This is a genomic window from Porphyrobacter sp. CACIAM 03H1, assembly GCF_002215495.1.
Taxonomy (GTDB): domain Bacteria; phylum Pseudomonadota; class Alphaproteobacteria; order Sphingomonadales; family Sphingomonadaceae; genus Erythrobacter.
In genome coordinates this window covers 332,417-388,011 of the sequence record NZ_CP021378.1, presented here as the reverse complement: position 1 = coordinate 388,011, position 55,595 = coordinate 332,417, and the positions used below count along the sequence as shown (strand labels likewise).

General features: G+C 65.6%; 52 protein-coding genes and 2 pseudogenes (1 of these 54 cut by a window edge). 29 read left to right on the top strand and 25 right to left on the bottom strand.

Annotated elements, in window-relative coordinates; genetic code table 11:
- Together clpA and CBR61_RS01865 are read right to left on the bottom strand one after the other, a co-directional pair.
- On the bottom strand, positions 1–2,252 hold the 5' portion of the coding sequence (gene clpA, locus CBR61_RS01870) for an ATP-dependent Clp protease ATP-binding subunit ClpA (protein WP_088912841.1). 106 nt of this gene lie to the left of the window's left edge; only the first 2,252 of its 2,358 coding nucleotides appear in the window; it begins with the start codon at positions 2,250–2,252; its stop codon lies beyond the left edge, outside the window.
- Between the two features lie 132 nt (positions 2,253–2,384).
- Positions 2,385–2,588 carry a DUF1192 family protein gene (locus CBR61_RS01865; protein ID WP_088912840.1) on the bottom strand — a complete coding sequence of 68 codons (204 nt, stop codon included), beginning with the start codon at positions 2,586–2,588 and terminating at the stop codon, positions 2,385–2,387.
- A 98-nt stretch (positions 2,589–2,686) separates the two neighbouring features.
- Between CBR61_RS01865 and CBR61_RS01860 the strand changes: the two genes are divergently transcribed.
- A complete protein-coding gene (locus CBR61_RS01860) occupies positions 2,687–3,715 on the top strand; it encodes an NAD(P)H-quinone oxidoreductase (protein WP_233996809.1) in 1,029 nt (342 codons plus the stop codon).
- Here CBR61_RS01860 and CBR61_RS01855 read toward each other — a convergent pair.
- Positions 3,706–4,686: a helix-turn-helix domain-containing protein gene (locus CBR61_RS01855; protein WP_088912839.1), complete on the bottom strand. Its 981-nt coding sequence runs from the start codon at positions 4,684–4,686 to the stop codon at positions 3,706–3,708. The two genes, CBR61_RS01860 and CBR61_RS01855, sit on opposite strands and share 10 nt — an antisense overlap.
- Positions 4,687–4,784: 98 nt before the next feature.
- Between CBR61_RS01855 and CBR61_RS01850 the strand changes: the two genes are divergently transcribed.
- The 5 genes from CBR61_RS01850 (at position 4,785) to CBR61_RS01830 (ending at position 10,270) form a co-directional block, all read left to right on the top strand.
- Positions 4,785–5,411, top strand: coding sequence for a glutathione S-transferase family protein (locus tag CBR61_RS01850; protein ID WP_088912838.1), 627 nt, complete (start codon positions 4,785–4,787; stop codon positions 5,409–5,411).
- A gap of 205 nt (positions 5,412–5,616) precedes the next feature.
- On the top strand, positions 5,617–6,525 hold the full coding sequence (locus tag CBR61_RS01845) for a UDP-2,3-diacylglucosamine diphosphatase (RefSeq protein ID WP_088912837.1): 909 nt from the start codon (positions 5,617–5,619) through the stop codon (positions 6,523–6,525).
- A 5-nt stretch (positions 6,526–6,530) separates the two neighbouring features.
- Positions 6,531–7,622 carry a glycosyltransferase family 4 protein gene (locus CBR61_RS01840; protein ID WP_172835998.1) on the top strand — a complete coding sequence of 364 codons (1,092 nt, stop codon included), beginning with the start codon at positions 6,531–6,533 and terminating at the stop codon, positions 7,620–7,622.
- Positions 7,623–7,720: 98 nt separating this feature from the next.
- Positions 7,721–8,458 (top strand): DUF1013 domain-containing protein, encoded by a 738-nt coding sequence (locus CBR61_RS01835; protein ID WP_088912836.1) that lies wholly within the window; start codon positions 7,721–7,723, stop codon positions 8,456–8,458.
- Between the two features lie 135 nt (positions 8,459–8,593).
- Positions 8,594–10,270: an AMP-binding protein gene (locus CBR61_RS01830; protein ID WP_088912835.1), complete on the top strand. Its 1,677-nt coding sequence runs from the start codon at positions 8,594–8,596 to the stop codon at positions 10,268–10,270.
- A 179-nt stretch (positions 10,271–10,449) separates the two neighbouring features.
- On the opposite strand, the gene CBR61_RS01825 is transcribed toward CBR61_RS01830, so the two are convergent.
- Together CBR61_RS01825 and CBR61_RS01820 are read right to left on the bottom strand one after the other, a co-directional pair.
- Positions 10,450–10,818, bottom strand: a complete 369-nt coding sequence (locus tag CBR61_RS01825; protein WP_088912834.1) for a bactofilin family protein — start codon at positions 10,816–10,818, stop codon at positions 10,450–10,452.
- Between the two features lie 13 nt (positions 10,819–10,831).
- Positions 10,832–11,932: a M23 family metallopeptidase gene (locus CBR61_RS01820; protein ID WP_088912833.1), complete on the bottom strand. Its 1,101-nt coding sequence runs from the start codon at positions 11,930–11,932 to the stop codon at positions 10,832–10,834.
- A 295-nt stretch (positions 11,933–12,227) separates the two neighbouring features.
- Between CBR61_RS01820 and CBR61_RS01815 the strand changes: the two genes are divergently transcribed.
- From CBR61_RS01815 to CBR61_RS01780, 8 genes are all read left to right on the top strand, one after another.
- On the top strand, positions 12,228–13,523 hold the full coding sequence (locus CBR61_RS01815) for a glutamate-5-semialdehyde dehydrogenase (protein WP_324616822.1): 1,296 nt from the start codon (positions 12,228–12,230) through the stop codon (positions 13,521–13,523).
- 5 nt (positions 13,524–13,528) lie between these two features.
- Positions 13,529–14,194 (top strand): nicotinate-nucleotide adenylyltransferase, encoded by a 666-nt coding sequence (locus CBR61_RS01810; protein ID WP_088915395.1) that lies wholly within the window; start codon positions 13,529–13,531, stop codon positions 14,192–14,194.
- 90 nt (positions 14,195–14,284) lie between these two features.
- Positions 14,285–14,722 (top strand): ribosome silencing factor, encoded by a 438-nt coding sequence (rsfS, locus tag CBR61_RS01805; protein ID WP_088912831.1) that lies wholly within the window; start codon positions 14,285–14,287, stop codon positions 14,720–14,722.
- Positions 14,723–14,863: 141 nt separating this feature from the next.
- The gene (locus CBR61_RS01800) at positions 14,864–15,286 is read left to right on the top strand and encodes a 23S rRNA (pseudouridine(1915)-N(3))-methyltransferase RlmH (protein WP_088915394.1); all 423 of its coding nucleotides are present in this window, start codon (positions 14,864–14,866) and stop codon (positions 15,284–15,286) included.
- 7 nt (positions 15,287–15,293) lie between these two features.
- A complete protein-coding gene (locus CBR61_RS01795; protein WP_088912830.1) occupies positions 15,294–16,526 on the top strand; it encodes a murein hydrolase activator EnvC family protein in 1,233 nt (410 codons plus the stop codon).
- 131 nt (positions 16,527–16,657) lie between these two features.
- On the top strand, positions 16,658–18,031 hold the full coding sequence (locus CBR61_RS01790) for a S41 family peptidase (protein WP_088912829.1): 1,374 nt from the start codon (positions 16,658–16,660) through the stop codon (positions 18,029–18,031).
- A gap of 7 nt (positions 18,032–18,038) precedes the next feature.
- On the top strand, positions 18,039–18,494 hold the full coding sequence (locus CBR61_RS01785) for a disulfide bond formation protein B (RefSeq protein WP_088912828.1): 456 nt from the start codon (positions 18,039–18,041) through the stop codon (positions 18,492–18,494).
- 40 nt (positions 18,495–18,534) lie between these two features.
- Entirely contained in the window at positions 18,535–19,056 is a 522-nt protein-coding gene (locus CBR61_RS01780) for a demethoxyubiquinone hydroxylase family protein (protein ID WP_088912827.1), read from the top strand.
- A gap of 76 nt (positions 19,057–19,132) precedes the next feature.
- On the opposite strand, the gene CBR61_RS01775 is transcribed toward CBR61_RS01780, so the two are convergent.
- The gene (locus tag CBR61_RS01775; protein WP_088912826.1) at positions 19,133–20,194 is read right to left on the bottom strand and encodes a phytanoyl-CoA dioxygenase family protein; all 1,062 of its coding nucleotides are present in this window, start codon (positions 20,192–20,194) and stop codon (positions 19,133–19,135) included.
- A gap of 59 nt (positions 20,195–20,253) precedes the next feature.
- Positions 20,254–21,543 carry a nucleotide sugar dehydrogenase gene (locus CBR61_RS01770; protein WP_088912825.1) on the bottom strand — a complete coding sequence of 430 codons (1,290 nt, stop codon included), beginning with the start codon at positions 21,541–21,543 and terminating at the stop codon, positions 20,254–20,256.
- Between the two features lie 157 nt (positions 21,544–21,700).
- Here CBR61_RS01770 and CBR61_RS01765 point away from each other — a divergent pair, with 157 nt between their 5' ends.
- Positions 21,701–22,249, top strand: a complete 549-nt coding sequence (locus CBR61_RS01765) for a hypothetical protein (protein ID WP_088912824.1) — start codon at positions 21,701–21,703, stop codon at positions 22,247–22,249.
- A gap of 3 nt (positions 22,250–22,252) precedes the next feature.
- Here the strand turns inward: CBR61_RS01765 and CBR61_RS01760 are convergent, their stop codons facing one another.
- The 3 genes from CBR61_RS01760 to CBR61_RS01750 are packed head-to-tail and all read right to left on the bottom strand — an operon-like array spanning position 22,253 to position 24,916.
- Positions 22,253–23,266: a GDP-mannose 4,6-dehydratase gene (locus CBR61_RS01760; RefSeq protein ID WP_088912823.1), complete on the bottom strand. Its 1,014-nt coding sequence runs from the start codon at positions 23,264–23,266 to the stop codon at positions 22,253–22,255.
- Between the two features lie 35 nt (positions 23,267–23,301).
- On the bottom strand, positions 23,302–23,646 hold the full coding sequence (locus CBR61_RS01755) for a hypothetical protein (RefSeq protein WP_088912822.1): 345 nt from the start codon (positions 23,644–23,646) through the stop codon (positions 23,302–23,304).
- Positions 23,647–23,656: 10 nt separating this feature from the next.
- Positions 23,657–24,916, bottom strand: coding sequence for a capsule biosynthesis protein (locus CBR61_RS01750; protein ID WP_172835907.1), 1,260 nt, complete (start codon positions 24,914–24,916; stop codon positions 23,657–23,659).
- A 202-nt stretch (positions 24,917–25,118) separates the two neighbouring features.
- Between CBR61_RS01750 and CBR61_RS01745 the strand changes: the two genes are divergently transcribed.
- Positions 25,119–26,600, top strand: coding sequence for an LTA synthase family protein (locus CBR61_RS01745; protein ID WP_233996808.1), 1,482 nt, complete (start codon positions 25,119–25,121; stop codon positions 26,598–26,600).
- Here the strand turns inward: CBR61_RS01745 and CBR61_RS01740 are convergent.
- Positions 26,580–27,326, bottom strand: a complete 747-nt coding sequence (locus tag CBR61_RS01740; protein WP_088912821.1) for an SDR family NAD(P)-dependent oxidoreductase — start codon at positions 27,324–27,326, stop codon at positions 26,580–26,582. The two genes, CBR61_RS01745 and CBR61_RS01740, sit on opposite strands and share 21 nt — an antisense overlap.
- A 225-nt stretch (positions 27,327–27,551) precedes the next feature.
- On the opposite strand from CBR61_RS01740, the gene CBR61_RS01735 reads away from it, so the two are divergent.
- A complete protein-coding gene (locus tag CBR61_RS01735; protein WP_233996920.1) occupies positions 27,552–28,175 on the top strand; it encodes a sterol desaturase family protein in 624 nt (207 codons plus the stop codon).
- On the opposite strand, the gene CBR61_RS01730 is transcribed toward CBR61_RS01735, so the two are convergent.
- Positions 28,155–28,847, bottom strand: a complete 693-nt coding sequence (locus tag CBR61_RS01730; protein ID WP_157696466.1) for an HAD family hydrolase — start codon at positions 28,845–28,847, stop codon at positions 28,155–28,157. The genes CBR61_RS01735 and CBR61_RS01730 overlap by 21 nt on opposite strands.
- Before the next feature lie 223 nt (positions 28,848–29,070).
- Here CBR61_RS01730 and CBR61_RS01725 point away from each other — a divergent pair, with 223 nt between their 5' ends.
- Genes CBR61_RS01725 through CBR61_RS01710 form a run of 4 tightly spaced genes read left to right on the top strand, consistent with a single transcriptional unit; the run spans position 29,071 to position 33,132 of the window.
- On the top strand, positions 29,071–29,937 hold the full coding sequence (locus tag CBR61_RS01725; protein WP_233996807.1) for a KpsF/GutQ family sugar-phosphate isomerase: 867 nt from the start codon (positions 29,071–29,073) through the stop codon (positions 29,935–29,937).
- Between the two features lie 6 nt (positions 29,938–29,943).
- Positions 29,944–30,762, top strand: coding sequence for a 3-deoxy-manno-octulosonate cytidylyltransferase (kdsB, locus tag CBR61_RS01720; RefSeq protein WP_088912817.1), 819 nt, complete (start codon positions 29,944–29,946; stop codon positions 30,760–30,762).
- Positions 30,762–31,580, top strand: a complete 819-nt coding sequence (kdsA, locus tag CBR61_RS01715) for a 3-deoxy-8-phosphooctulonate synthase (protein ID WP_088912816.1) — start codon at positions 30,762–30,764, stop codon at positions 31,578–31,580. The genes kdsB and kdsA overlap by 1 nt, the downstream gene beginning before the upstream one ends.
- Position 31,581: 1 nt before the next feature.
- Entirely contained in the window at positions 31,582–33,132 is a 1,551-nt protein-coding gene (locus CBR61_RS01710) for a hypothetical protein (RefSeq protein ID WP_088912815.1), read from the top strand.
- Between the two features lie 18 nt (positions 33,133–33,150).
- Here the strand turns inward: CBR61_RS01710 and CBR61_RS01705 are convergent, their stop codons facing one another.
- From CBR61_RS01705 to CBR61_RS01680, 6 genes are all read right to left on the bottom strand, one after another.
- Positions 33,151–34,341 carry a glycosyltransferase family 4 protein gene (locus CBR61_RS01705; protein WP_088912814.1) on the bottom strand — a complete coding sequence of 397 codons (1,191 nt, stop codon included), beginning with the start codon at positions 34,339–34,341 and terminating at the stop codon, positions 33,151–33,153.
- 15 nt (positions 34,342–34,356) lie between these two features.
- A complete protein-coding gene (locus tag CBR61_RS01700; RefSeq protein WP_233996806.1) occupies positions 34,357–35,379 on the bottom strand; it encodes a polysaccharide biosynthesis/export family protein in 1,023 nt (340 codons plus the stop codon).
- 180 nt (positions 35,380–35,559) lie between these two features.
- Positions 35,560–36,543: a phytanoyl-CoA dioxygenase family protein gene (locus CBR61_RS01695; protein WP_088915391.1), complete on the bottom strand. Its 984-nt coding sequence runs from the start codon at positions 36,541–36,543 to the stop codon at positions 35,560–35,562.
- Positions 36,540–37,319, bottom strand: a complete 780-nt coding sequence (locus CBR61_RS01690) for a DUF5672 family protein (protein WP_088912812.1) — start codon at positions 37,317–37,319, stop codon at positions 36,540–36,542. The genes CBR61_RS01695 and CBR61_RS01690 overlap by 4 nt, the downstream gene beginning before the upstream one ends.
- Positions 37,319–38,911, bottom strand: a complete 1,593-nt coding sequence (locus CBR61_RS01685; RefSeq protein ID WP_233996805.1) for a glycosyltransferase family 2 protein — start codon at positions 38,909–38,911, stop codon at positions 37,319–37,321. The genes CBR61_RS01690 and CBR61_RS01685 overlap by 1 nt, the downstream gene beginning before the upstream one ends.
- Before the next feature lie 145 nt (positions 38,912–39,056).
- On the bottom strand, positions 39,057–41,411 hold the full coding sequence (locus CBR61_RS01680; protein WP_157696465.1) for a hypothetical protein: 2,355 nt from the start codon (positions 41,409–41,411) through the stop codon (positions 39,057–39,059).
- A 249-nt stretch (positions 41,412–41,660) separates the two neighbouring features.
- Between CBR61_RS01680 and CBR61_RS01675 the strand changes: the two genes are divergently transcribed.
- From CBR61_RS01675 to CBR61_RS01665, 3 genes are read left to right on the top strand one after another with little or no spacing between them, the layout of a single operon-like run.
- Positions 41,661–42,464 carry a class I SAM-dependent methyltransferase gene (locus tag CBR61_RS01675; protein ID WP_088912809.1) on the top strand — a complete coding sequence of 268 codons (804 nt, stop codon included), beginning with the start codon at positions 41,661–41,663 and terminating at the stop codon, positions 42,462–42,464.
- The gene (locus tag CBR61_RS01670) at positions 42,461–44,155 is read left to right on the top strand and encodes a DUF4350 domain-containing protein (protein WP_088912808.1); all 1,695 of its coding nucleotides are present in this window, start codon (positions 42,461–42,463) and stop codon (positions 44,153–44,155) included. The genes CBR61_RS01675 and CBR61_RS01670 overlap by 4 nt, the downstream gene beginning before the upstream one ends.
- On the top strand, positions 44,152–44,904 hold the full coding sequence (locus tag CBR61_RS01665; protein WP_088912807.1) for a glycosyltransferase family 2 protein: 753 nt from the start codon (positions 44,152–44,154) through the stop codon (positions 44,902–44,904). The genes CBR61_RS01670 and CBR61_RS01665 overlap by 4 nt, the downstream gene beginning before the upstream one ends.
- 165 nt (positions 44,905–45,069) lie before the next feature.
- On the opposite strand, the pseudogene CBR61_RS17125 reads toward CBR61_RS01665, so the two are convergent.
- The 7 genes and pseudogenes from CBR61_RS17125 to CBR61_RS01635 form a co-directional block, all read right to left on the bottom strand.
- Positions 45,070–45,412: pseudogene (locus CBR61_RS17125) on the bottom strand (IS630 family transposase); the annotation flags it as partial.
- Between the two features lie 120 nt (positions 45,413–45,532).
- Complete coding sequence (locus CBR61_RS01660; protein WP_088912806.1) at positions 45,533–48,088, bottom strand: rhamnan synthesis F family protein; 2,556 nt, start codon at positions 48,086–48,088, stop codon at positions 45,533–45,535.
- Positions 48,085–48,567 carry a hypothetical protein gene (locus tag CBR61_RS01655; protein WP_088912805.1) on the bottom strand — a complete coding sequence of 161 codons (483 nt, stop codon included), beginning with the start codon at positions 48,565–48,567 and terminating at the stop codon, positions 48,085–48,087. The genes CBR61_RS01660 and CBR61_RS01655 overlap by 4 nt, the downstream gene beginning before the upstream one ends.
- Before the next feature lie 83 nt (positions 48,568–48,650).
- Positions 48,651–49,586: an NAD-dependent epimerase/dehydratase family protein gene (locus CBR61_RS01650; RefSeq protein WP_088912804.1), complete on the bottom strand. Its 936-nt coding sequence runs from the start codon at positions 49,584–49,586 to the stop codon at positions 48,651–48,653.
- A 568-nt stretch (positions 49,587–50,154) separates the two neighbouring features.
- Positions 50,155–50,802: an ABC transporter ATP-binding protein gene (locus CBR61_RS01645; protein ID WP_088912803.1), complete on the bottom strand. Its 648-nt coding sequence runs from the start codon at positions 50,800–50,802 to the stop codon at positions 50,155–50,157.
- Positions 50,799–51,581, bottom strand: a complete 783-nt coding sequence (locus CBR61_RS01640; protein ID WP_088912802.1) for an ABC transporter permease — start codon at positions 51,579–51,581, stop codon at positions 50,799–50,801. The genes CBR61_RS01645 and CBR61_RS01640 overlap by 4 nt, the downstream gene beginning before the upstream one ends.
- 5 nt (positions 51,582–51,586) lie before the next feature.
- On the bottom strand, positions 51,587–52,714 hold the full coding sequence (locus tag CBR61_RS01635) for a capsule biosynthesis protein (RefSeq protein ID WP_157696464.1): 1,128 nt from the start codon (positions 52,712–52,714) through the stop codon (positions 51,587–51,589).
- Between the two features lie 133 nt (positions 52,715–52,847).
- On the opposite strand from CBR61_RS01635, the gene rfbA reads away from it, so the two are divergent.
- The 5 genes and pseudogenes from rfbA to CBR61_RS01615 form a co-directional block, all read left to right on the top strand.
- Positions 52,848–53,753 (top strand): glucose-1-phosphate thymidylyltransferase RfbA, encoded by a 906-nt coding sequence (rfbA, locus tag CBR61_RS01630; RefSeq protein WP_088912801.1) that lies wholly within the window; start codon positions 52,848–52,850, stop codon positions 53,751–53,753.
- On the top strand, positions 53,750–54,295 hold the full coding sequence (gene rfbC / locus CBR61_RS01625; RefSeq protein WP_088912800.1) for a dTDP-4-dehydrorhamnose 3,5-epimerase: 546 nt from the start codon (positions 53,750–53,752) through the stop codon (positions 54,293–54,295). Before rfbA ends, rfbC begins: the two co-directional genes overlap by 4 nt.
- Positions 54,211–54,891: pseudogene (locus CBR61_RS01620) on the top strand (SDR family oxidoreductase); the annotation flags it as partial. The gene rfbC and the pseudogene CBR61_RS01620, both read left to right, overlap by 85 nt.
- A gap of 13 nt (positions 54,892–54,904) precedes the next feature.
- Positions 54,905–55,150 (top strand): sugar nucleotide-binding protein, encoded by a 246-nt coding sequence (locus CBR61_RS17255; RefSeq protein ID WP_324616832.1) that lies wholly within the window; start codon positions 54,905–54,907, stop codon positions 55,148–55,150.
- On the top strand, positions 55,143–55,595 hold a 453-nt coding region (locus CBR61_RS01615), incomplete at its 3' end, for a GDP-mannose 4,6-dehydratase (protein ID WP_157696655.1). The genes CBR61_RS17255 and CBR61_RS01615, both read left to right, overlap by 8 nt.

The window sequence follows — 55,595 nt, the reverse complement described above, 5'->3', positions numbered from 1 at the left end:
GCGGGCTTTCCGTCCTTGATGCTGACATGGACCTCGCCGCCCTCGGACAGCTTGCCGAACAGCAGTTCCTCGGCGAGCGGCTGCTTGATCTTTTCCTGGATCAGGCGGGCCATCGGGCGGGCACCGTAGAGCTTGTCGTAGCCCTTGTCGGCGAGCCAGCCCCGCGCGTCGCTGTCGAACTGGATGTGGACGTTCTGTTCGGCCAGCTGGAGTTCGAGCTGGAGGATGAACTTGTCGACCACCCGCGCCACGGTGCTCTTGCCGAGATAGGCGAAGGGCACGATCGCATCCAAGCGGTTGCGGAACTCGGGGGTGAACATCTTCTTCACCGCCTCGTCGCCCGCGTCCTCCTTGGACACGTCGCCGAAGCCGATGCCCTGCCGCGCCATGTCGGCCGCGCCCGCATTGGTGGTCATGATGAGGACCACGTTGCGGAAATCGACCGTCTTGCCGTGGTGGTCGGTCAGGCGACCGTTATCCATCACCTGCAACAGGATGTTGTAGAGGTCCGGGTGGGCCTTCTCGATTTCGTCGAGCAGCAGCACGCAATGCGGGTTCTGGTCGACCGCATCGGTCAGCAGGCCGCCCTGATCGTAGCCGACATAGCCCGGAGGCGCGCCGATCAGGCGCGATACGGAGTGGCGCTCCATGTATTCCGACATGTCGAAGCGCTTCAGCTCGATCCCCATGATCGTTGCGAGCTGGCGCGCGACCTCGGTCTTGCCGACGCCGGTGGGGCCGGAGAACAGGAACGAGCCGATCGGCTTGTCCGGATCGCGCAGGCCGGCACGGCTCAGCTTCATGGCAGTGGCAAGGCGGGTGATCGCCTCGTCCTGCCCGAAGACGACGTGCTTGAGATCGCGTTCGAGGTTTTCGAGCGCCTTCTTGTCGTCCTTGCTGACCGACTTGGGAGGGATGCGCGCCATGGTCGCGATGACCTGCTCGATCTCGCGGGCGGTGATGGTCTTCTTGCGGCGGCTGGGCGGCACGAGCATCTGCATCGCGCCGACCTCGTCGATCACGTCGATTGCCTTGTCGGGCAGCTTGCGGTCGTTGATGTAGCGCGCCGACAGCTCCACCGCAGTCTTGATCGCGTCGGGCGTGTACTTGACCTTGTGGTGATCCTCGAAGGCTGTGCGCAGGCCTTTCAGGATCTTGATCGTGTCCTCGATGGTCGGCTCGTTCACGTCGATCTTCTGGAAGCGGCGCAGCAGCGCGCGGTCCTTCTCGAAGTGGTTGCGGAACTCCTTGTAGGTGGTCGAGCCGATGCAGCGGATCGCGCCGCTCGACAGCGCCGGCTTCAGCAGGTTCGAGGCGTCCATCGCCCCGCCGCTGGTCGCACCAGCGCCGATCACGGTGTGGATTTCGTCGATGAACAGCACCGCATTCGGCATGGCCTCGAGCTCGGTGACGACCTGCTTCAGCCGCTCCTCGAAGTCGCCGCGATAGCGCGTGCCAGCGAGCAGCGCACCCATGTCGAGCGAGTAGATCACCGCCTCGGCGAGCACCTCGGGCACATCGCCCTCGACGATCTTGCGTGCGAGGCCTTCCGCGATCGCGGTCTTGCCGACGCCCGGATCGCCCACATAGAGCGGGTTGTTCTTGGAACGGCGGCACAGGATCTGGATCGTCCGGTCGACCTCGGGCCCGCGGCCGATCAGCGGATCGATCTTGCCGCTTTCCGCCTTGGCGTTGAGGTTGACCGTGAACTGGTCGAGGGCGGTTTCCTTCTTGTTGCCGCCCGTCTCCTTGGTCTGTGCGGCTTCCTCGGCCTTGTCGGTGCCCTGCGGCGTCTTGCTCTCGATCTGGCGGCCGCCCTTGCCGATGCCGTGGCTGATGTAGCTCACCGCGTCGAGCCGGCTCATGTCCTGCTGCTGGAGGAAATAGACCGCGTAGGAATCGCGCTCGGAGAACAGCGCGACCAGCACGTTGGCGCCGGTGACGGTGTCCTTGCCCGAGGACTGGACGTGCAGGATCGCCCGCTGGATCACCCGCTGGAAGCCGGCGGTCGGCTGCGGATCGGCGCCGTCCTCGGTCTTGAGGCTCTGGTATTCCTGATCGAGATACTGCTTCACGACCTCGCCCAGTTCGGCAAGGTCGACCCCGCAGGCGGCCATCACCTGGGCGGCGTCCTCATCATCGATCAGCGCGAGCAGCAGGTGCTCGAGCGTGGCGTATTCGTGCCGCCGTTCCGACGCGTTGCCGAGCGCGTTGTGCAGCGTGCGTTCGAGGTTCTGGGCGAAGCTGGGCATGGGGGAGGCCTTTTCAGCGGAGAGAGGATGCCCGTGGCGAGCGGACGGTGAGAGCCATTTTCCGACAATATGGGGGGACGGACAGGAATTGCGAATCCCCGCGTGGCAATACGAAGGAAGCCCCTGTCCGGATCATCCCGGCCCCTTCGCGAACAGCGCATCGGCAGCGGCACGGTGGGCGGCGGCCTTGGCGCTGTGCGCCCTGACCCGTGCGATTTCCGCTTCGAGCAGCGCGATCCGCTCGTCCAGCTCGGCTTGCGAATAGGGGCCGAGGTCCTCGCGTGCGAGGCGACTCGCTGCATCTCCGACAGGCCGCGGGCGATCGGGTTCTTCCATTGCGGCGCAGCATCCGCCCCAAGCGGCTTGCTGTCAATCGGCGAGACGGTTATTCGCAGGTGCAAGATGGTTAAATTGTGGGGTTGGGGGCGCAGCTGATGGTCGCAAGCAACGGGGTGGAACTGCCCGAGGTCATGCAATCGATTGGCTTCGACACACCCGGGGGCCCCGAGGTGCTGAAGCTCCAGACCTCGCCCCTGCCGCGCCTGCGCCCGGACGACGTGCTGATCCGCGTTGCCTATGCCGGGGTCAACCGTCCCGACTGCCTCCAGCGCGCCGGCATGTATCCCGCCCCGCCGGGCGCCTCGCCGCTGCTCGGGCTCGAGGTCGCGGGCGAGGTCGTCGCAGTCGGCACCGAGGTCCCGCGCGAGATGATCGGGCAATATGTCGCAGCCCTCACCCCGGGCGGGGGCTATGCCGAATATTGCGCCGCGCACTGGCAGCACACCCTGCCGGTGCCCAAGGGCATGATGCTGTCCGAGGCCGCCGCGCTGCCCGAGACCCTGTTCACCGTGTGGCACAACCTGTTCGAGCGCGGCCTCGCGCGCGACGGGGAACGCGTGCTGGTCCACGGCGGCACGAGCGGCATCGGGACGACGGCGATCCTGCTCGCCAAGGCCTTCGGGATGGAGGTGATCGTCACCTGTGGCGACACCCCCAAGTGCGCCGCCGCGACCCGCATCGGCGCGGATCTCGCGATCAACTACCGCGAGACGGATTTCGTCGAGGCGGTGATGGCGCACACCGGGGGCAAGGGCGTGAACGTGGTGCTCGACATGGTGTCGGGCGATTATGTCGCGCGCAATCTCAAGTGCCTCGCCGAGGACGGGCGCCATGTCACCATCGCGGTGCTGGGCGGCGCGAAGGCCGACATCAACATGGCGCTGGTGATGATGAAGCGGCTGACCCTGACCGGATCGACCCTGCGCCCGCGTTCCGATGCCTTCAAGGCCGCGCTGGCCGACGAGATCGCCGACAACGCCTGGCCGCTCTTCGCCGACGGGGAGCTGGCGCCGGTGATGGACACGACCTTCCCCCTCGCCGAGGCCGCCGCCGCCCATGCCCGGATGGAAGCGGGCGAGCACATCGGCAAGATCGTGCTGGAAGTCGCGGGCGATCAGGCGTGAGCCTCGGCCGGCGCGAAGTTGCGCCGGTAGGCTGTCGGCGAGCATCCCAGTTGTCTGCGGAAGTTCTGCTGCAGGCTGGTCGCCGACCCGAAGCCCGATAGCTCCGCGATCCTTTCCACCGGCAGCCTCGAGGTCTCGAGCAACTCGCGCGCGCGGGCGATCCTGGCGCGCAGCACATAGGTGCCGGGCGCGCAGCCGGCTCTGACGGAGAAGGCCCGCGCCAAGGTCCGCAGGCTCATTCCCGCCTCTGCGGCGAGACGGCTGACAGGCCAGGCCTCCGCGGGGCGCGACAGGATCTGCGCCATCAGCGTTGCCAGGCGGTCCGTCTGCTGCGGCGCGCGCATCGAATCGTCGAACTGGCGCTGGTCGCCCTCGCGCTGCGCCGGAAGCACCAGCCGCTTGGCGACCGCATTGGCGCGCGCCACGCCGTAGTCCTGCCGGACGATATGCAGGAGAAGATCGATCCCCGCCGCCGATCCGGCCGAGGTCAGCACCGTGCCGCCATCGGCGTACAGAATGTCCGATGCCACCGTGACCTGCGGATAGCGCCGCGCCAGCAGGGGCGCGTGGAGCCAGTGCGTCGTCGCGCGCCTGCCATCGAGCAGACCGAGCTCGGCAAGCAGGAAGGCGCCCGAGCAGATCGAGGCGAAGCGCGCGCCGCGGGCGTGGGCGGCGAGCAGGGCATCGCGCAGGCTTTCGGGAACGGAAGGGTCGGCGGGTTTCCAGCCCGGTATGACGATCAGGTCCGCCGCTTCGATCAGAGACATGTCGCCATCGACCGAGAGGTTCCAGCCCTGCGAGGTGCGGATCGGCCGACCGTCGATCGAGGCGAGGGCGAAGCGGTACCATTCCGCGCCGAATTCGGGCCGCCGAAGCCCGAAAATCTCGGCCGGCAGGCTGAGTTCGAACATCGGCGCGCCATCGAAGCCGAGTGCGACAACCATCGGGCCACTGGGCGCTGGCGCGTGCATTGGCAGAATCCTTTTTGTGAATGGCAATCCGGCCAATTGTCACGATGCCCCGCCCGAAGCAACAAGCGGTCCCGAGCACAACCACCGGAGAGCACCGCATGGCCCCCCTGACCCTCCACGAAGATCCCCGCAGCGGGAACTGCTACAAGATCAAGCTCATTGCCGCGCTGCTCGGCCTGCCGCTGGCGACCCGGCAGTACGACATCACGAGGGGCGAGACGCGGACGCCCGATTTCCTTGCGAACATCAACGCCAACGGGCGCATCCCGGTGCTCCAGATCGGGGAGGGCCCGGAGGCGCGCTTCCTCCCGGAAAGCAACGCCGCCTGCTGGTATCTCGCCCATGGCTCCGCGCTGATCCCGGCCGAGCGCATCGCGCAGGCCGATATGCTGCGCTGGATGTTCTTCGAGCAGTACAACCACGAACCCAACGTCGCGACGCTGCGGTTCTGGATGAGCATCCTGGGCGAGGCGAACCTCTCCGATGACCAGCGCCGCATCCTGCCCTACAAGCGCGAGGCGGGGGAGGCGGCGCTTGCGCTGATGGACCGGCACCTTGCCGACAAAGCCTTCTTCTGCGGCGCGGCCCCGACGCTGGCCGACATTGCGCTATTCGCCTACACCCATATTGCCCACGAGGGCGGCTTCGCCCTCGGCGATTACCGCCACGTCACCGGCTGGATCGCGCGGATCGAGGGGCTCCCCGGGTTCGTCCCGATGGACTGAACCCGCGCTGCGGCAGACCCGCGTGCGGGCGCCTTTATTTCTCGCAGGGCAGTCATGATCTGGTCGGTAACCGGTTGCATGAGGTCATCTTCGACTCCCTTGCCGTTCGGAAAATGACGCGAAACCGTCATTTGCTTGTGAGTCCGCTGTAACATTTGGCTGTCATGGGGGAGGGGACGCGAGAGATCACACGCGAGGGATCTTCATGACCGGTGCCGAAATCAACGACCTGATCAGCGACAACATCGCAAGCTTCCCGCTCGGCGGCCCGCGCACCCCCGAACCGGAGGGGCGAGCGCGGCGGTCCTATCGCACGGTCTGGATCAGCGACGTGCACCTCGGCACCAAGGGTTGCAACGCCGACCTGCTGATCGACTTTCTCGACAGCGTGGACAGCGATACCATGTACCTCGTGGGAGACATCATCGACGGCTGGCGGCTGAAGAAGAAGTTCTACTGGCCCGCCGCGCACAACGACATCGTGTGGCGCATCATGAAGCGCGCCCGGCGCGGCACGCGGGTCGTCTACATCCCCGGCAACCACGACGAGATGTTCCGCCAGTTCACCGGCCTCAACTTCGGCGGGATCGAAATCCGCCGCGCCGCCTTCCACGACACCGCTGACGGGCGGCGCCTGATGGTGCTGCACGGCGACGAGTTCGACGCGGTGATGCTCTCGCACCGCTGGCTCGCCTTCGTGGGCGATCATGCCTACCACCTGATGATGAAGTGCAATCTCGCGGTGAACACCGTGCGGCGCTGGATGGGCAAGCCCTACTGGTCGCTCTCCAAGGCGGCCAAGCACAAGGTCAAGAACGCTGTCGAGTTCATCGGCAAGTACGAGGAAGTCGTCGCCCGCGCTGCCGGCGAACGGGGGGTCGACGGGGTGGTGTGCGGGCACATCCACACCGCCGAATTCCGCACCTTCCAGCACAACGGCAGGCCGATCGAATACTGGAACGATGGCGACTGGGTCGAAGGATGCAATGCCCTCGTCGAGCATCACGACGGGCGCATGGAAATCCTGCACTGGCCCGAAGAGATGAAGCGCCGCGACGGGGAAGCCGCAGTCGAGGTCGAGGCGCCTCTGCGCCCGGCCCGGGAGGCGGCGTGAACCGCCTGACGACGATTCTTCCTGACGGCGCCGAGCCTGGAGGACCCGTCCCGGCCTCGATCGCCATCGTAACCGACGCTTGGCATCCCCAGACCAACGGGGTCGTCCGCACGCTGTCGACCACCTGCGAGGTGCTGCGCGGCTGGGGGCACCAGGTCACGGTGATCAGCCCCGAGGGCTACCCGTCCATCCCCGCGCCGACCTATCCCGAGATCCGCCTCGCCCTGACGGCGCCGGGCGCGGTCGGGCGGCAGCTTGCCCGGATCGCGCCCGAGGCGGTGCACATCGCCACCGAAGGCCCGCTCGGCTTTGCCGCGCGGCGCTATTGCCTCGGTCGCAAGGTGCCCTTCACCACCGCCTACCACACCCAGTTCCCCGATTACCTCGCGCGCCGCACCGGCCTTCCGGCGAGCGTCTTCTGGCCCTATATCCGCTGGTTCCACCGCCCCGCGCAGCGGATCATGGTCGCGACCGAGACGATCCGCGCCTGCTTGCGCGAACAGGGCCTCACCCAGCTCACCCACTGGAGCCGGGGCGTGGACCTCGCCTGCTTCTCTCCCGATGCCCCGCCCCCGCCGGAATATGCGCGGGCCGAGGGGCCGATCCTGCTCTATGTCGGGCGCGTGGCGGTGGAGAAGAACATCGAGGCCTTCCTCGCCTGCCCCTATCCCGGCACCAAGGTGGTGGTGGGTGACGGCCCGGCGCGCGCGGCCCTGCAGGCGAAGTTCCCGCAGGCCCTGTTCCTCGGGAAGAAAAGCGGCGTCGAGCTCGCGGGCTGCTATGCCGGGGCGGACGTGTTCGTTTTCCCGAGCCGCACCGACACCTTCGGCCTCGTCATGATCGAGGCGCTTGCCTGCGGCACCCCTGTCGCCGCCTTCCCGGTGCCGGGGCCGCTCGACATCGTGACGAGCAAGGTTGGCGCGCTGCACGATGACCTCACCCGCGCGATCGACGCTGCCCGCTACTGCGACCGCGCCGCCTGCGCCGCCTACGGGGCAAGCTACTCGTGGGAGGCCGCGACACGGCAGTTCCTCGCGGGGCTCGTGGCGCTTGAGGAGGAAGAGGCGGTCAGCCTTCAGGCCATGCCCGCTTTCTGAATCCATTTCTTGCCGTTTCCCCCCGTTTCGCCTATCTGAGACTCCAAGACGGCCGCTCCGAAAGGGGCGGCCCTTTCATTTTCAACGGAGATTTCCCCATGGCGACCAAGGATCAGCCCAAGCCGCTGATGCCCCATGCCACCGCGACCTGGCTGGTGGACAACACCGCGCTGTCCTTCGAGCAGATCGCCGAGTTCTGCGGCCTCCACATCCTCGAAGTGCAGGCGATGGCCGATGACCTTGCAGGCAGCAAGTACACCGGCCGCGACCCCGTCCACTCCGGCGAGCTGACCCAGGCCGAGATCGAGAAGGGCCAGAACGACCCGTCTTATGTGCTCAAGATGCACAAGGCCCCGGTCGAGGTGACCCGCACCAAGGGCCCGCGCTACACCCCCGTCTCGAAGCGCCAGGACAAGCCCGACGGCATTGCCTGGATCCTGCGCAACCACCCCGAGGTGTCGGACGCGCAGATCAGCAAGCTGATCGGCACCACCCGCAACACCATCGGCGCGATCCGCGACCGTTCGCACTGGAACATCCAGAACATCACGCCCAAGGATCCGGTGACGCTCGGCCTGTGCTCGCAGCGCGAGCTCGACGCGATGGTCGCCAAGGCGGCCAAGCGCGCCGGGATCACCGAGGATGCCGACGCCGCCGGCAAGCCGGAACGCAACGATCGCGAGAAGCTGATCGAGGAACTGCGCGCCGAGCGTGACGCGCAGGCCAAGGCCGCCAGCGAGGCTGCGCAGGAAGCCGAGGCCGAAGCCTGGCTTGCCCGCCGCCGCGCCGCCGAGGCCGAGGAACAGAAGATCGACCCCGAGAGCGGGTTCATCTGAGAAACTGAACTTCTGACGAAGAAGTCGTCGCCCCGGACGTGATCCGGGGCGACGCTGTTTTTGGAGCGGCGGTTACCGCGAATTCGCCGCGAGTTTCGCTTGTGCGCCAAGCCATTGTGCGCCACACTAACTGACATGACTGTCAGTAGCATCGCCCGCCCCGAAGCCGCCTATCACCACCCGGTCCCGCTCGACAGCCGGTTCGCGCCGATGAGCCTTCCGGCGATGCTCGAGCGCACGCTTCACCAGAACCCGCAGGCGCCGTTCCTGCACTTCCTGGGGCGGACCTACACCTACAGCCACATCCACAGCCAGGCGCGCAGCTTCGCCGCCGGGCTTCAGGCGCTCGGCATCGTCAAGGGCGACCGGGTCGGCCTGTTCCTCCCCAATGTGCCGATCTACGCCGCCGCCTATTACGGGGCGATGATGGCGGGGGCGGTGGTGGTGAACTTCTCGCCGCTCTACTCGGTCGAGGAGCTGAGCTGGCAGGTCGCCGACAGCGGCACGAAGGTGCTGGTGACGCTCGACGTGCCGGAGCTCTACAAAACGGCGTCGAAAGTGCTGGAAGCGTCGGCGCTGGAGACGCTGGTGGTCGGCAGCCTCGCCGAGATGCTGCCGTGGTACAAGGGGCTCGCGCTCAAGCTCCTGAAGCGCAGCCAGATCGCCGAGGTCGCCTATGGCCCCGCGATCCGCAGCTGGGCCGACATGACCCCGGACCGCGCGCCCGCGCCGGTCGACGTCACGCCCGCCGATCTCGCCCTGCTGCAATATACCGGCGGCACCACCGGGCGGCCCAAGGGGGCGATGCTGGGGCATGACCAGCTATCGGTCAACGCCCAGCAGGTCGCCGCGCTCAATCCCTTCGGCGATCCGGTGGGCGAGGTGTTCATGGGGGCGCTGCCCTTCTTCCACGTCTTTGCCAACACCGCGCTGCTCAATCACGCCTGCGTCACCGGCGCCTCGATCGCGATGGTGCCGCGCTTCGAGACCAAGCAGGTGCTCGAAACCATCGAGCGGTACCGCTGCACCGGCTTTCCCGGCGTGCCGACGATGTTCCAGGCGATCCTTGACCATCCCGACCTCGCCAAGACCGACCTCTCCAGCCTCAAGGTCTGCATCTCGGGCGGGGCGCCGATGCCCGGGCCGGTCCACGAGCGGTTCGAGGCGGTGACGGGGGTGCGGGTGTGCGAGGGCTACGGCCTCACCGAAAGCGCAGGCGTGGTCTCGGCCAATCCCTATGAGGGTACCCGCAAGCGCGGCACGATCGGTCAGCTGGTGCCCGGCACCGAGGTGATTCTGCTCGACAAGGAGGACCCGACGAAGCTCGCGCCGCAGGGCGAGCCGGGGGAGCTGGCGGTGCACGGCCCGCAGGTGATGCGCGGCTACTGGAACCGGCCCGAGACCGACGCGGAGACCTTCGTCACCATCGAGGGCAAGCGTTACCTGCGCACCGGCGACGTCGCGCGGGTGGACGCCGAGGGCTTTCTCGAGATCGTCGACCGCATCAAGGACATGATCGCGGTGGGCGGGTTCAAGGTCTTCCCGAGCGTGGTCGAGGACGTGATCCTCGAACATCCCGCGGTCAAGGAGGCGCTGGTGATCGGCGTGCCCGAGGAATATCGCGGCGAGGTGCCGCGCGCCTATGTCACCCTCAACGAGGGCGCGACCGCCACGGGCGAGGAGCTGGCGGGTTGGCTCAATTCCCGCATCGGCAAGCACGAGCGGGTCGACATGGTGGTGGTGCGCGAGAGCCTGCCCAAGACGATGATCGGCAAGCTCGACCGCAAGACCCTCAGGGCCGAGGTGCTCTGAAGGCCTTCCCGTTCCACGAATGTTTCACGTGAAACATGGCCGCAAGCGCCGGTGATGCGGGGAAAAGGCGCGGCAACTGCCTCGGTACGACCATCGCACCACCATCGCACGACCCCGCGACGACAGCGGCACCCCCGTAGCCGTCCGGCCCATGACCGGACAGGCGCTCTGACCTGGACTTATTCCGCGGCTTCGACCTGCGCGCTCGGCACGGCCTTCACCGGCTGGCGCGCGTTGGGGGCGAAGCGGCCGTCGACTTCCGCACCCTGCTCGATGGTCAGGGCGTCGTAATGGACATCGCCCTCGATCCGGGCGCTCTTGAGGATCACCAGCTCGCGCGCGGTGATCGAGCCGGTGACGCGCCCCGCGAGCCGGGCGCTCTCGGCGGTCACGGCGCCGTTGATCGTGCTCTTCTCGCCCTGCACCAGCGCGGCGCAGGTGATGTCGCCCTCGACCGAGCCGTCGATGTGCAGATCGGCCGAGGCGCCGATATTGCCCTTGATCGTCACGTCCGCGCCGATCACCGAGAAGGTCGAACCCGATGCCATCGTGCTGCTCCTGCTAACGGGCCGCGCGGGCGGCGGGCTGGACAGATCCGGTTCGGCGGACTTCCTTGAGAACATCGGGGGCGGCCTCCAGAAACGGGCGCGGATTGACCGCGCGGTCATTGATGCGGACTTCGAAATGCAGGTGCGGCCCCGTCGAGCGCCCGGTGTTGCCGAGCCCGCCGATGGTGGCCCCGGCAGCAACCTCCTGCCCCACCCGAACCCCGATGCGCGAGAGGTGCGCATAGCGGGTCAACATTCCGTTACCATGGGTGATCTCGATCGCCTGGCCATAGCCCGATTTCCACCCGGCGAAGGTCACGCGGCCCTCGGCGGCGGCGAAGATCGGCGAGCCGATCGCGCCGCGGAAGTCGATGCCCGAATGCATCGCGGCATGGCCGTTGATCGGATCGCGGCGGTAGCCGAAGCCCGAGGTGATGTGCTGCACCGGAGCGGGTACGACCTGCGGGATGCCGTCCATCGCGCGCTCGAGTACGGCCATGCGGGCAAGGCTGAGGCCGAGCCGCTCGAAACGCGGATCGATGTCGTCCGCATCAAGGATCGCCTCGAAGGGACCGCCCATCGCTTCCTGCGTTTCGCGGCTGAGGAACTTGGGGTCGAGATTGAGCTTGCGGATCGCGGCCTCGGCGCGGCGGGCGCGGGCGTCGGCGAAACGGGTCAGACGCTCGGCGAAGGCGAGCTGGCGGGCCTCGATCTCGGCGAGGCCGCGGGCCTGCGGAATGAGGGCGCTGACCTTCTTGACCGTCTCGCTCGCTTCGGCGGTGGAATCGCTGACCGTCCCGCTCGCCGCGCCCTCGGCGACCATGTCCTCGGGCAGCATCCGGGCCATTTCCTCGAGGAACTCCTGGCGCTGCTGGAGATCGTCCACCACCTTGTCGAGATCGCCGCCATAGGCTTCGAGCCGTTCGCTGGCGGAGGCGACGCGGGCCTTTTCGAGCGCGAGCGAGGCGAGATCGGCTTCGGCCCGATACTGGCCCCAGGCCATCACCGCGAGCGCGACCAGCCACAGGAAGGCCATCGCCACGACGCCGGCGGCGACGCGCATCTGGAGTTTCGCCGAAAGCTTGATGAAGCGCACCTGCCCGTCGGCGCGCATGAAGAACTCGCGATCCGGGAACCACTGTCGCAGCCGGTCCCCCCACGCCTGTGCGCTATTCCTGTGTGACAATTGCGGCCCCGATTTTGTATCTATGCCCCGGGCGAGGCCGCTATCAAGCCGATCACCTATGGTCGAATCCTATGTGTCGCTCGCAGGTGAATCGAAAGGGAATCGCGGCGAAGCGAAAGGGGCGCGGGTGCCGCCACGTCACACGCCTGCCACCGTCTCGGCGAATCGGCCCAGACTGGGCGAATCGCCCCTGCCGCGAGAGGCCTGACAGGCGGACGCGGCGGTGCTAGAGCGGTGCGCCATGACGCAGACCGCCACCCTTTCCGCCGCCGATCCCGAAGCGCTCGTCACCGCGCTGGCTCGGGCTGCCCGCAAGGCTCAGCGCGCGCTCGCCGCGATGCCGAGCGCGGCCCGCGCCGCCGCTCTGTACCGGGCCGCCGATGCCCTGCGTGCGGCTGCCCCGGCGGTGCTCGAGGCCAACGCGAAGGACGTGGCCGCAGGGCGGGCGAACGGCCTTTCGGGGGCGATGCTCGACCGGCTGGCGCTCGACGAGAAGCGGCTTGCGGGGATTGCCGACGCGGTCGCGGCGGTTGCCGGCCTGCCCGATCCGGTGGGCCAGGTGATCGACCGCAGCGAACAGCCCAACGGTCTGAAATTCCAGCGCATCCGTGTCCCGATCGGGACCATCGGTATAATCTACGAAAGCCGCCCCAACGTTACCGCCGATGCCGCCGCCCTGTGCGTGCGCGCGGGCAACGCGGCGCTGCTGCGCGGGGGGAGCGAGGCCGTCCATTCCAACCGCGCGATCCACGCCGCGCTGGTCGAGGGTCTCGTGGCGGGCGGGGTGCCGGCAGAGGCGGTGCAGCTCGTCCCCTCGCAGGACCGCGCCTGCGTGGGCGCGATGCTGACCGCGAGCGGCCTCATCGACATGATCGTGCCGCGCGGGGGCAAGAGCCTCGTCGCGCGGGTGCAGGCCGATGCGCGCGTTCCCGTGCTCGCCCATCTCGACGGGATCAACCACACCTATGTCCACGCCGCCGCCGATCCGGCGATGGCGCGCAGCATCGCGCTCAACGCCAAGCTGCGCCGCACCGGGATCTGCGGGTCGATGGAGACGCTGCTGATCGATTCGGCCTTCCCCGAGGGCGCCGGGCTGGTGGCGGCGCTGATCGAGGCGGGCTGCGAGGTGCGCGGCGATCCCCGCGCACAGGCGCTCGATGCGCGCGTCATCCCCGCCAGCGCCAACGACTGGGACACCGAATATCTCGACGCGATCCTCTCGGTCGCGGTGGTCGACGGGCTGGAGGAGGCACTGGCCCACATCGCGCGCCATTCCTCCGCCCATACCGACGCGATCGTGACTGCCGACGAGGGCGTGGCGGAACGCTTCCTCGCCGAGGTCGACAGCGCCATCGTGATGCACAACGCCTCCTCGCAATTCGCCGACGGGGGCGAGTTCGGATTGGGCGCGGAGATCGGAATCGCCACCGGGCGGCTCCATGCGCGCGGTCCGGTCGCGCTCGAAGGGCTGACGACCTACAAGTGGCAGGTGCGCGGGAGCGGGCAGACCCGCCCCTGAGCCCGATGTCCCGACCCTACCTGACCGGGCTGCTCGGGGGCAGCTTCAACCCCGCGCATGGCGGGCACCGGCGCATCACCCTGTTTGCCGCCGACGCGCTCGGGCTGGACGAGACCTGGTGGCTGGTCTCGCCCGGCAATCCCCTGAAGCCGCAGGACGACATGGGCTCGCTCAAGGCGCGCCTGCGTTCGGCGGAGCGGCAGGCGCGCCGCGCCCCGATCGTGCCGAGCGCGATCGAGCTCGATCTCGACACCCGCTACACCGTCGACACGCTCAGGAAGCTCGTGCGGCGCTATCCGCGGCGGCGCTTCGTGTGGCTGATGGGGGCCGACAATCTCGCCCAGTTCCACCTCTGGCGCGGCTGGCGGAGGATCGCGCGGACAATGCCGATTGCGGTCATCGCGCGGCCCGGCTATGATGCAGCTGCCATGACGAGCCCCGCCATGGCCTGGCTCCGGCGCTATATCGTGCCCGCCGCCAGCATTCGGAAACGGGGGCAATGGAGCGCACCGGCCCTGGTGTTATTGCGTTTCGATCCGGATCACCGCTCGGCCACGGCCATCCGCCGTGCCCATGCCGGGTGGGCCGCAGCTTTGCTGAAACCGGATCAGGACGCGCCCGTGCGCGATCGGCTGACATTTCGCAGCATCCGGACTTGGGAGGACGCATGAGGCGCACCATATGCACCTCGGCAGCCTTCCCGGCCCGCCTGCATGATGGACGCCTTCAACGCCCCGAACTCTGGAGATACGTGATTGCCGATGACCGAAGCCCTCGCCGCTTCCCTGCCGCTTGGCGCGGTGCAAGCTGCTGCCAATACGGCCAAGTCGCTCGTGGGTGCTGACCTCAGCGCCACGGCGCTGCACGCGCTCGTGCTCGCCCAGCTTGACGATGATCAGGCGCAGGACGTCGTCTCGATCCCGCTCGAGGGCAAGAGCTCGATCGCCGATCACATGGTGATCGCGAGCGGGCGTTCGACCCGCCAGGTGGCGTCGATGGCGCAGAAGCTCGCCGAGAAGATCAAGCAGGCGGGCTTCGGCCACGCGCGGGTCGAGGGCCTTCCGGCCGCCGACTGGGTGCTGATCGACGCGGGCGACGTGGTGATCCACCTGTTCCGCCCCGAGGTGCGCAGCTTCTACAACCTCGAGCGGATGTGGAGCTTCGAAGGCTCGGAAACGTCGATGATTGGTAGAAACTGATTTTCTTTGCGGGGGCGCCTCCGCGCCCCCGTCCTCGGTGCTGTTTCTGCCGCTGCGCGGCAGAGCACCTGCGGCTCGGCCGCGTGGCCTCGCGGCCCGCTTCGCGTGCCGAAATCGTTCTGTCGTAGATTGGGTGGCACTATTCTCCTCCACATCATCGCGCGCGGAAAGATTGGCCGGTCGCCCGAGGGCGAGCTGGTCGATCGTTATGCCAAGCGCCTGACCTGGCCGGTGAAGCTCACCGAGTGGCCCGATACCGGCGCGGGCAAGGCCGCAGAGCCGCTCACCCCCTGCCGCACCGTCCTGCTAGACGAGCGGGGGAAGGCCATGACGTCGGAAGCTTTCGCCACCCTCCTAGGCAAGTGGCGCGACGAGGGCGTGCGCGAGACCCGCTTCCTGATCGGCGCAGCGGACGGCCATTCGGATGCCGAACGCGCCGCCGCCGACCTCCTGCTCGCCTTCGGCCCCGCCACCTGGCCGCATATGCTCGCCCGGGCGATGCTGATGGAGCAGCTCTATCGCGCCACCACGATCCTTGCAGGCCATCCCTATCATCGGGCATGACGTCGCCATGCGGGGCGCAACCATCCTGATCCCGGGCGCGATGCTCGCCGCCGCCACGGCGCTGGGTCTCGTGCTGCCCGCGACGCTGGCCGCGCCGGCGGTCGCGCTGCTCGAACCGGCCGAGGCCGAAGCCGCGCTTGCCCGCGCCACCCGCGAAAGCCGCCTCGCCGAGGGTCGCGCCGCGCGCCTCGCCGCCGATGCCGAGGCCGCGACCGAGGCCGCGCAGCGCACCGCCAGCGAAGCCGCCGCGCTCGCCGCCCGCATCCAGCAGGCCGAGGCCGACATCGAGGCCGCCCGCGCACGGCTGACCATCGCCAAGGACCAGCGCGCGCGCCTGACCGCGCGCCTTGCCGCCAGGCAGGAGCCGACCGCCCGCCTCGCCGCCGCGCTCCAGACCGCCGCCCGCCGTCCGCTGGCGCTGGCCGCGCTCCAGCCCGGATCGCTCACCGACGTCGTCCATGTCCGTGCCGTCATGGCGAGCGCGGTGCCGCAGATCCGCCGGCGCACCGCCGCGCTGCGCAGCGAGCTCGAACGGGGCCGCGCGCTCGAACGCCAGGCCGCCGCCGCGCTCGACCAGCTGCGCGATGGCGAGGACGTGCTGCGCCAGCGCCGCAGCGAACTCGCCGCGCTCGAGAACCGCCAGCGTCTCGCCTCGCGCACGGCGCGCGGGGCGGCGCTGCGCGAGGCCGAGCGTGCTCTGGCGCTGGCCGAGGAGGCGCGCGATCTCGACGGGCTGGTGGGCAAGCTCGGCGAGGTGGCGGCGCTGCGCAGCGAACTCGCAGCCCTGCCCGGGCCGGTGCTGCGCCCCGCAGACCTCGCCGCCGCGCTCCCCGCCGATCCTGCGCCTGCCCCTGCCCCGAGCGCGAGCGCCCCGCCGCCGGCCGAATTCCAGCTCCCCGTGCAGGGCCGCACACTGATCGGCTTCGGCGCGCGGCGGGAGAGCGGCCTCGCCTCGACCGGCCTCACGCTCGCCCCCGCCCCGGGCGCGCAGGTCGTCGCGCCCGCGCGGGGCCGCGTCGCCTTCGCGGGGGCCTATCGCGGCTTCGGGCGAATCGTCATCATCGAGCACGCCGGCGGCTGGGCCAGCCTCGTCACCGGGCTCGCCGAGGTCGAGGTCGCGGTCGGCGACACGGTGATCGGCGGCAGCCCGCTCGGGCGGGCGAGCGGCGGCAAGGACCCGGTGACGATCGAGTTGCGGCAGGGTGGAAAGCCGGTCAACCCATTGCAATACCTGCATTAATCCCGCCGTGCGCGGAAGCTTTCCCTGCCCGCCTGTCCCTCGCCGGAGCACATGAAGGCGTCCAGGCGTGTCTATCTGGCGTTAAGCTCGGCAAACCTATACATTCGCGTGACAAAGGAGCCTCCCGCCTCATGAACATCGCCGCTCTCCTGCGCAGCGCCGCGCTGGTCACCGCCGTCGCGCTTATCCCCGCCACCACCGCCACGATGGCGCAGGTCGATGGCCGGGCCGGGCCGGAATTCGCCAAGCTCTTCGCGGTCTTCCAGCGGGTCAAGGCGAGCTATGTCGAGCCGGTCGAGGACGACGTGCTGATCCGCGGCGCGATCGACGGGATGCTGGCCGCACTCGATCCGCACTCGGCCTATCTCGACGGCAGCGATCTACAGCGCCTCGAGACGATGATCGACGGGCAATATTCGGGCCTCGGCCTCTCGGTCGTGATGGAGGACGGCGCGGTCAAGGTCGTCTCGCCCTTCCGTGGCAGCCCGGCGGAGATCGCCGGGATCAAGGCGGGCGACTTCATCACGCATCTCGATGGCAAGCTGATCGTCGACACCAAGCTCGATGACGCCGTGGCGCAGATGCGCGGGCCCAAGGGCACCTCAATCACGCTGACGATCTTCCGTCCCGGCCGCACCGAACCGCTCGAACTTGCCGTCACCCGCGGGGTGATCGAGCTCGAACCGGTCACCTCGGAACTCGCCGCCGGCAATATCGGCGTCATCACCGTCAACGAGTTCTCGGCCAATGTCGGCGCGGATGTCTATGCCGCCTGGGCCGAAATCCGGAAGAAGGCACCCGGCGGGCGGGTCAACGGGCTGGTGCTCGACCTGCGCAACAACCCGGGCGGGAGCCTCGACGAATCGGTGGCGCTGTCGGACCTGTTCCTCAGCAACGGCCGCATCGTCAGCCAGCGCGGCCGCGCGCGCGGCGAGACGATGCTCTACGATGCCGAGACCGTCTATCGCGGCGACATGGCCGAAGGCGTGCCGATGATCGTGCTGATCAACGCGGGCTCCGCCTCGGCCTCCGAAATCGTCGCGGGCGCGCTGCAGGATCACCGCCGCGCGCTGATCATGGGCGAGCGCAGCTTCGGCAAGGGCTCGGTCCAGTCGCTGCTGCCGCTCGGCAAGGATGCCGCGCTCAAGCTGACGACGGCGCGCTACTACACCCCGGCGGGCAAGTCGGTGCAGGAGGGCGGGATCAAGCCCGACATCGCGGTGCCGCAGATCTCCGACCCCGATTACGCGCTGCGCGCCAAGTACCAGACCCGCGAGAGCGACCTGCGCGGGCATCTCATCAACGAGCTCGGCATCAAGGACGAGGAGATGGAGGCGGACAAGATCGCCGATCCGCGCTTCCAGCTCACCGCCGCGCAGCTCGAGGAGCAGGGGATCAAGGACTTCCAGCTGAACTACGCGATGGACACGCTGCGCCGCACCACCAAGAGCACCGTGGCGCTGCGTCCGGCCGTCCGGTCACCCAAGGCTCCGGCCAAGCCCTGAGGCAGCGATGACGGACAAACCGGGTGTGGCCCGCACGCTCGCCGTGCTGGTGCCGGCGGCGCTGCTGGGCGGGGCTTACGTGTCGCAATACGGCTTCGGCCTGTTCCCCTGCGAAATGTGCTGGTGGCAGCGTTATCCCCATTTCGCGGCCGTGGCGCTGGGGCTGGTCGCCTTCGTGGCGAAGCCGCCGCAGGTATGGACCGCGCTTGCGGGCCTCGCAATCCTGACCTCGGGGCTGATCGGCGGCTTTCATGCCGGGGTCGAATATGGCTGGTGGCAGGGCATCACCGGGTGCGCGGCGCCGGTCTCGGGCACCGACGTGCTCGATTTCAACGCCGCACCGCTGATCCGCTGCGACGTGGCGCCCTGGACCTTGTGGGGCATCAGCCTTGCGGGCTTCAATTTCCTGATTTCGAGCATCGCGGGTGCGGCCATTGTGGCGCTCGCCGCGTATCGCAAGTAGGGTCGGGCAAAGCGAAGGTCGCCCAGCAAAGGAGCCGATGATGGACAGGGATGAACTCCACCGCATGATCCGGGTCGACCAGGCCGGGGAATTCGGCGCGACCCGCATCTACGAGGGCCAGCTTGCCGTGATGGGCGACCGCGGGCCGCACTCGGCCGAGATCCGCCACATGGCCGCGCAGGAGGCCGAACACCGCGCGAAGTTCGACGCGCTGCTGGCAAAGCGCGGGGTGCGTCCGACGGCGCTCCACCCCTTCTGGTCGGCGGCGGGCTACGCGCTGGGCGCGGGCACGGCGTTGCTCGGGCCGGAGGCGGCGATGGCCTGCACCGCCGCAGTCGAGACCGAGATCGACAAGCACTATTCCGAACAGCTTGACCGCCTTCAGGCGACCGGCGCCGATCCCGAACTCGCCGCGATGATCGAGGAATTCCGGGAGGAGGAGCGCGAGCACCGCGATTCGGCGCTCGCCAACGGAGCGGAACGCGCGCCCGCCTATCCCTTGCTCGCCGGCGCAATCCGGCTGGGCTGCCGCATCGCGATCAAGGTCAGCGAAAGACTCTGATTTTCTTCCAGGCTCCCCGGGCACCTGCGGCTCGCGCGCGTGCGCTCGCGGCCCTGCGGGCCGTTGGTTGCCCTGGTCAGGTCTGGTCCGTGGGAGTGCGCTCGCCGACGGGGTGCCAGGGCTGGCCGATCCACTTGGCGAGCCGGTCGCGCGCGGCCCACACCACCGCGACGCGGCGCTCGGCGATGCCGGGAAGGCTGGTCGGATCGCCGCCGAGCCACGGCAGGAAGGGATTGCGCCGGGCATAGGACCACAGCTCCACCCGCTCGCCCGCGCGGCTCGACGGGCCGCGGGCGTGGAAGCCCACGGTATCGGCCACCACCAGCGTGTTGCCCGGCACCGCCAGCGCGCGCGCGGCGGGAAGCTTCATCGCCGCCAGGTCGCGCTCGCCGATGCGGGGTGAGCCGCGGGCCGAGAGCCGGTCGATCGCCTTCGGGTCGGCGAGGCTGCGGCCGCGTTCCCACGCGAGTCTTTCGGGCGTGAAGCGGTGCGAGCCGGGGACATAGGTGAAGGGTCCGTCCTCCTCGCTCACCGAATTGAGGAACAGCCACGCCTTGAGCGAGGAGTGGAAGGAATCCGCGTGCAGCGTCTCCTGCGGGTCGGGCTCGTTCCCGCCCGCCTTACTGACGATGGTCTGAATGTAGTGCAGCGGCGCGATGCGATAGCTCGCCACGTAGTGGAACAGGGCGACAATATCGTCGCGCGCGAGCAGGCGGCGCAGGGCGGGGACGGCGTCGAGCATCGGCGGGTCGATCGCCATGCGCCGGGTGATCGCATCGCCCTGCCGCATCTCGCGCGCCGGGCCGCGATAGGCGAGCAGCGCCTCGCGCAGGGCGGCGAATTCGGCCGGGGGGACGATATCGGGGATCGCCACGAAACCGTCGCGGTCGAAGGCCTCGCGCCATTCGGGGCGGACTGCGCGCGCCAGCCGCCGCCGCCGCCAGCGACACATGGCATCCGCCAGCCGCACCCGCCCGACGTGCAGCCCCAGATCGTTGAGACGGCGCGATCCTATCAGCGGATTGTCGAGGAAGCTCTTGTAGCCGGTCGCCAGTTGCAGCGCCCAGAACGGGGTCAGCAGCACCCTTGCAGCACGCGAAATCAGGCTTCTGGACGCAGGACTACTCACCCGCGCCATCTACGAAGGGTGGGTGCGAAGGTCAACGATGCCAGCCGGATCGGGCGCCTGCCGCCGCTCTAGAGGCTCCAGTAGACCAGTTCCCCGGGCAATATCGCCCGGTCGAGCGCGCTCTTGACGTCGACCAGCACGCCCCCCTCGCGCACCCGGGCGACGAGGTCGGCGGGGTCGGCGAGGTAGACCGCGTGATTTACCGCCAGCACCAGTGCGTCGAGCTGCACGAGATCCTCGGGCGGGCTTAGGGTGATGCCGTATTCGTGCGCCGCCGCCGCAGGGTCGGCGAGCGGGTCGCTCACGAGCGCCTCGATCCGGTATTCGCGCAGTTCGGCGAGGATGTCGGGGACCTTGGAGTTGCGGATGTCGGGCACGTCCTGCTTGAAGGTCAGCCCCATGACGCCAACCCGTGCGCGGCAGGGGGAGACGCCGTTCGCGATCAGCAGCTTGACCACCTTCTGCGCGATCGCCTGTCCCATGCTGTCATTGATCCGCCGCCCGGCAAGGATCACCTCGGGCCGGTAGCCGAGCCGCTCGGCCGCCGCCGTCAGGTAGAAGGGATCGACCCCGATGCAGTGCCCGCCGACGAGGCCGGGCGTGAAGGGCAGGAAGTTCCACTTGGTCCCCGCCGCCGCCAGCACGTCGCGCGTGGCGAGGCCCATGCGGTCGAAAATCAGCGCGATCTCGTTCATCAGCGCGATGTTGAGATCGCGCTGGGTGTTCTCGATCACCTTGGCCGCCTCGGCGACCTTGATCGAGGGCGCCTCGTGCAGCCCCGCATCGACGATCGCGCCATAGACGCGATGCATCCGTTCCAGCGCGGAGGGGCTGTCGGCGGCGATGATCTTGGTGATGGTCTCGAGCCGGTGGACGTGATCGCCCGGGTTGATCTGCTCGGGGCTGTAGCCGAGCGCGAAGTCCTCGCCCTGCACGAGGCCCGAATGCTGCGCCAGCCACGGCCCGCAGATGTCCTCGGTGACGCCGGGGAAGACGGTCGATTCGAACACCACCAGCGCGCCCCTCGACAGGCGCGGGCCGATGGTGGCGCAGGCGCGTTCGAGCGGGGTGAGATCGGGGCGGCGCTCGTCGGTGATTGGGGTGGGGACGGTGACGATGATCACCCCCGCGCCTTCGAGCACCCCGGGATCGTCGGAGACTTCAAGGCCGCATGACGTCAGCCGCGCACTGTCGATCTCGCGGGTCGCGTCCTCGCCGGCCCTGAGCTGCGCGATGCGGGCGGCGGCAATGTCGAAGCCGATGACGCGCGCGCCCTCGGGCCGCAGCCGCTCGGCGAGCGCCACGGCGACCGGCAGCCCGACATAGCCGAGGCCCACGACTGCGATTTTCTCTTCCATGCGCGCGGCATAGGCGGCGAGCCCTCAAGATTTCGCTAACCACGCATAACGCGCCCGCTTCACGCCCGGTTCAGCCCTCGCGGGCTAGACAAGCGCCCCCGGTCGCGGGCAATGGTCTGTCCGCCCCGTTCGCGCACCGCCAGAGGATCCACGCGCCATGAAGCACCTGATCGCCCCCGCCGCCGCCTTCGCCGCTCTCGTCGCGGCCGGCCCCGCTGCCGCGCAGGGCGCGAACGAGAAGATCAACATGGTGATCGCCTACAGCGAATCCGAATGCCCCGTCGCCAAGGAAGGCGAAGTGGTGGTGTGCGAGATCCTCGTCGAGGAGGAGCGGTACCGCATCCCCTCCAACCTGCGCTATTCCGACAACCCCAAGAACCAGTCGCTCGCGCGGCAGGTCGACCAGATCAAGTATGTCGGCGATTTCGGCGCCATGAGCTGCGAGCCCGCGGGCGCGGGGGGCTTCACGGGGTGCAACCAGAAGTTCGTCGAGGCCTGGGCCAAGGACAAGTCCGAGGCCGAGGCGGTGCGCTTCGGCCAGCTGATCGAGAAGGCGCGGGCCGAGCGTCTCTCAACCATCGACGAACAGGCGGCCGCCGAGCAGGAGCGGGTCGAGATGATCGAGCGCGAATACATGCAGCGCCTCGAGCGCGAGCGGCAGGGCGAGCTCCCCGGCGAAGGCCAGCTCCCGCCGCCGCCGAAGTAGGCCTCACACGCCGTAATAGTCCCGGTACCACGCCACGAACCGCGCCACCCCCTCGCGGAACGGGGTCTGCGGCGCGTAGCCGGTCAGCGACTTCAGCAAAGAGGCATCGGCCCAGGTCGCGGGCACATCGCCCGGCTGGATTGGGAGGAAGTTCTTCACCGCCGCGCGCCCGCACTCGGCCTCGATGACCTCCACGAAGTCCATCAGGCGCACCTTCTCGCCATTGCCGATGTTGACCACGCGGAAGGGCGCGACGGGCGAAAGGCTGTCGCCCTGGGCGATGTCGTCCGGCGTCTCGGGCCGCACCGGGGCGGCGTCGATCAGCAGGCGGATGCCGCGCACCAGATCGGCGACATAGGTGAAATCGCGGTACATCTCGCCGTCGTTGTAGATGTCGATCGGCGTCCCTTCGAGGATGCCGCGGGTGAACTTGAACAGCGCCATGTCGGGCCGGCCCCACGGACCGTAGACCGTGAAGAAGCGGAACATCGTGGTCGGCAGGGTCCACAGGTGCGCGTAGGAATGCGCCATCGTCTCGTTCGCCTTCTTGGTGGCGGCGTAGAGCGTGAGCGGCGTGTCGACCTTCTGGACCTCGGTGAAGGGCATGTCCTCGTTGGCGCCGTAGACCGACGAGGTCGAGGCCATCAGCAGGTGATCGACGGCCAGCTCGCGCGCGCATTCCATGACGTTGAAGGTGCCGACGAGGTTCGCATCGACATAGGCGCGCGGGTTCTCGAGGCTGTAGCGCACCCCTGCCTGCGCGGCGAGGTGGACGATTGCGTCGGGCTTCTCCGCCAGCGCCAGTGCGTGGAGGCGGTCGAAATCCTCGAGCATCCCCTCGGTGCAGGTGAAGTGCGGGTGCTGGAGCAGCATCTGGTGGCGCCGCTGCTTGATCCGCACGTCGTAGTAGTCGGTCATCCCGTCATAGCCGACGACGCGGAAGCCCTCCTCGAGCAGCAACTGCGCAAGATGGAAGCCGATGAACCCGGCCGATCCGGTGACGAGAATGGTCCTCACGCGCGGCGTTCTCCTCTGCGGTGCCTGCCCGGCGGCTATGGGCGATGCGGGGTGTCGTCAAGCGCGCCGCCACGCCGACGGGCGGTGATGCGCGGTGCGATCAGGGCGATGGCGAGGGTGACGATAAGCGGGCCGAGCCAGTCGGCGGTCTGGTCGGCGGTCTGCCACACCCGCGGGTCGAAGGCGGCGTTCCACGGCATATCGGCGCGCAGGCCCGTGCCCAGCTGCTCGATCCAGCGGTATTCCGCCTGCGCCATTTCCCGCCCGATGAAATAGCCCGTCGGCAGCGCGCCGCCCGCCCACCACTTGCCGGTCAGCAGGCCAATGAGGATCTGGACGACGGCGGCGACCAGCGCGTGCTCGAACAGGCTGAACTCCATCGCCCGGCGCTCAGTCCGGCATCAGCGGCCGGCCCTCGAACCGCGCGATGGCATGGGTGACGACCTTGTCGAGCGCCTCGTCGGAGAAGAAGCCGCCGGGGATCAGGCATTGGTCGATCAGCACCCGCTGGAAGGCGGCGAAGGTCGCGGCATCGGGCGGCGCGGCCTCGGTCCAGAAGCGGTCGAGCCCATCCTGGAAGGTGAGGTCGGCGAGGCCGTAGACCGCCTTGCCGAGCACCACCACCGGCACCCCCCGCGCCAGCGCCAGCGTGCCGCTGGTGCTGTTGACGGTGACCATGCCCAGCGCGCCCTCGGCGATGGCCTCGATGTCGCCCCAGGCGAGATAGTCCACCCGGTCGGCGATCCCGAAGCGGCGGGCGAGATCGGCGGTCTCGAGCTGCCAGTCGCGCACCCCGTTGTCGAGCGGGTGCTCCTTGACGACGAGGCGGCTGTCCGCCGGGGCGTGGGCGGCGAAGGACTGGAGCACCAGCTTGATCGCCTCGATCATCCCGGCAAAGGGCGAATGGAGGCGGATCTGCGCGTCGGAATCGAGCTGGAGCGGGAACAGGTAATAGCCAGCCCGTTCGTCCTGCAGGCGGGCAAGCAGCGCCTCGCCCTGCGCCCTGCGCTCGTCGCGCCGCATCAGCTTGCGCGCCCAGCCCACGCCTTCGACCAGCGGGTGCCACGGGCGGTGGGTCTCCCAGCCGGGATAGCGCCAGCGGGTGAGAACGTCGGCGGTGTTGTACCACAATCCCTGGAGCGCACGGCGGCGGAAGGACGAGGGGACCTTGCGGTGCTGCGGCACGGGCGGCAGCTGCGCGGCGCGGTCGCGATACCATTGCGGGTCGCGCGAGAGCTGGCTGTGGCCGTTGACCCCGCCGTTCTCCATCGTCACCCAGTCGGGCCGGACATAGCCTTCCTCGAACACCCACACGGTCGCGCCGTGCGCCCGGCACATCTCCACCGCGCCCATGTGATGGTCGCGGCAATCGCCGAACAGCATGACGTCGGTGATGCGGTGCCTGGTCAGCAGTCCGGCGAATGTCGCGGGCCAATCGGCGAGGGTGCCCTTGTAGTCGATCCCGTTGGGCAGGCCCCAATAGGCCCGGTCGCCGCCGTTGAAATTGACCTTGAAGACCTCGTGCCCCGCCTTGCGCAGACCCTTGCCGAGTCGCTGGAAAAAGGGCCCCATCAGCCCCTGCAGCAGCATCACCCGGCGCCCGGCCTGCACGGGCCCCGCAGGCGGCGGAGGGGCGGAAACGGCGCTCATCGGGGGGTCTGGCTCATGCGGATGGACAGTCTTTCTGCCTGCCGCCCTAGTCCCTCTGCCGCGGGCTTGTCGATGCTCTGACGACATTTTGTTTTGATTTCGGGTACAAATCGACTTTAGCGGACGGGATGAAAAGCGGAAGGTCCGGGCGGGCGGCGATGCCTTGCCGCAGGCGCGCGGCCTTCCCCGCGAATGAGGCAGGATGATGGGCGGGCTGCTGCCGGACATGATGGTCGCACTCCCGCTGCTGGCTCTGCTGGCGTTGCTGGCCGATGCCTTCGCGGCGCCGCGCGGCTGCGGCCCTGCCGGCGCGCGCAGTGCGGGCGGGCTGGCGGTGCTGCTGATGGCCGCGCTGTGCGGATTCGGCTTGCTGCTGACCCTTACCGGCGCGCCCTTCGTGGCGGCGGCGGGAGTTGCGATCCTGACAGGGACACTGTCCCTGATCTCCAACATCAAGCGCCGGGTGCTCGGCGAGCCGCTGGTATTCAGCGATTTCGCCCTGCTCGGCGCGGTGTTCCAGCACCCCCAGTTCTACCTCTCGGCGCTCAGGCCGTGGCAGGTGGTGGTGCTGGCGGGGGGGCTCGGCGGGTTGGGGGTGACGCTGGTATTGCTCTCGAACGCGGCGGTAGCCCCGCGGCTGGCGGGCGCGGGGCTGATGCTCGGCGCCGGCGCGGCCCTCGCGCTGGCGCTGGCGCGGCTCGTCAGGGCGGGGTTCGCCGAGGTGCCCGATCCCGAGGCGGATGTCGCACGGCTCGGCCTCGTGCCCTGCCTGCTCGCGCATTGGCGTGCCTGGCGCGCCTCGCCCGATCCGCCGCCCTGCACAGCGGCCCCGATCACCGGAGAATCGCGCCAGCTGGTGGTGATCGTCCAGTGCGAGAGCTTCACCGACCCTGTCGACCTGTTCGGCGACCCGGCGCTCGCCCTGCCGGGGCTCGAGCGCGCGCGTGCGCTGGCGTGGCAGGCCGGCCGCCTCGCGGTCTCGGGCTTCGGCGCCTACACGATGCGGACCGAATACGGGGTGCTGTTCGGCCTGCCGGAGGAGCGGCTGGGAATGCGCCGCTTCGACCCCTTCCTCACCGCCGTGCGCGAGGCGAGCTGGGCATTGCCCAACCGGCTTGACCACGGCGCGTGGGACCGCTGGTTCGTCCATCCCCACGACATGCGCTTCTACGGCCGCAACCGGATCATGCCCGCGAGCGGCTTTAGGGCGCTGGTCGGCGAGGATTCCTTCCCGCCGCCCGCACCGGGCGAGGGGCGCTATGTCACCGATGCGGCGATGACCGATAGGATACTCGCGCTGGCGCAGGATGGCGCCCGGGCGGGGCTGATCTATGCCGTGACCATCGAGAACCACGGTCCCTGGCCGGCCGAGCAGGGCGAGGAGGCCCACCTGATCGCGCCCTATCTCCGGCTGCTCGCCCATAGCGACGCGATGCTGACCCGCCTGCTCGACGAACTGCCGCGCCTCGGCCGGCCGGTGACGCTGTGCTTTTTCGGTGATCACCGTCCGAGCATACCCGGCGCAAGCGAGCCCGGAGCCGAGCGTCACACTCCCTACGTCCTGCTGCGCTTTGCCGCCGACGGCACGCCTCTCGCCGGAAGCAACGAGGCGCCAGAGCTCGCGCCCGCCGCGCTGCACCACGCGATCCTCGATGCGATCCGCCTAGGGGAGGCGGAGGGATAGCAGGATCCGGTCGCGCAAGGGGCGGGGCAGCAAGCGGTCGAACCAGCGCAGCAGCAGGAAGCGGCGGGGCACCACCAGTTCGGCCTTTCCGGCCATGACGGCCGCGATCATTCGCTCCGCCACCATGTCCGCCGCGATCTCGCCGGGGCGGGACAGCGCCGCCGCGTCGGCGAAGAAGCCGGGGGACACCAGGGTCACGCTCACCCCGCGGCCCGCCACCGCCAGCCGCAGGGCATCGGCAAAACGGGCAAGGCCGGCCTTGCTCCCCGCATAGCCCGCCGCGAAAGGCAGGGAATGCGAGGCGGCGGCGGTGCCCACCAGCGCGATCCGTCCGCGGCCGCGCACGGCCATACGGTCTGCCAGCAGGGCTGCCATGGCGGCCGGGGCCACGAAGTTCGTCTGCGCCAGCCGGACGATCTGCGTCGGCGGCTCGACCAGCGCGCCGGGCGGCAGGGTGTCTCCCCGCCCAGCAACCAGCAAAGCGATGTCGAAGGGTTCGGCCGCGTCCTGCGTTTCCAGAGCGATGAGAGCAGCATCTATATCGGTTAGATCGAGTGCGCAGACCCCCACCTCCGCCCCGGCTGCACGACATTGCCAGGCAAGAAAACTGAGCGCGTTCAAATCTCGCGCCCAGAGCGACAGGCGCATGCCGGGCCGCGCAAGTCGAAGCGCAAGCCGGCGGCCCAGCGTTCCGGAAGCTCCGGTGACGAGCACCCGGGACGGCATGTCACGAAGAAGACCGGACGGATTTGTCACATTAATGTCATGCCTTACTGCTTCGCACCTGCGGTATCATGTTGACTCGCTTCAAGGAGCGGGAACAAACCAGGGCGTCCATACGTTCTTTTTGCGAGCCAAGACGAATGCGATTTTGTAACCATTTTTGTTATTTCGGTGGTACCGGAGAATCGTCGTGCCCGCTCCCGGGTTTGCGATGTGCGAGTGGTGGGGATGGTCAGTAAAGTGTTAGACCGCAATTCGCCCGACCGATTGAGACTCTTTCGCAATCCGTGGCTCGAGAAGCTGACGGTGATACCCCTGAGCGCTTTCTTGATCGTATGGGTCGCCTTGCTCCCTGCAATTGCCATGGTCGGGTTTCGCGTTGCCCCGACATTCTGGGCCGTGCCGCTCGTGTTGGCCGGTCTGATTGTCTGGACCTTGGCTGAGTATGCTTTGCATCGCTATGTGTTTCATTTCGAGGCACGCTCGCCGTTGCTGCGACAAGCGATCTTTGTCATTCATGAAAACCACCATGCCGACGCCAACGATCCGCTGCGAAACCTGATGCCGCCGATCGTGAGCATCCCGGTCGGCCTTGCGGTCTGGGCACTGTCCGTGTGGGTCCTCGGTGCGCAGGGGACGTGGTTCCTGCTCGGCTTCATGACCGGCTACGTGACCTATGATCTGGTGCACTTCGCCTGTCACCAGTTCCCGATGAAGGGTCGCATCGCCCGGATGCTCAAGACGCATCACATGCGCCATCATCATCTCAAAGTCGAAGGCAACTACGCCATCACCGGCATGATCTGGGATCGGATCTTCTCGACCCGCATCTCATCGGTCCGCAAGGCCTGACCCGCCATGTGCCAGCACCGCGTCATGCAGGGCAGCCATCGTTTCGAAAACGGGCGTGCGCGGTTCGTGCTCGAGCGCCTCGGCGGTGCCATAGCCCCATGCCACCAGCACGGGCTCCAGCCCTGCAGCGCGGGCGGTGGCGCAATCGATCGCGGAATCCCCGCAATAGAGCGTGTCGGCCCGCGTCCCGCCGATGCTCTCCAGCGCAAGGATCGCGCTGTGCGGATCGGGCTTGCGGGGGCGATCCGGGCTGCTCCCGACAATCGCCCCGAAATGCCGCGCCAGGCCGAGCTCGCCCAGGATCCTGTCGCACAGGAACTGCGGCTTGTTGGAACAGATCGCCATGCCGATGCCGGCCGCCGCGAGTGCCGCAAGCGTCTCGGGCACGCCGGGGAAGGGCAGGTCGCCGGGCACCGCGATGGTGCGGTGGATTTCCCGGAACTCCTCGATCTCGCTCGCCGGATCGACCGAATGGGCGCCCAGCGCGGCCGCGATCATCGCCGTGCCGCCGACCGCGTCCATGCGCCGGATCAGCGCCTGGTCGGCGCGCGCCGCCGCGCCGCGATCCGCCAGCATCCGGTCGACGATCGCTCCGGTCAGCCGCGCGCTGTCGATCAGCGTGCCGTCTAGGTCGAAAATAATGTTCAGGATTGGCACAAAAGAATAACCCACGCTGTCGAGTTGCTTCGGGTCGCGCCGTCCATATTGACACCTCATGGAGGGGTAATTGCAACACCTATCTTCCGAACGGCGCGCCGAAGTCGAAGGGCCTCTCCCTGCGCCAACTGCCCGTGACAGGCATCTTGAGGTCGGCCGTAGCGTCATTACGATGGAGGCCGAAGCTCTTCATAGTCTAGCTGAGCATGTAGGCGATGCATTCGCGGACGCTGTCGAGATGATCCTCGGTTGCCGCCAGCGGGTGATCGTCTCGGGGATCGGCAAGTCGGGCCACGTTGCACGCAAAATCGCCGCGACTCTCGCCGCCACCGGAACACCCGCGCTTTTCGTTCACGCGGCCGAGGCGGCGCACGGCGATGTCGGCATGGTAAGTCCGGGCGATGTGCTGATCGTCTTTTCCAATAGCGGGGCGACGGTTGAGGTCCAGCCGTTGTGCATATACGCAAAGGCCATCGGCTGCCCGTTGATCGGTGTGTCGCGCAATCCCAATTCGCTGTTGATGCGCACCGCCGATCTCGGCCTGCTCCTCCCCAAGGTCGAGGAGGCCTGCACCTCGAGCCTCGCACCTACAACCTCCTCGACCATGATGCTGGCGCTCGGCGATGCGCTCGCGGTGGCGGCGATGCGCGCGCGCGGCCTGTCGGGCTCGGACATCCGGGCGCTGCATCCGGGCGGCGAGATCGGCCTGTTCCTGCGCAGCGTCGAGGATGTGATGCATTCCGGTGACCGCTTGCCGCTGGTTGGCCTCAGGACGCCGATGCCCGACGTGCTGGTGACCATGACCGAGAAGCGCCTCGGCGTCGCCGGCGTGGTCGACGACGAGGGGCAATTGGTCGGGATCATCACCGACGGCGACCTGCGGCGCCGGGCGCGCAATGTCGTCTTCGGCACCGCCGCCGACGTGATGACACACGCGCCGCGCACAATCGCACGCACTGCACGCGTGCAGGAAGCGCTCGAAATGATGAACACGCACCGGATCACCGTGCTTTTCGTGGTGGACGACCGGCAGCCGCGGATTCCGCTCGGCGCGGTGCAGATCTATGATATCGCCGTGCCGCCCGCTCCCGGTGCCGCACCCTGAGAGGTCATGTCCCGCGTCCAGATCATCATCCCGGCCAGGCTCGCATCGACACGCTTCCCGGCCAAACCCCTCGCGCCCCTGACCGGCGCTGACGGGATCGCACGCCCCGCGCTTCACTACACCTGGGAGGCCGGCCTCGCAGCGGCACGCGCGCTCGGCGGCGATGCGCGCTGCGTGATCGCGACCGACGATGCGCAGATCGCCGATGCGGCAGGTTCTGCGGGCATGGACGTGGTAATGACCCCGGTGACCTGCGCCAACGGGACCGAACGCTGCGCTGCCGCGCTGGATGCGCTCGATACCGTGCCCGAGATCGTGGTGAACCTTCAGGGCGACGCGCCGCTCACCCCGCCGGCGATGGTGGCGGCGGTGGTCGCGCTGCTCGAGACCGATCCGGCGCTGGCGATGGCGACGGCGGCAGTCCCGGCCACCCCCGCCGTGCTGGCGCACCTTCAGACCGATGCAGCCGCGGGCAGGGTCGGCGGGACGACGGTGGTGTGCGCCACCGGCGGCCGGGCGCTCTATTTCTCGAAATCGATCATCCCCCACGTCTCGCCCGGCACGGTGCCGCAGCAGCCGGTGCTGCTCCACCTCGGCCTCTATGCCTATCGGCCCGCCGCGCTCGCGGCCTATGCGGCGCACGGCCCGGTGCCGCTCGAACTGCAGGAAGGGCTCGAGCAGCTGCGCTTTCTCGATGCCGGCCTGCCGGTCGGCGTGGCGGTGTGCCCCGCTCCCGCATGGGAGATGATCGAACTCAACAATCCGAGCGACATTCCGCTGATCGAGGCCGAGCTGGTCCGCCGCGCGCAAACGGAGCCTGTCTGATGCTGCCGACCTTCCACCGCGCCCCGGGCGCCCCGCCGTTCCTGATCGCCGGCCCCTGCGTGATCGAGAGCGAGGCCCTTTGCCTCGGCATCGCCGAGCGGCTGAAGGCGATCGGCGAGCGCCTCGCGATGCCGGTGATCTTCAAGGCCAGCTTCGACAAGGCCAACCGCACCTCGGTGTCGGGCTTCCGCGGCCACGGGGTCGAGGCAGGGCTGCGCGTGCTCGAGAAGGTGCGCAGCGAAACAGGGCTGCCGGTCCTCACCGATGTGCACCTGCCCGACCAGGTCCCGGTCGTCGCCGAGGTGGTCGACATGATCCAGACCCCGGCCTTCCTTGCCCGCCAGACCGATCTCATCATGGCGGCTGCGGCCAGCGGGCGGCCGGTCAACATCAAGAAGGCCCAGTTCATGGCTCCGGCCGACATGGGCGCCGTGCTGGGCAAGGCGCGCGCGGCGGCGGAGGCGGCGGGCATCGCCGAACCGCAGATCATGCTGTGCGAGCGCGGGTCGAGCTTCGGCTACAACAACCTCGTGGTCGACATGCGCGGCCTCGTGATCATGCGCGAGCTCGGCGCGCCGGTTGTGTTCGATGCGACACACAGCGTCCAGCTGCCCGGCGGCGGGGGCGACCGCTCGCTCGGCCAGCGCCAGTTTGTCGAGCCGCTCGCCCGCGCGGCGGCGGCGGTCGGCGTGGACGGCTTCTTCATGGAAACCCACCCCGATCCCGACAGCGCCCTGTCCGACGGGCCCAACATGGTGCCGCTCGACCAGCTTGAGGGACTACTTGCCCGGATCGTGGCGATCGCCGCGCTCGGTTGAGATGACGCCAGCACCGCTCCTTGCCATCCCGCCGTTTCCCGGCACGCGCGCACCGCGTTTCGCGGCGGCAGGCGGCGCGGGCGGGGGCGATGGTGCGGCGCTGCTCGCGGCCCTCGCGCAGCACCGCGTCGGCGGCTGCTATTGGGGCCGGGCGCCGGCCCTGCCGGATGGCCCCGTGGTGCTCGACGGCACCGCTGCCCCGCTTCCCGATGCCACTGTGTGGGACCGCGCCTGCGACCCCTGGCCCGCGCTCGATGCCGCCGCCCGCGTGCGCCTGCCCGAGGGTGACCCGCGCGGCCTGCTGGCGCTCGCCGCCGGGGTGCCGCTGACGCTCGTCGCCGATGGCGGGGTGGAGCGGGAAGCGGGCGAGGCCGAGCGCGAGCGCCTGCTCGTCATGGGGCTGACCGGCTGGCAGTGGCACGACCCCTTCACCGGTCGGTCGATCGAGTCTGCCGAGGCCATCGCGCTGTGCGGCCTGTGGCGCCGCCTCATCGATGCCAACCGGCGCATCCATTCGGTGCTGGGCATCGCCTATTGGAAGAAGCCGACCGTGACCCCGCTGCTGTGGGCGGGGGCGAAGGTACCCTATGGCCGCACGCTCGACGACCTGCCCGAGGGCGGCGCGGTGGCGATCTGGCGCGCCCGGCTCACTGCCGCGCAGGAGCGCGCCCTCGAACAACGCGAACCCCCGGTGATCGAGATCGAGGACGGCTTCATCCGCTCCGCCGGGCTGGGGGCCGATTGCGTGCCGCCGCTCTCGATCATCGTCGATGCCTCGGGCCCGCACTTCGCGCCCGCCGCGCCCAGCGAACTCGAGACCGTGTTGCAGGAGGGCGCCTTCCCGCCCGAACTTCTCGGGCGCGCCCGCGCCCTGCGCGAGGCGATCATCGCCGGCGGGCTCTCGAAATACGAGACCGGCGGCACCGAGGCGCTCCCCCGCTACGGCGGAGCGCGCCGCCACGTGCTCGTGCCCGGGCAGGTCGAGGATGATCGCGCGGTGACCAGCGGCGGTGCGCTTGCCTCCAATCTCGAACTGCTCCGCCGCGCCCGCGCCGAGGCCGGTCAAGAGGCCTATCTCATCTACAAGCCACACCCCGATGTGCTGGCCGGCCACCGCCGCGGCATGATCCCCGAACGCGAGGTCGCCGCGCTTGCCGACAGGGTCGAGACCGGCAGCCCGATGGCGGCGCTGATCGCGATGGTCGATGAGTTGCACGTCAACAGCTCGCTCGCCGGGTTCGAGGCGCTGATGCGCGGCAAGCAGGTGACGGTGCACGGGGTGCCGTTCTATGCCGGCTGGGGCCTTACGACCGATCGCGGCCCCGTGCCGCCGCGCCGCACCGCGCGCCGCACGCTCGACGAACTGGTCGCCGCTGCCCTGCTCGTCTACCCGCGCTACCTCGACCCCGAGACCGGCCTGCCCTGTCCGGCCGAGGTGCTTGTGCGGCGTCTGACAAGCCAGCAGGTGCGGCTCGATGCGAACGCTCGCGCCGTGGTTGCGGTGCGCAGGCTTGCCGGACGGACCAACCGCCTCCTCGGGCGTGGCGGTTAAGGCCCGCAAGCCTATTCCTTAGGACAACTCCTCGAGCAGCGCATCAATGCGCGCGAAGTGCTCGGCCCAAGTCGGCACCTTGTAATCCTTCAGCCGCTCCAGCTGGCGTTCGCGCCGGGCGCTGCTACCGCCGGCATAATCCATCAGCGTCGCGATCCAGGCATCTTCGTCGTCTGCTGGCAGCAGGTCGGGGATGTCTCCGGCGGTCTCGCGGAAGACATCGAGTTCGCTGGCGATCACCGGAATCCCCGCGGCCAACGCCTCGACCAGCGGGATGCCGAAGCCCTCGGCGTAGCTGGGAAACAACAGCGCGCGTGCGCGGCCGAGAACTTCGGCCAGCTGTGCGTCGTCGAGCGTCCCCGCCTCGATCACCTTGCCGCGGAAATCCTCATGTCCCAGCAGTGCGAAGACGTCGTCGGCCTCCCAGCCGCGCCGCCCGACGATCACGAGGCGCGGGCAGGCTTCACCCATCGTGGCGATTAGGCGCTTCCACAAGCGGAGCAGCAGCGCGTGGTTCTTGCGGGCCTCTATCGTTCCAAGGATCACGAAAGTGGCCGGCATATCGTGTCGGTCCGTCGCGGTTGCGCGGCGCAGGCTCGAACAGCCGGGCCACGCCACGACCGCTCGGGGGACCGGCAAGCCGGCCTGATCCGCAAAGCAGGTCAGGGTTCTAAGCGTGTGGCGGCTGTTCGCGACCACGGCAGAGGCAGTGTTCAGCACGGTTTGAATGCGTCTGACGTGCTTCGCGTCCTCCCCGGGCCGGCAGAACTGAGGATGAGTGATCGGGATGAGGTCGTGAACCAGGTAGATCGGGCGGACGTTTGCCCGGGCGCACCAGTCTACCAAGTCAAGGTTGTGTAGGCCGGTATGCCCGGCGTTGAGCCAGAAGCGGCCCTTGCCATCGAGGTTGCGCAGCCAGCACCAGCCCCATCGCAGCGCGATCGCGATGAGCTTGCGCCGGAAAACCGCCGCGGAGCCCTTAGGCGACTTCGGCGCTGCGAGCGCTGCAAACAGCGCGCGCGAGGCAGCCAATGGGAGGATCACCTGCCGTCCCCTCGTGATGATCACCGCCTGCGACCGGGGCGCGAAGTGTTCGAGCCACGCGTCGCAGATCCGGTCGATCCCGGTGGGCCTCACGCCCTCCCAGCGCCGCCATATCTGGCGCGTCACGTCCAGCAGCAGCGGCGCGCTGTTCTCCGTGGCGGCCATGCTCCCGGGCTCGCGTCAGATCGTGCCAGCTTGCTGAAGGGCGACGAGCGGGAAGAACAGCTGGCTGAGCACCTGGATCAGCTTCGACGGCTGGTTGGCCAGCGCGTTGCCGACGTAGACGACATCCTTGTCCTTCATGTCGAACTTCTGCGCGAGGATGTAGGAGCTCGCTTGCATCATGTTGAAATGATAGACGATCGGCACTTCCTTGCCGGTCTCGTCGCGATCGATGCGGAAAACGAAGATCGCTCGTGCATTGCCCGCATTGGGATTGGCCCCGCCGGCCATCGCGATGGCCTCGATCAGCGACGTTTTCGCACTAGGGAACGCGAACTGGCTGGTCTGTCCCGGTGCGCCGAGCACCGTGAAGCTGCGCGGCTGGCGGATTAGGGTAATCCGGTCGGCGGGGAAGATGCGCAGATCGATCGCCGGATTGTCGAGTACATCGCTCAAACGCCACTCCTGCACTTCCTCATTGCGGGAGACCCGAACGACGAGGTCGCGGATCTCGCCCTTGTTGCCGCCGGCGAGCGCAATCACCTCGGACAGCTTCTCGCGATTGGTCGGCAGCACGAGGCGTCCCGGGCGGGCGACGTCGCCGCCGATGATCACGGAATTGGTGAGCCCCTCGGCGATCGACACGAGCACCTGCGGGTTCTGCGACTTTCCGCGCAGCGCCTGACGCAGCTGCAATTCGATTTCGCGGGTGGTGCGGCCGGCAACGTTGACCTGCCCGACATAGGGAATTGTGATCGTCCCCTGATCGCTGACCCTAAGGGGCGGGAACCTTTCCGCACGGGACGCGGCATCGAAGTTGGAACTGCCCTCCGTTCCGATCGCGGCGGTTCGACCGAACAGGGCGACGCCGGTTTCGAAGATCGCGACGTTTAGGACGTCGCCCGGTCCGACCAGTTCCGTCGAGGGCGGCGGCGTGTAATCGGGGCGGAACGGTGCCGGAGGAGCGGGCGGGCGCGGCAGGTCGTCGACCCTTTCGACCTGCACGAGCGTGATGCCAAGTTGGCCCGCGTCCTTCGCCACCTGCGAGCGGATGTCTGACCCGGAGGGCCCGCTGGTCGGAAGCGTAGCGCAGCTCGAGAGAGTGATAGTCACTAGCGCGACAAGCCCGATCCTGCTGAGCACCGACGGGCCTGAAGCGTGAATCTTCTTGAAAATCATCCTAATCGTTCCAACCCGTTTCCGTGCGATCGCACGAGCCGTTCAGCGCCCGAATGCGCGGCGCAGCGCTCGTCGTGCCTTTGGACCAAAACCGCGCCCCTTTCCAGCGGAACCGGCTGCAGCCGGTCCCGATTGTGCGCAAGCCGCTTCTACCGGCTGACCCTGGTAGAGGTTCGGGCGAGGTTTGCCGTCGGCGATGCTCGTGAGCTTGCGCATCTGCAGCTTGCCCAGCGCCTCGTCCGAGAAGGCGGGGGTGTAGTAGATGCAGTCTTCGAAGTAATAGTGTGTGACTTGCGACCAGCGGGTCCGGCGCGGGTCGGTCTGCGCGCTGCCGCCATGCAGCAGGTTGGCGCACCAGATGAGGGCCTGACCCTTGCGGGCGAGGAAGGTGCTCGGATGGGCGTCCTGAGCGGCGCACAAGGCCCGCCAAGCTTCTTCGTAGGGATCCTGCGCCGAGCCGAGGCTCGTCTCGAAGCCGCGCCGGCCGACCAAGGCGTTGCTCATCACGGGCCAACGGTGCGACCCGGGATAGTAGAATAGCGGACCTGCGTCCGGGTGGATGTCCTCCATCGCGAGCCACACGCCACACATGAACTTCTCGGGCAGGCACGAGAAGTGAACGATGTCAGAATGTGCTTCCTGCTGGGTTCCAACTGGGAAGTTCAGGGTTTGGAAGGGAAAGGCCTGCCGACCGTAGAGCTTGCTGAGCAGTTCGAGGACGGCGGAGTTCGCGGCGATCGCCTTCACGTCGGGATCGGTCTGCCAGGCGTCCTGAATGCGACGTTCACCTATGGTCTTGTCGGCTACCGGATCTGTGAGGTCGACGCCGTAGCGCGGCCCGAGCCGCCGCTTGATCCCCGCGATCCTCGAGTCGAGATCCGGGTCGGGAAAGTCGAACACGGCGTAGCCCTGCTCGAAGAGGTCGCGGCCGATGCGCTTCTCCTCCTCGTTCAACTCCGATGCGTCCGCCATGGCGAAAAAGAGGGGAGATTCGATGAGCGGCAAGCCCGGCAGTGGATTGGTCACGCCCATCTCTTCCGTCGTCGCGAAGGTTGCCACAGTCCGTCCCATCCCATCTTCACGCAGCGCCGAAAACCGTGCGGTTGTGCTGCCATATCGCGCATGATTGCCCCCCTGTCTTGGTGGACTGAGGATCGGTCTTCAAGCCCACAGTACAAGTCCCAGAAGCGATCGGCACCAACAAGCGCCGGCATGTGCCACACCCCGTGGAAACCGAAAGTGTGCTCCGGCGACCCTCTTCGCTCTGCGGCAAAGTCGTCAGCCACGGCACGAGGGGCGAAACGCAAGCCCTGCGCTTCCAGCCACCCACGATTGTGCCGTGCTATCGCTAAGTCCTCGGGGTGGCTGGATTTGAACTGTGCGGAGCGGCAGGCGTCCAGCAGGCGCCGGCTGCGCAGCGAGAACCCTCCGTTGCCGACGTCGCGTCCGTCGGTAAATTGCGGCCAAGACGCGCCGATGTAGTCGTAGTCGAGGAACTGCGGCCTCCACCTGCCGGGATTCAATACATAGCCGTCCCATTGCACAACGAGGCAGTGCGACGTTTCGACGTGATTGGCGAGATCACTCAGCATCAGTCGAGAGTAGAGCTCCGCCGTCACGAGACGCTGCGTGAAGATTAACTCGACACCCGGCAAGGTCTGCGCCGGCGGCTCGTGCGTGAGCAGCTTGCAGGCCGCGAAGCGCACGTGCCTCTGACATGCCTCTATCGCCTGAAGGGTCGCCTCGATATTGATCGAGGTCGCGGAGATCAGGGTCACCTGCGGAAGGTCGATGCGCGTCATCAGGCCGGCACCGCCGCCGGCGTGAGGTCGAGCGCGAACTGCTCGGAGGCGCGGCTCAGCATCGGGTGGTGGAAGGGGTCGGTGATCTCATCGGTCCGCCAGATCCGCTGTAGCGCCGCCAATTCGCCAGCGAAGCGGGCGGCGCCGACCGGGTCGGTGTCGAGTCCGCGCGAGACCGACTCGTGGTGTAGCAGCACCGCGCGCGGCTCGTAGAAGGATTGCCAGCCGCGCTGATTGAGCTTGAGGCACAGGTCTACATCGTTGAACGCGACGGGGAAGTTCGACGCGTTGAGCCCGCCCACGGCCAGGAATCGGTCACGGCGCACGACGAGACAGGCGGCGGTGACCGCGGAGACGTACTGGGGCAGCGAGTGGCGCCGGAAGTATCCTTCCGCCTCCGGACGCAGGAACCGGTGGGCATGACCGGCCGCGTTGCCGACCCCGATCACCACGCCTGCGTGCTGGATGCGGCCGTCTGGGTATAGGAGCTGTGCTCCGACCGCGCCAACCTCCGGGCGCATCGCCTGGGTCGCCATGATCGCAAGCCAGTCGGGCGAAAGCACCTCGATGTCGTTGTTCATCAGGCAGATGAGCTCGCCGCGAGCAAGCGCAACGGCATTGTTGTTTATCGCCGAGTAATTGAACGGCCCCGGCTGATCGACGATCGTCACTCCCCCCTCAGCAAGCGCCCCAAGATATGCGAGCGTCTCTGGGTCATCGCTGTCGTTGTTGGCGACTATGATCTCGATGCCCGGGTAGCGGGTGGCTCGCAGGCCGGTGATGCATGTCCGCAGAAGGGTCACCCGGTTGCGCGTCGGGATTATGACACTGACGAGGGGTAGGTGGGAAGCGACCTGGACCGGATCGACCTTTGCCGGAGCTAGTGGGCGCGCGCGACGGTGGTGAAGGATCTTCGGGATATGACTCACCGTGCCTCGCCTCGCTGCACCAGACACCATCCGGGCAGTCCAGTCGCAAGTTCCGTCCGCGTCGGCGAGGTCTACCGCATCGGCGCGAACGATGCAGGCCCCTGTTACGAAGTCGAAATGGCCTTGGAGTTCACTGTTCCAATCCGGCTTGAGGTGCGGCCTTGTCCGTCGGCCGCTATGATCGAGAGCATCGTCATCGGCATAGATCACCGTGCAGGACGCACTGACCGTTTCAATCGCCGCAAGATAGCTGGCTGCCGCGCGGGGCGAAAGGAGGTCGCCAGCCTGCAGCAGCATGATCCATCGCTCCTGCTGACGATCGGCGCCGCCTAGGATCCGCCTGAGGATTGCTTTGACGCATGATCCGATCACCAGTGACTGGATACCCGATGCCGCAAGGCTCCGCAGTGTCGCATCCACGGCTACGTGATCATCGCTGTCCTGCACCAGCGCGACGATCGGCACGTCGCGATCAACTTTCGCGTGAGACTGAGAGCGATCTAGGATGAGGATCCAGAAATCGTAGGCGCGCGGAGATCCTGCGAGGAGAGCAGCGAATTGCCCGCTTGCTCTAACCCGCTTCCCAAGGATGCGCCACTTCCACGCGGTCAGATATCGGAAGGGATCGATCAGAAACGCGTCGATATGGACCCGGATGGTCAACCAAAGCTTGAAAGCCCAGCCCTGCCGCAGAGCGAACCTCCTCCTTTGGCTCAACGCCCGGTATGAAAGGCTAGCGGCTTGCATGGCAGCTGACCGACTTTCCGAATGCAGCTAACTTGGATTAGTGCTCTGGGTGGAACCAGGTTCACCGCTCCCATGTCCGCCCTTCTTCCATTCCGTGCACGATGTAATGGACCATCGGATCCATTCCGAATTCCGCAACGTCGGGGTTGTTTGCGAGGTAGCGATCAGGATCAAAAAGACCGCGCCGGCGATATCGAATCTCCTCGCGCTTACGTCGCCACTTCGTCGGCATGATCGACCACCATTTCGGAAAGCTTCGCGACACAACGACAACCTCGCGCAGCCAAGTGGCCTGAGCCTGCGACAAACTGGAGCGCTCGGTTACGTCCGACAACGCCCTAGTAAGACGGGTAAGCTCGTCAGAGCGACTGCTTAGCTTACGCTCAGCCGCAGCCCGGGCCGTTTCTGCATCGAGCTTCTGCTTTTCTGCCTCTACCACCTTTGACCATAGGGCCTTGGATTCGAAAGACATTTCATGCTGTTTTGCACTGGCCTCCGCTAATCCCTCCTGGGCCTCCTTCAGCATTCTTTCGCGATCTCGAAGTTGATGCTTTAGCGCTAGCAGCTCTTCCTCGGCCGCTTCGGCGGCTGTGTTCTGGTCGCGCAACAGTTGAGTCATGAGCGCTACCTCGGCGGAAAGGTTCTCTATTGAGAGAGCTGATGCACTCTTCAACTCATCGACCTGTTGCGCGAGTTCGGCAGCCTTGCGCTCCGCGGCTGTGGCGCGCTCGCGTTCGTGGTCGGAGGTAGCCTTGGCGTAAGCCGTCGTTTTCTCCGCTTCGAGCAACTGCTTCCAAAGCTGAGCCAGCTCCTCCTCGCGCTGGATCAGGGCGCTTTGAGCGGTAGCCAGCCGCCCTTGGTACTCCGAAACTTTCCACTCACTCTGAGCAAGGTTAGAGCGCTGGGACTCAACCACCTTTTCGGCTTCCCGCCGACGCTCTTCCTCCTTGCGGACGAGGTTAGCGGAATCCTCTAAAGCCTTTTCGAGCTTGGCTATCTCACGCGACGCCGAGGCATCGCGTTCTCGCATGAGCTTGATCTCAAACTCCAGCTCCTCGGCGCGCCTGCGCTCGTTTTCGAGCCTTTCGACTTCGGCCTCGAGCTCGTCGACCTTGCCACCTGATGAGTCGAGGGCGGCTTTGAGCTCAGCGATTTCGGCGTTAAGCTGGGGTTGGACAGTTCGCAGGCTCTCGATTTCGGTTTCGAGTTCGGCGAGCCGCCTGCGCTCGTTTTCGAGCCTTTCGACTTCGGCCTCGAGCTCGTCGACCTTGCCACCTGATGAGTCGAGGGCGGCTTTGAGCTCAGCGATTTCGGCGTTAAGCTGGGGTTGGACAGTTCGCAGGCTCTCGATTTCGGTTTCGAGTTCGGCGAGCCGCCTGCGCTCGTTTTCGAGCTTGTCTTCGGCATCCTTTATCGCCGCTTGCGCGGCTATCGACGCGTGTTGTGCCTCTTGGATCTGCGCCGACAGCTGACGCTTTAGATGACTAGCAGAACCAACTTCGCCGGCAGCGTCGCTGAGCAGAAGCAGGCGCGCGAAAGCGCTATAGGAATTGTCGAACTCGGCAGCGATCGCATCAAGTTCTCGATGATCTTCCTCGCTTTCGCCAACCTCACTCCATCGCAACATGACGGCCAAGGCTTTACGAAGCCAATCTGACAGGCCCGAATTCCTCAAAACGGTTTCCACCGCCAGCCGGTGATGTCGGTGTGACGGACTCAGAAAGTCATCGATCTCCCGATGAACGACGGGCGAATTCCGGGGGAACGACACGCCAAGGCCACTCTTGATCCGGCCGACCGCGTCATGCCAATTTTCAAGGAGTTGGTCATAAGTACAAACGACCCTCCGTTGACCGCGTGAGAGCCGCTCCGCGTCGATTACATGGCGCAGCCACAGCAGCAGGCCATAGCCGTGGGACATGAGATCCCGGCTTTCAAGCGATTCCGCGACCTCCAGCGGATTACGAACCATTATCACGACTAGCGGGTCTATCTGCGCATCGTGCATGGCTTCGAGCCAGACATCGGCCAATCGGCACAGCCTTGGGTCCTTGAGCGCGAAAAGCGGGCCGAGTTCGGCGTGCTCCTTTAGCAAGGCGCTGGCCTCTGCTACCATCTCCTCGCGCACGCTCGAGTCGCGCCAGTCATCATTAATGGGGCCCCAATCGCTCCAATTCGACCCTGCCGATTCCAGCATTCTATCGTTGAGCGCTACCGCAGCGACTGATTCCCAGTGCCCCAGCTCGTTGCCATCACCTCCCGCAATCAGCTCGTCTGGGAGCGCGCAACCAAGAAGGTTCAGCACTCTGGTGCATGCGCTCGTACCGCTCCGATGCATCCCCAAAACCAAAATACCCTTTGGCTTGGAATCTGTTTTGTGGCGTGATGCTGGCAACTTGCGTGGTGCTTGCGTCATGGTGCACTCTCCCTACTGTAAGGGTTCGCATCGTGTCCACTCACATTTCAGGAGCAGTTGCTCGGTCGCGATTAGGTCCCAGCCGTTGAAATCAGGCGCGGCCACATCCATTCCCCGTTGGCTATTGCGTAATCCGTTACCCTGCGCCGTTTTAGGCTTGGGGGGGAGACGAGATTACCCTTGCGAAGGGCGGTCGGAGACGGCAACAGCGGTCTCGGCGTGCCAGGCTGAAGAAGGGGGTAAGTGGGGATGATCAGTTTGGAAGAGACCCTCCGTATCCACCTCACTTTATGGGCGGGCTACCAATCGCGTGAAGTAAGTCAGGTGCTAGACTACTCTGATAAGGAAAACCGCTTTGAAGAGCAGTGGCAGCGCGACCACTACTTTGCCGTTGGAAGGGACGCCCTCCGTATCGTGATGTCTGAATTGCTCATCAATGGGCGCGGAGTTCCTTCCAGCATTCTTGATTTTCCTTCGGGATCAGGACGGGTAACGCGTCACCTTAGGGCCATGTTTCCCGAGGCGAGGATTGGCGCTTGCGATCTTTACTCGTCGCATATCCACTTCTGCGAGCGCGAGTTCGGCGCGGAGCCGATTCAGAGCAGCGAAAGCCTAGCCACGCTCGACATCGGGGAATGGGACTTGATCTTCTGCGGCTCGCTTTTGACCCACCTTCCGCATCCGTTGTTTATTGAGGCGATCCGCTTCATCGCCCGTTCTCTGACGCCTAACGGGATTGCCATCGCGACGGTTGAAGGGCGTCACGCGATCTACATCCAAGATCACAAGTGGAAGCTGATTGGCGACGATCTGTTCGAGATCGCGCGCGCCCAGTATCACGAAACTGGCTTCGGTTTCGTCGATTACGATTCGGCGTTTCGCGACGCAGCCTTCGCGGCACAGGCGACCTATGGCGTCACCCTGATCAATCCGTCCAGACTGATGGGCGAGATTCAAGGGCTCGAGGACGTGCGGATATTGGGTTTCCGCGAGCGGGCTTGGGACGATCATCAAGATGTCGTCGTGTTCGGACGGCCGGGAGTTAACGCTTGAAGAACAAGCCGCGACCGGAGGTTGATCCGCGAGCGAGTCAGACGCCGGCAAGCTCGGAGCGGCTCACCGAGGATTACCTGCGCCTCCAGCGCGAGCTGGAGGAACTCCGGCGAAGCTATATCGCTCTCGCGGATCGACATCGATGGGTGCATGCGGTCGTAAACATCCTCGCGGCCGAGCCGACTGCTTGGTGGCAGAGGTGGCTGCCCTGGCGCGTATGGTACCGCACGGTCCTGCGAAAACTAGGCCGGCGAGGCCTGTTCGATGCCGCGCAATATCTTGTGTTCAACCCGGACGTCGCGCAATTCAGGTCGGGTCCGCTCGCGCACGCCCTCCTCCACGGCCTTGCGGAGGAGCGTGGCGGGATTCCGGCCGCGCCGGAGCCGGTCGCCGTAAGCGCGCTCTCGCCGGCATTGCGCGACAGGATAGTTGCAAGCGGTCTGTTCGATCTCCACTGGTACAGGTCTAAGAACCCCGATGTGTCCCCTAACCTCGATGAGGCGCTTACCAGTTACCTCAAGCGTTCTTCGAACGATCCGCTTCATGATCCCGGTCCGCTGTTCTCGGGCGCATTTTACCTCATCGAGAACCCAGACACGATTAACATGCACCCGCTTGAACACTACGTTTACTACGGGTTGGCGGAAGGCCGCCGTGCATTTTCGTCCAGCAATGCCGACGAGTTCATAAAGGGTTCGGCCGCCCAACGCCTTGAGCAGATCGATGCGTTTTTCGACCCTGCTAAGGAGACCCTTGTGCTCCATTGGGCCGAAGGGAACTTCTTCTTCACGGACATCGCGGCTTACCTCGCCGATTACCTGGCGCGGCGTGGATATAAGGCGCGCCGCTTGACCGATGACAGTGCCTTAATGCAGGAGGACCACAACCTGCTCGTCGTTGCTCCGCACGAGTACTGCATCCACGGTCCGGGAAAGGACTGGCCGGCTGAGCGCTTGGCACGCGCGGTGTATTTCAACACCGAGCAGTGGCATACGTCCTGGTTTTCGCTGGCGCTCGGGGTCATGCTCCGTTCGCGGATGGCAATCGACATCAATCCCGCCTCAGCACGGGGCCTGCGCCGACTTGGCATACGCGCCAGCTTTGTGCCGCTGCTGCCATTCGAAAGCTCAGTGTTCGCGGTCGAGACGGCGCCTCTGTCCAAACAGACTACCGCGAGGCGCTATGTGAAGGCGCTGACTTGGCCGCAGAACTATGACGAGCGACCCTACGAGATTTTGTTCATTGGCGCTCTGAACCCGCGGCGCGAGGCCATACTAGCCAAGCTTGCGCCGGTTCTCGCCAGGTATGACGCTTTCATTCACAGCCCCCGCCTTAGCGGGCCAGCGAACTCAACCAATGGCAACACCTTGCCGAAACATGACGTTGCTCAGCTCGCACGTAACGCGAAGATCCTGCTCAACATCCACCAGGGCGAAAGTCATTATTTCGAGTGGCACCGGCTGTTTGTTTCGGGCATCTGCGAGGGTTGCGTCGTTCTGACCGAGCCCTGCATTGATACCGGGATTCTCACGTCTGGCGTACACTACTTAGAGTGCGCGGCGGCAGCGATGCCAGAAATGCTGAATCATTTGCTGACCACCGCCGAAGGCCGCGCCCGACTTGCCGAGGTACGTGCCAATTGTGAGGCCCTGCTCGCCTCCATCACCGCGCACGGAGAGATCCTGTCATGATCACGCGCGAGGCCCGAGTCCTATTCAGCCACGGCCACGCCAGCCGCAGGGTCAGTGTGATAGTGCCACTGTACAACTACGCCAATTACATCGTCGAAACGCTTGAGTCAGTGCGGGCGCAGAGTTTCCGCGACCTCGTCATCATTGTCATCGACGATTGCAGCCAAGACGATTCTGCCGCGGTCGTAAAGAGCTGGATGGAGCAAAATCGCGACTGCGGGCTAGCGCTTGTGCTGCTTCAGAATACCAGCAACGCCCGCTTGGCGATCACTCGAAACACCGGCATCGCCCACGCTACGACCGAGTATTGTTTCTTCCTCGATGCCGACAACACCATCTATCCGCGCTGCATAGAGAAGCATGTTGCCGCTCTCGACAGCCGACTGGATGCGGCTGTGGCCTACAGCCTGATCGAAGTGTTCCACCGTCGATCCGCGCTAATGGGGGCGAGCCTATTCAGCCGCGACGCGCTGCGACACGGTAACTACCTTGATGCGATGACGATGGTGCGTAGGTCAATCCTGCTGGATTTCGAGGGGTTTCACCACATCGACTACGGATGGGAAGATTACGACCTCTGGCTGCGCCTGTGTGAGGCAAATCAGTTCGCCGTGCACATCCCCGAGATACTCTCGCGCTATCGCGAACATTCCGCATCAATGCTGCGGACTGATACCAACCTTCCCGATCATATCCGCAAGCTACATCTGATGATGACCGAAAGGCACCCCTGGCTCGATCTTCACTGAGCCGTGGCATGGCGGGCCTGTGAGTCGCCAAGCACGATAAATATATGTGTGCGAACTGAGTCCTTTCGAGCGGGGCCCCGATCTGGAAAGACCTTGTCGATCTGCTGATTGCGACGCTAGCTAAGGACACGCCTAAGAGCGCCTTCTATCTGCCCACGCAAGGCGGGCCCCGCCGGATAGCTTCTTGCGCGTCATGCCCCAGCCTGCAAAGAAGCGGTGAAACTCGGCGCCGTAGACGGCCAGACCTATTTCAACCGCCGTCAGCTGCAACTCTACGAGCGTGGTGTCCTTGCGTGCTTCCCAAACAGCGAGGATGTCTTACGCCCGCCTTTCAACCGGTTTCGAGTGCATATCGCCACCCTGGGGACTTGGCAGCAAAATCTCCAGCATCACGTCGTTGTGCGTGCAAGCGGATCGCTGACGAAGGCGCAACGCCAGAACGATTCGCCACCACACGGCAGATCATCCCATCATCGACCACTGGCAGCAGCCGGACACGCAAATTCATAGAGAGAGGCTGGCCCGTCTATGCGGGCTTTCTTTACCAGCGCAGATCGTGAATCAGATTTCGCCAAGGATGGCCCCCCGATTCAGAGCGGTCGAAAACCGCTCTAGCTGCTCCGACGGCCTAGAGCCTCTTTTCGTCGAGCTTATGCACGAACACCGATTCTAGTCCAATCGACGCAGCGATCGCGGGCCAGAGGCGTTCGATTAAATGATACTCCGTGCCGTCGTTTGAAATGGGCTCGCTCGGCCACGCATAATCGGGTCCGAAGAATTCGATCATCGCCTCCACCACTGATCGCCGGACCCAGAACATGTTTCCGACTGGGAAGAGCAACGGGTTCTCCGGGAACGGCCCCGGCAGGCGACCGTCGAATTTCGGGAGCAATCGCCGGCTGTCGTCCCATCCGATGAAGTGGGGGTCGAAAGGTGCGACCAAGCCGACTCCGGCGCGGGTGAGATTTGCGAACGCGCTGGAAGCACGGCTCGCGTCCCCGAGGAGAATGCGCAGGAGGAACTTGCGCCACCGGTCGCCACCGCTCGTTGACGTTAGCGACTTTTTCTGATGGACGTGGCACCAGAATTCGTCTTCACCGGCCACGCCGCCCTTCTCGAACATCTTGATGAAGGGCAGGATGTCGCGTCCGGTATTCGGAACAAGCACCACCTCGGGCCGGATACCATGCGGCTCCATGATTTTTAGGATGGCGTCTTTCTTCTTGTGCGTATCGGTGGTTATGACGACACGCTTCGCCTCCCGGTACATATAGAATGCCTCGACGTCCGACGCCAGCTCATCGGTGTAGTGGGCGTGGATGTGCATCGAGAAAACCGGCAGCGTCTCCTCTCTAGACACCTCGTACGGCGCCAGACGAAGAGCCTTGTGAACCCAGTTGTCGGATGAGCTCAGTTCGCTCCGCACGTCGTCGAGATCGCGCCACAGCCTCCGGCGCCCGTACTGGAACATCTTGCTGCGCTCCAGCGCGCGGGCATCGGCGTCCGCGGCGCTCGAGGTAAACATCACTGGTTCGTCGATCTGTGAGACGCCGGAAACGAAATAGCGCTGCTGCCCGAGCCTTTTCATCAGCGTTTCGGAAAGCATCCGGAACAGGTCCAGTTGATCGCCGCGTCCTTGGCGCTCAGAGGCCTGCTTTCGCGGCGTCTTCAGTATCTCTTCTACCGCGGCTTCCGGATTTCCGAACTCCACGGTCGCGAACATACCCAACTTCTTGTAGTCCTCGTCCGTGAAGCCTGAAGCCCCTTCGAACTGGATCACCTTGCACCCGTGTTCGAGAGCATCGAACACGACATTTGGCAAGGGATCGAGCCTCGAAGACATGAACATGACATCGGACGCTGCCAGCAGATCCTTGTAAGCCGGACCTGCTTCGAGAAAGACCACGTTGGAGTCCTTCTTGCCCACGCCTATCTGGTCCAAATGGTGGGTCATGTAGGCACCGAAGTGCAGTTCATCATGCTGAACGCCGTGGCCGATCCACACGAACAGGGTGTCAGGGTCGCGACTTCTGCAGATCTGCGCCGCCATCACGAAGATGTCGGTGCCTTTTCGCCACTGCGGCTGACCGGCGCCGCAGACGATCCGAGTATTCGTCAGGTTGCGACCGATCTGACGGGAAAGGCGCTCGCGACTGTTGGATAGGACGTCGACCGAAACGCCACCCAACGTCGGGACCCGCTGGGGAAGGATCGCCGTGTCGCGATCAACGTTGAAATTCACGTCAAGCATGCGATCCCGCCAACTGTCGCGGACGTGCTGCGAGGAAAAAACGAGCAAGTCCGAATACAGCAGGACGAAATTGAATGGATAAGACGGCCGCGTGTACTGCGCGTATTCATGGATATAGGAGGCGAAGGGAATTTCGGCTTCCACAACGAAGGAGATGAACGGGAAGCAAACTACAGAATTCAGGATCGCAAAATCGATGTCCCTCGCCGCGACCGAAGAGAGAAAGCGGAACTCGGTCCTAGGCTTATCTGTGATCAGTACCTCGGTGGCAAACTGCGTGAATTGCTCAAGGAGTGGGCCGTCACGGAGAGAGGCGACAATGACGTTGTGTGTCTCACAAGCCTCGCGCGCAATGTCCAGCCCGACGATCGGCGCCCCCGTACGGGACATCTCGTGAACACAGACCAGAACGGTTGGCTTTGCCGGATCAAAAGAGATCCTCCCAACCTGCCTAGCCTCGCGGATCGCGCCGAGAGTGGCCCGCCCTTCCTTCGCACCGAAATTGAGATAGTGATAAAGGGGATCTACATTTGCCGTGGCGATGTCCGGGTGGGACATATTGTAATGCGTCACTGAGAATCGAGAGACCTGTGAATCAATCGGATCTCCCAAGCTTATGAGTTCAAATAGAAGCTCGACTGCGAGCGGCTCACCTTTGCGAAGAAGCGGCTCTATCTCTTCCTCGTCAACTAACTCGCATAGGATCTTCTGAACTTCGTCGCTGTGCTTGGCATATTCATGGTACTTGTTGGCCTTGAGCCCATGCTCGTGGCCGTGCGCGTCGAAGTGCTCCCGGATGGCGTCCAGGGACGCACCGACAAGGCTCGTCTTGCTGGCATAGTAATCCGGGTCGAAGCGGAAATCGGGGCGGCGCTCGAGCAGCCCGGGAATCTGGGAAGCATACTTCTCCCAAATGGTGTCGACTGCCGTCACGTGCGCCCGCCTCCGAACGTCTGCTCAAGCAATTCCAGGCCGCGTTGATCCTTAATGCCGAGCTCTTGGAGCAGGGCGAAGAAGCGGGGCAGCAGCGTGTTTTCGGCAATCTCCGACGAGAAGCCCACGATCTCTGGCTCCCCGGTCACTCCTGGTGCTACAATCATTCCGCTATCTCCGAGGCCGGTCAGTATCGAGGAGATCTCCGCCACGGTCTGCTTGCGATTGATCAACAGCAGCGGTCCGCGCCGCGTTTTGCGCAGGCGCTCTAGCTTGGATACGGCCTCAGCCAGTATGCTAATTGCCCCTTTGGGAGGACAAAGATACTCGATCACCAGAGCGTCGTGCAGCAGCGCTTCAATCTGACGACGTGAAAGACCATGGCCGGGCAAGAGAATCGCAATCACGTCGCCAATTGGCACAAGCAGCGATACGAGGTCAGGCGTGGACGCCCGCGGTCCTATCGTGACGAGCAGCATGAAATCGCACTTTCCAAGTCAAGGTTGGCGGCCACTAGGCGACATGCAAAGGTTTTGCTGGCTGACAAGGCGCCCCACCTTCCCTATGAGTTGGAGATCTGATTGCGGACCCATTCGAAGCTTTCGGCAATCCCCTCTTCTAGGCTGATTTGCGGCGTCCACCCAAGGCACTCCTTCGCCCGGGTGATGTCGAGCACAATACGCGGAACATCATAGGCGCGACCGGGCGTGTGTGTGACTGTCATCGGCTCGAGCCCCTTCATTTCAAGGGTGCGCGCGATCTTCTCGACGATTTCGTTAACCGATGCTCCAGTTCCGCTGCCGGCATTGAAGCAACCCGTGGCATCAGAAATCAACGCCTTGACGCAGAGCTTTGCAAGATCACGGACGTGGACGAAGTCACGGATCACCGACCCATCGCCCCAGATCTCGATCGGCTCGCCTTGAACAACCTTCCACAAGCTCGTGCCTATAATGCCCTGCACGCCGAGCCGTCCTTGCCTGGGCCCGTAAGGGTTCGACGCTCGGAGCACAACATGACTCAAGCCGTGAAGCATCTGCTCCATATGGAGGTAGTTCTCGATGGCGACTTTAACGATGCCATACGAATTGATCGGCTTAAGCTGGTGGGTCTCCGGCACGGTGTCATGCTGCGGAATCCCGTAAACCGTTCCGCCGGACGACAGATAGACGAACTTGCGGCACCCCGTGTTCCGCAGGAGACCAAGCAGCCGGACTGTCGAGATCAGATTGCCTTTGATATCGGCCACCGGATCGAGATTGGCCGTTCCCGGAACCGTCGTGCTCGCGAGATGAACGACCGCATCAACGCCCGCCAAAGCTTCGAACAGCGTGTTGCTATCACCGAAGTCACCAAAAACGTACTCAACGTTGTGCAACGGAGGCCTGTACGCCTCCGGCTTGAGGTCGAGAACGCGCACCTTCAGCCCCTGGTCCAAGAGTGCATCTGCGACGTGCGATCCCACAAAGCCGCAGCCCCCTATCAACAAGACCTTCATCCCGCATTACTCCGAACCAGGGCTTCGCCCCGAATTTGGGAGCCGTTGCGTCGTGCTGAGTGTTTGCATGTCCACAAACTACGGTTGCCCCTATGCCCCACCTTCCGGCGCCCTCGCCCGACGCCCTCCCGGCAAGCCAAGAGCCGGAATGCGTGTGGATGTCAATTGGTTTGTCGCGCGTATAAGCTTGTCACAATTTCGCCTTTAGCGCTCACCTAATCAATGCACTGTACATCAGGAAGATTATCGATTTAGGGAGCTTCCCTGCTATAGCCGATCCGGTTGAAGCGTGCTTTTTCAGAACATATGAAAGCCGTGCAATAACCTGCTGCGTTACTTTGGTGTGGCACCCTAAACGCCAACCTCTTTCGCCGGCTCGACTGACAAACTAGGTCGTCGTGGGAGCAATCCAGTCTGATCTCTCGCTAGGCGACAGCGCGTTTTATGAGGCAAATTGCGCGCCCCTGCGGGGGAGCCTACAGATTGCCCGTCGGCGGTTTTGCCAAAGCGCTGACCGATTTTGTTTTGGTCGTAGTACGCGAAAGAGCGCCAATCGCCATCTGGGTCGTCACAACTGTTCATAGGCTGCGATCGCGTCAGCCACTGCCTCATATTCATACGCTATGCCGTTGTGCATCAAGATCGCACGGTCGCAGACCCGTTCGATCGTGTGCATGTCGTGGCTGGCAATCAACATTGCGCGATCAGCTCTCTTCTCAAACAGCTCGGAGTGGCATTTCTTTTGAAAGTTCTGGTCGCCGACAAGTATGACCTCGTCAATCAGGTAGCAATCGAATTCAATGGCCAGCGAAAGGGCAAAAGCAAGCCGGGCCCTCATCCCGGAAGAATAGGTTTGGACAGGCCTTTTCAGCGCAGATCCCAATTCGGTGAACTCTTCGACAAAACCGCGGATACTCGACAATTCGCTCCCGTAGATCCGGGCAATGAAGCGCGCATTATCGTAGCCGGTTAGGCTGCCTTGGAAGCCTCCGTTGAAGCCGATCGGCCAGCTATTCGTCATGTGACGGACGATCTTGCCGCGGTCCGGCAACTCGACACCGCCGATCTGCCTGATCAGGGTCGACTTGCCGGCACCGTTGCGGCCCAGCAGCGCGATCTTTTCGCCCGGGCGGATCGTCAGGTTCACGCCCTTTAGAACGTTATGCTTCTTGTGCCCGAGCCGGTACGACTTGCGGAGATCAACGCAAGCGATCATTCAATCACCAGACGTTGACGCACGATCCTGCAAAGTAGCAAACCGAGTGCCATGCACGGCAGGTTGAACATGAACGGGTATAGATAGTCGAAGTGGGGGTCGATGGACGGACCAAAAACTCCGTAACGCATCATTTCCATCCCGTGGACCGGCGGAGAATAGAGCAGGGCGTTAGCCACTGTCGGCGTAAGGAAGCTGACGAGGCTGAACGCGCCCGAAAACGGGATCATCAGATAGGTGGTGACTGGGATGATCTTCTCGATCACCTCACTCATTTCGCTGAGCGGCGCGACTACGAGCATAACGGCAAGAGTGAAGAAAGCGTAATAGAACCCGCCAAGTACGAGAAAGCCCAGATCGTAGGGAACCGGGAAGAAGCCAAGAACGCACAGGACCGTGGCAATGAATAGATAGGCCATCGCGTGCCCGATAAGTTCAACCAAGAAGCGGACCAGAAGCAGGTCCAGAATCTTGATCTGTCTGTGGTACATAAGGCCGCCATTGGCTGTGAAGGATTTCACGCCTCGGCTCACAGATGTTCGGAACAGAACGAGCGGAAGATACCCAGTCACGACGAAAGCGACGATATCGACACCGGCTTCGACTGGTCCCTTCAACACGCGCCAAAGAAGGCCGACCAGCAACGCGAATAGGAGCGGCTCGGCCATCATCCAAAGAAATCCGATGTTCTCCCGACCGAACCGCGTCGTCAGTTCGCGGAGCATGAGCGCGCCGATTACGCGAACCTGAATGTTCCAGCCTTGGCGCAACGATGGCATCGCCGTCAGTCCTCGGGTGCGTGCTCGAGAATGCCCACGATCAACATCCAGAAAATGAAGTAGAGGCAGAGTGCGAAGCCGAGGACGGTCAGCACCGTCTTGAATGGCTTGGGATACTCGGGAAGGTCGGGCACGTTCGGCTCGACCACGCGCTCGAGGTAGAACTGCTGCTTGAGAGCCTCGGTGCGCGCCTGCTCAAGCGAGGTCTGCGAGAGCACCAGCAGCTGCGAGGCGAGTTCCTGTTCGAGCACCAATGCCTCGTAGTCGGGAAGCTTGCGACTGATGGTGTTGGTGCCGCCACCGACGAGCCGTGCGTTCTGGCGGTCGATCTCGCGCGTGAGCGAGGCGATCTGCTCGCGCAGCACGGGGATCGACGGGTGATCGGGCGTGACCTGGCGCACCGTCGAGAGCTGGGCTTCGAGCGCGGCGCGCTCGACGATCAGCCGGTTGGCGATCTCGACGACCCCGGTGGCTTCCTTGAGCGGCTCGACGAGCCGCGCCTGGCTCCGGTAATCCGAGACTGCTCTCAGCGCCGTGTTGACCCGTGTTTGGGCCTCCACCACGCGGCTTTCCGCCTCCGAGATGGCCTTGGTGCGCGCATTCTCGTTGAGCTCGTTGACCAGCGTCTCGCTCTGGCTGAGCAGAAGCTCGTTGATCGCCGCGGCATCCTTGGGGGTGAACGCGACGGTTCGCAGAACAACGAGGCCGGTATCGTTGTCGCGGCTGATGTCGATCTTCTTCTTGTAGAATTCGAACAGATCCTCGAACGCGTCATCTTCCCAAAACCGCGGAAAGCGCGAAAGGAAATCGACGCGGGAGCTGCCGTATGCCTTCTTGACGTCGAGGTTCTTCTCGAGTGTCTGCAGAGCAGAACGCGAACGGATGAAGTCGATCACCTGGTTCGACTGTTCCTGTCCACTGGAAAGCCCGGTCGACTGGATCAGGTTGGCGAAAGACGTGGTCTGTGCTGCGCGTTGGTTCGGTGCCTTGATGACAAACCGGGATTCCGAGACGTACTGGTCCGAGGCGATTGCGAAATAGTAGATCGCGCTGAGCAGCACGGGCAGAACGACCGCAACCAAAAACCACGGATTATGGGCAAGCTTCCGACCCGAGTTGCGAAGGAGATTCATGCGCGCCCTATGGCGGCTTGTCTCGTTCCGCGCCAGTCAAAAAATCGATCGGTTGATCTCGTGCCCGCTTGACGCGTCATGCCAATCCTTTATCGCGCCGCAGCAATTGATAGATTTATACGAGGGGCAATCAATGCAGGGGGCGAACGGGGCCAAAAACAGGCGCGGCATCATCCTCGCTGGTGGCTCTGGCACGCGTTTGTATCCGCTGACGCGTGGTGTTTCGAAACAGCTGATGCCTGTGTTCGACAAGCCGATGATCTACTATCCGCTGAGCACCTTGATGCTGGCGGGGATGCGCGAGATCCTGATCATCACGACGCCTGACGATGCCGCACAATTCAAGCGGGTGCTGGGTGACGGGTCGGATTTCGGGGTGTCGCTGTCCTATGAGGTGCAGCCCAGGCCCGAGGGCCTGGCGCAAGCGTTCCACATCGGTGCGGATTTCGTGCGCGGCGGGCCGAGCGCGCTGATCCTCGGCGACAACATCTTTTACGGCCACGGGCTTCCCTCGCTGCTGCAGAATGCCAATGCCCGGCCCTCCGGTGCGACGGTGTTCGCCTACCGGGTCAACGATCCGCAGGCCTTCGGGGTTGTCGAGTTCGATGCCGCGGGCAAGGCGATCTCGATCGAGGAGAAGCCCAGGGCGCCCAAGTCGAATTATGCGGTGACCGGCCTTTATTTCTACGACGAGACCGTGGTTGACCGCGCGCGCGACATGAAGCCTTCGGCGCGCGGCGAGCTCGAGATCACGGATCTCAACCGCCTCTATCTCGATGAAGGGGCGATGGCGGTCGAGATCATGGGGCGCGGCTTCACCTGGCTCGATACCGGCACCCATGGCTCGCTGCTCGATGCCGCGACCTATGTGCGCATCACCGAGGAGCGGCAGGGGCTCAAGATTGCCTGCCCCGAGGAGATTGCCTGGCGTCAGGGCTTCATCACTGCCGACCGGCTGCGCGAGATTGCCGAGCCGCTGCGCAAGTCGGGCTACGGCGAGTATCTCCTTGCCCTGCTGACCGAGCAGGAACCGGGATGAACATCATCGAGACCGCCCTGCCGGGCGTTCTGATCATCGAGCCTCGCGTGTTCGGCGATGCGCGCGGCTTTTTCATGGAGACCTGGAACGCGGATGCCTTTCGCAAGGCGGGCCTCGACCTGCAGTTCGTCCAGGACAACCACAGCCGCTCGCAGAAGGGGGTGCTGAGGGGGCTGCACTTCCAGAACCCGGGTCCGCAGGGCAAGCTGGTGCGGGTGACGAAGGGGGCGGTGTTCGATGTCGCGGTCGACCTGCGCTGGTCATCGCCCCATTTCGGCAAATGGGTGGGTGTTGAGCTGAGTGCCCAGAACCAGCGGATGTTCTGGGTGCCCGAGGGCTTTGCCCACGGCTTCCTGACGCTCGAGGACGACACCGACTTCCTCTACAAGTGCACCGCGCCCTATGCGCCGCAGTCGGAGCACACGCTGGCGTGGGACGATCCTGCGGTGGGGATCGAATGGCCCGCCATCGGCATGGCGCCGATCATCTCGGACAAGGACGCGCGCGGGTTGTCGCTTGCCAATGTGCTGGTGTTCCCATGAGAGTGCTGATCACCGGGGCAGGCGGCCAGCTTGGCGGGGCGCTGCAGCGGCTTGCACCCGAGTGGGCCGAGATCAGCGCGATCGACGTCGCTGACTGCGACCTCACCGACGTGCCGATGCTGCGCGCGCGGCTGACGGTCGAGGCGCCCGAGCTGATCCTCAACGCGGCCGCCTATACCGCGGTTGACAAGGCCGAGAGCGACGAGGAGACCGCGCGTGCGATCAACGCCGGCGCGGTCGCCGCGATGGTCGAAGCGATGGCGGAGACGGGCGGCAAGGTCGTGCACGTGTCGACCGACTACGTCTTCGACGGCACCTCGTCGTCTCCCTACGCCCCCGATGCCCCGCGCAATCCGCAGTCCGCCTATGGCCGCACCAAGGCCGAAGGCGAGGATGCCTTGCGGGCCGAAGACATTCTGGTGCGCACCGCCTGGGTCTACGAGGCGGGCGGTGCCAACTTCGTGCGCACCATGATCCGCCTGATGAAGGAGCGCGAGGAACTGGGCGTGGTTGCCGACCAGATCGGTGCGCCGACCTGGGCGACGAGCCTTGCCGCCACCATCTGGGGTCTGGTCGAGAAGGGCGCGGGCGGCACCTTTCATCACAGTGATGCCGGGGTGGCGAGCTGGTACGACTTCGCGGTCGCCATGCGCCGAGGAGGCTCATGCGCTCGGCCTGTTGACGCGCATTCCGCTGATCCGTCCGCTCACCACGGCCGACTACCCGACGCCCGCGCGGCGTCCGGCCTTCTCGCTGCTCGATTGCCGCAAGACGCGTGCGACGCTTGGCGAGGAAGCGGTTCACTGGCGCAGCAACCTGCGCCTGATGCTCGAAGAGGAAACAAAGCTTGGCTAACCTACTCGTGACCGGCGGTGCCGGGTTCATTGGCGGCAATTTCGTGCATTACTGGAACGCGAAGCACCCCGAAGACCGGGTGATCGTGCTCGATGCGCTGACCTATGCCGGCAACCGCTCGACCATCGAAGGCGCGCCCAATGCCGAGCTGGTGGTGGGCGACATCCGCGACACCGAGCTCGTGGAGCGCCTGCTGCGCGAGCACGGGATCACCACGCTGGTGCACTTTGCCGCCGAGAGCCATGTCGACCGCTCGATCACCGGGCCCGATGCCTTCATCGACACCAACATCCTTGGCACCAACAGCCTGCTCAAGGCCGCGCGCGCGGTCTGGCTCGCGGGCGACGGCATCCCCCACCGCTTCCACCACATCTCGACCGACGAGGTGTTCGGCTCGCTGGGTCCCAGTGATCCGGCGTTCAGCGAGACCACGCCCTATGCGCCC

Excerpts from the sequence above, each read along its gene's own strand:
- CBR61_RS01865 (WP_088912840.1), bottom strand. The coding sequence starts at position 2,588 with ATGGAAGAACCCGATCGCCCGCGGCCTGTCGGAGATGCAGCGAGTCGC.
- CBR61_RS01860 (WP_233996809.1), top strand. The coding sequence starts at position 2,687 with ATGGTCGCAAGCAACGGGGTGGAACTGCCCGAGGTCATGCAATCGATT.
- CBR61_RS01855 (WP_088912839.1), bottom strand. The coding sequence starts at position 4,686 with ATGCACGCGCCAGCGCCCAGTGGCCCGATGGTTGTCGCACTCGGCTTC.
- CBR61_RS01850 (WP_088912838.1), top strand. The coding sequence starts at position 4,785 with ATGGCCCCCCTGACCCTCCACGAAGATCCCCGCAGCGGGAACTGCTAC.
- CBR61_RS01845 (WP_088912837.1), top strand. The coding sequence starts at position 5,617 with ATGACCGGTGCCGAAATCAACGACCTGATCAGCGACAACATCGCAAGC.
- CBR61_RS01835 (WP_088912836.1), top strand. The coding sequence starts at position 7,721 with ATGGCGACCAAGGATCAGCCCAAGCCGCTGATGCCCCATGCCACCGCG.
- CBR61_RS01830 (WP_088912835.1), top strand. The coding sequence starts at position 8,594 with ATGACTGTCAGTAGCATCGCCCGCCCCGAAGCCGCCTATCACCACCCG.
- CBR61_RS01825 (WP_088912834.1), bottom strand. The coding sequence starts at position 10,818 with ATGGCATCGGGTTCGACCTTCTCGGTGATCGGCGCGGACGTGACGATC.
- CBR61_RS01820 (WP_088912833.1), bottom strand. The coding sequence starts at position 11,932 with ATGCGCGCCGACGGGCAGGTGCGCTTCATCAAGCTTTCGGCGAAACTC.
- CBR61_RS01810 (WP_088915395.1), top strand. The coding sequence starts at position 13,529 with ATGTCCCGACCCTACCTGACCGGGCTGCTCGGGGGCAGCTTCAACCCC.
- rsfS (WP_088912831.1), top strand. The coding sequence starts at position 14,285 with ATGACCGAAGCCCTCGCCGCTTCCCTGCCGCTTGGCGCGGTGCAAGCT.
- CBR61_RS01795 (WP_088912830.1), top strand. The coding sequence starts at position 15,294 with ATGCGGGGCGCAACCATCCTGATCCCGGGCGCGATGCTCGCCGCCGCC.
- CBR61_RS01790 (WP_088912829.1), top strand. The coding sequence starts at position 16,658 with ATGAACATCGCCGCTCTCCTGCGCAGCGCCGCGCTGGTCACCGCCGTC.
- CBR61_RS01785 (WP_088912828.1), top strand. The coding sequence starts at position 18,039 with ATGACGGACAAACCGGGTGTGGCCCGCACGCTCGCCGTGCTGGTGCCG.
- CBR61_RS01780 (WP_088912827.1), top strand. The coding sequence starts at position 18,535 with ATGGACAGGGATGAACTCCACCGCATGATCCGGGTCGACCAGGCCGGG.
- CBR61_RS01775 (WP_088912826.1), bottom strand. The coding sequence starts at position 20,194 with ATGGCGCGGGTGAGTAGTCCTGCGTCCAGAAGCCTGATTTCGCGTGCT.
- CBR61_RS01770 (WP_088912825.1), bottom strand. The coding sequence starts at position 21,543 with ATGGAAGAGAAAATCGCAGTCGTGGGCCTCGGCTATGTCGGGCTGCCG.
- CBR61_RS01765 (WP_088912824.1), top strand. The coding sequence starts at position 21,701 with ATGAAGCACCTGATCGCCCCCGCCGCCGCCTTCGCCGCTCTCGTCGCG.
- CBR61_RS01755 (WP_088912822.1), bottom strand. The coding sequence starts at position 23,646 with ATGGAGTTCAGCCTGTTCGAGCACGCGCTGGTCGCCGCCGTCGTCCAG.
- CBR61_RS01750 (WP_172835907.1), bottom strand. The coding sequence starts at position 24,916 with ATGAGCGCCGTTTCCGCCCCTCCGCCGCCTGCGGGGCCCGTGCAGGCC.
- CBR61_RS01745 (WP_233996808.1), top strand. The coding sequence starts at position 25,119 with ATGATGGGCGGGCTGCTGCCGGACATGATGGTCGCACTCCCGCTGCTG.
- CBR61_RS01740 (WP_088912821.1), bottom strand. The coding sequence starts at position 27,326 with ATGCCGTCCCGGGTGCTCGTCACCGGAGCTTCCGGAACGCTGGGCCGC.
- CBR61_RS01735 (WP_233996920.1), top strand. The coding sequence starts at position 27,552 with ATGGTCAGTAAAGTGTTAGACCGCAATTCGCCCGACCGATTGAGACTC.
- CBR61_RS01725 (WP_233996807.1), top strand. The coding sequence starts at position 29,071 with ATGATCCTCGGTTGCCGCCAGCGGGTGATCGTCTCGGGGATCGGCAAG.
- kdsB (WP_088912817.1), top strand. The coding sequence starts at position 29,944 with ATGTCCCGCGTCCAGATCATCATCCCGGCCAGGCTCGCATCGACACGC.
- kdsA (WP_088912816.1), top strand. The coding sequence starts at position 30,762 with ATGCTGCCGACCTTCCACCGCGCCCCGGGCGCCCCGCCGTTCCTGATC.
- CBR61_RS01710 (WP_088912815.1), top strand. The coding sequence starts at position 31,582 with ATGACGCCAGCACCGCTCCTTGCCATCCCGCCGTTTCCCGGCACGCGC.
- CBR61_RS01705 (WP_088912814.1), bottom strand. The coding sequence starts at position 34,341 with ATGGCCGCCACGGAGAACAGCGCGCCGCTGCTGCTGGACGTGACGCGC.
- CBR61_RS01690 (WP_088912812.1), bottom strand. The coding sequence starts at position 37,319 with ATGACGCGCATCGACCTTCCGCAGGTGACCCTGATCTCCGCGACCTCG.
- CBR61_RS01680 (WP_157696465.1), bottom strand. The coding sequence starts at position 41,411 with ATGACGCAAGCACCACGCAAGTTGCCAGCATCACGCCACAAAACAGAT.
- CBR61_RS01675 (WP_088912809.1), top strand. The coding sequence starts at position 41,661 with ATGATCAGTTTGGAAGAGACCCTCCGTATCCACCTCACTTTATGGGCG.
- CBR61_RS01665 (WP_088912807.1), top strand. The coding sequence starts at position 44,152 with ATGATCACGCGCGAGGCCCGAGTCCTATTCAGCCACGGCCACGCCAGC.
- CBR61_RS01655 (WP_088912805.1), bottom strand. The coding sequence starts at position 48,567 with ATGCTGCTCGTCACGATAGGACCGCGGGCGTCCACGCCTGACCTCGTA.
- CBR61_RS01650 (WP_088912804.1), bottom strand. The coding sequence starts at position 49,586 with ATGAAGGTCTTGTTGATAGGGGGCTGCGGCTTTGTGGGATCGCACGTC.
- CBR61_RS01645 (WP_088912803.1), bottom strand. The coding sequence starts at position 50,802 with ATGATCGCTTGCGTTGATCTCCGCAAGTCGTACCGGCTCGGGCACAAG.
- CBR61_RS01640 (WP_088912802.1), bottom strand. The coding sequence starts at position 51,581 with ATGCCATCGTTGCGCCAAGGCTGGAACATTCAGGTTCGCGTAATCGGC.
- CBR61_RS01635 (WP_157696464.1), bottom strand. The coding sequence starts at position 52,714 with ATGAATCTCCTTCGCAACTCGGGTCGGAAGCTTGCCCATAATCCGTGG.
- rfbA (WP_088912801.1), top strand. The coding sequence starts at position 52,848 with ATGCAGGGGGCGAACGGGGCCAAAAACAGGCGCGGCATCATCCTCGCT.
- rfbC (WP_088912800.1), top strand. The coding sequence starts at position 53,750 with ATGAACATCATCGAGACCGCCCTGCCGGGCGTTCTGATCATCGAGCCT.
- CBR61_RS17255 (WP_324616832.1), top strand. The coding sequence starts at position 54,905 with ATGCCGGGGTGGCGAGCTGGTACGACTTCGCGGTCGCCATGCGCCGAG.